General features: G+C 70.7%; 40 protein-coding genes (1 of these 40 cut by a window edge). 21 read left to right on the forward strand and 19 right to left on the reverse strand.

Going from position 1 to position 40840, the window contains the following annotated elements; genetic code table 11:
• From AW271_RS30185 to manA, 8 genes are all read left to right on the forward strand, one after another.
• Nucleotides 1-718, forward strand: partial view of an ABC transporter substrate-binding protein gene (locus AW271_RS30185; RefSeq protein WP_245653281.1) — the 3' end only. The gene continues 1004 nt to the left of window position 1, outside the view; the window shows 718 of its 1722 coding nt (coding positions 1005-1722); its start codon lies beyond the left edge, outside the window; the stop codon is at nt 716-718.
• A gap of 65 nt (nt 719-783) precedes the next feature.
• Nucleotides 784-1779, forward strand: a complete 996-nt coding sequence (locus AW271_RS30190; protein ID WP_062340995.1) for an ABC transporter permease — start codon at nt 784-786, stop codon at nt 1777-1779.
• A complete protein-coding gene (locus tag AW271_RS30195; protein ID WP_062340996.1) occupies nt 1776-2618 on the forward strand; it encodes an ABC transporter permease in 843 nt (280 codons plus the stop codon). The genes AW271_RS30190 and AW271_RS30195 overlap by 4 nt, the downstream gene beginning before the upstream one ends.
• Nucleotides 2619-3563, forward strand: a complete 945-nt coding sequence (locus AW271_RS30200; RefSeq protein WP_062340997.1) for an ABC transporter ATP-binding protein — start codon at nt 2619-2621, stop codon at nt 3561-3563.
• Complete coding sequence (locus AW271_RS30205) at nt 3563-4345, forward strand: ABC transporter ATP-binding protein (RefSeq protein ID WP_062340998.1); 783 nt, start codon at nt 3563-3565, stop codon at nt 4343-4345. Before AW271_RS30200 ends, AW271_RS30205 begins: the two co-directional genes overlap by 1 nt.
• Complete coding sequence (locus tag AW271_RS30210) at nt 4342-6705, forward strand: glycoside hydrolase family 2 protein (protein ID WP_369408492.1); 2364 nt, start codon at nt 4342-4344, stop codon at nt 6703-6705. The genes AW271_RS30205 and AW271_RS30210 overlap by 4 nt, the downstream gene beginning before the upstream one ends.
• Nucleotides 6706-6717: 12 nt before the next feature.
• Nucleotides 6718-7644: an ROK family protein gene (locus tag AW271_RS30215; RefSeq protein WP_062341000.1), complete on the forward strand. Its 927-nt coding sequence runs from the start codon at nt 6718-6720 to the stop codon at nt 7642-7644.
• Nucleotides 7645-7689: 45 nt separating this feature from the next.
• Nucleotides 7690-8775 (forward strand): mannose-6-phosphate isomerase, class I, encoded by a 1086-nt coding sequence (gene manA / locus AW271_RS30220; protein WP_062341001.1) that lies wholly within the window; start codon nt 7690-7692, stop codon nt 8773-8775.
• A gap of 9 nt (nt 8776-8784) precedes the next feature.
• On the opposite strand, the gene AW271_RS30225 is transcribed toward manA, so the two are convergent.
• Entirely contained in the window at nt 8785-9006 is a 222-nt protein-coding gene (locus tag AW271_RS30225) for an RNA-binding S4 domain-containing protein (protein ID WP_062341002.1), read from the reverse strand.
• 19 nt (nt 9007-9025) lie between these two features.
• Entirely contained in the window at nt 9026-9526 is a 501-nt protein-coding gene (locus tag AW271_RS30230) for an anthrone oxygenase family protein (protein ID WP_062341003.1), read from the reverse strand.
• Between the two features lie 278 nt (nt 9527-9804).
• Here AW271_RS30230 and AW271_RS30235 point away from each other — a divergent pair, with 278 nt between their 5' ends.
• Nucleotides 9805-10587, forward strand: a complete 783-nt coding sequence (locus tag AW271_RS30235; protein ID WP_157554761.1) for a rhomboid-like protein — start codon at nt 9805-9807, stop codon at nt 10585-10587.
• Entirely contained in the window at nt 10574-12334 is a 1761-nt protein-coding gene (locus AW271_RS30240) for a phosphatidylglycerol lysyltransferase domain-containing protein (RefSeq protein WP_062341004.1), read from the forward strand. Before AW271_RS30235 ends, AW271_RS30240 begins: the two co-directional genes overlap by 14 nt.
• Here the strand turns inward: AW271_RS30240 and AW271_RS30245 are convergent.
• Together AW271_RS30245 and AW271_RS30250 are read right to left on the reverse strand one after the other, a co-directional pair.
• On the reverse strand, nt 12264-13106 hold the full coding sequence (locus tag AW271_RS30245) for an SRPBCC family protein (protein WP_062341005.1): 843 nt from the start codon (nt 13104-13106) through the stop codon (nt 12264-12266). The genes AW271_RS30240 and AW271_RS30245 overlap by 71 nt on opposite strands.
• Nucleotides 13103-13663: a winged helix-turn-helix domain-containing protein gene (locus tag AW271_RS30250; RefSeq protein WP_062341006.1), complete on the reverse strand. Its 561-nt coding sequence runs from the start codon at nt 13661-13663 to the stop codon at nt 13103-13105. The genes AW271_RS30245 and AW271_RS30250 overlap by 4 nt, the downstream gene beginning before the upstream one ends.
• A 93-nt stretch (nt 13664-13756) precedes the next feature.
• Here AW271_RS30250 and AW271_RS30255 point away from each other — a divergent pair, with 93 nt between their 5' ends.
• Nucleotides 13757-14632 (forward strand): DMT family transporter, encoded by an 876-nt coding sequence (locus AW271_RS30255; RefSeq protein ID WP_083977460.1) that lies wholly within the window; start codon nt 13757-13759, stop codon nt 14630-14632.
• Here AW271_RS30255 and AW271_RS30260 read toward each other — a convergent pair.
• Nucleotides 14629-15009: a roadblock/LC7 domain-containing protein gene (locus tag AW271_RS30260; RefSeq protein ID WP_062341008.1), complete on the reverse strand. Its 381-nt coding sequence runs from the start codon at nt 15007-15009 to the stop codon at nt 14629-14631. The genes AW271_RS30255 and AW271_RS30260 overlap by 4 nt on opposite strands.
• Nucleotides 15010-15014: 5 nt before the next feature.
• Entirely contained in the window at nt 15015-15815 is an 801-nt protein-coding gene (locus tag AW271_RS30265; protein WP_062341009.1) for a hypothetical protein, read from the reverse strand.
• Between the two features lie 105 nt (nt 15816-15920).
• Here AW271_RS30265 and AW271_RS30270 point away from each other — a divergent pair, with 105 nt between their 5' ends.
• Nucleotides 15921-16286 (forward strand): hypothetical protein, encoded by a 366-nt coding sequence (locus tag AW271_RS30270; protein ID WP_062341010.1) that lies wholly within the window; start codon nt 15921-15923, stop codon nt 16284-16286.
• Nucleotides 16287-16295: 9 nt separating this feature from the next.
• Here AW271_RS30270 and AW271_RS30275 read toward each other — a convergent pair whose 3' ends face one another.
• From AW271_RS30275 to AW271_RS30290, 4 genes are all read right to left on the reverse strand, one after another.
• Nucleotides 16296-16964 (reverse strand): hypothetical protein, encoded by a 669-nt coding sequence (locus tag AW271_RS30275; RefSeq protein ID WP_062341011.1) that lies wholly within the window; start codon nt 16962-16964, stop codon nt 16296-16298.
• An 8-nt stretch (nt 16965-16972) separates the two neighbouring features.
• Nucleotides 16973-17923, reverse strand: a complete 951-nt coding sequence (locus AW271_RS30280) for a hypothetical protein (protein WP_062341012.1) — start codon at nt 17921-17923, stop codon at nt 16973-16975.
• Between the two features lie 40 nt (nt 17924-17963).
• Nucleotides 17964-18497: a hypothetical protein gene (locus AW271_RS30285; RefSeq protein ID WP_062341013.1), complete on the reverse strand. Its 534-nt coding sequence runs from the start codon at nt 18495-18497 to the stop codon at nt 17964-17966.
• 138 nt (nt 18498-18635) lie between these two features.
• On the reverse strand, nt 18636-19592 hold the full coding sequence (locus AW271_RS30290) for a TIGR03885 family FMN-dependent LLM class oxidoreductase (RefSeq protein ID WP_062341014.1): 957 nt from the start codon (nt 19590-19592) through the stop codon (nt 18636-18638).
• A gap of 66 nt (nt 19593-19658) precedes the next feature.
• Between AW271_RS30290 and AW271_RS30295 the strand changes: the two genes are divergently transcribed.
• On the forward strand, nt 19659-20279 hold the full coding sequence (locus tag AW271_RS30295; protein ID WP_062341015.1) for a hypothetical protein: 621 nt from the start codon (nt 19659-19661) through the stop codon (nt 20277-20279).
• A 98-nt stretch (nt 20280-20377) separates the two neighbouring features.
• Nucleotides 20378-20563, forward strand: a complete 186-nt coding sequence (locus AW271_RS30300; protein ID WP_062341016.1) for a hypothetical protein — start codon at nt 20378-20380, stop codon at nt 20561-20563.
• Here AW271_RS30300 and AW271_RS30305 read toward each other — a convergent pair.
• A complete protein-coding gene (locus tag AW271_RS30305; protein ID WP_157554763.1) occupies nt 20560-20976 on the reverse strand; it encodes a Cpe/LpqF family protein in 417 nt (138 codons plus the stop codon). The two genes, AW271_RS30300 and AW271_RS30305, sit on opposite strands and share 4 nt — an antisense overlap.
• Before the next feature lie 62 nt (nt 20977-21038).
• Nucleotides 21039-23234, reverse strand: a complete 2196-nt coding sequence (locus AW271_RS30310) for a rhamnogalacturonan lyase family protein (RefSeq protein WP_157554765.1) — start codon at nt 23232-23234, stop codon at nt 21039-21041.
• 424 nt (nt 23235-23658) lie between these two features.
• Here AW271_RS30310 and AW271_RS40230 point away from each other — a divergent pair, with 424 nt between their 5' ends.
• Both AW271_RS40230 and AW271_RS30315 read left to right on the forward strand, forming a co-directional pair.
• Entirely contained in the window at nt 23659-24033 is a 375-nt protein-coding gene (locus AW271_RS40230) for a hypothetical protein (RefSeq protein ID WP_157554767.1), read from the forward strand.
• A 501-nt stretch (nt 24034-24534) separates the two neighbouring features.
• A complete protein-coding gene (locus tag AW271_RS30315) occupies nt 24535-25668 on the forward strand; it encodes an acyl-CoA dehydrogenase family protein (protein ID WP_062341018.1) in 1134 nt (377 codons plus the stop codon).
• 5 nt (nt 25669-25673) lie between these two features.
• On the opposite strand, the gene AW271_RS30320 is transcribed toward AW271_RS30315, so the two are convergent.
• Nucleotides 25674-27611 carry a WD40 repeat domain-containing serine/threonine protein kinase gene (locus tag AW271_RS30320; protein WP_169806413.1) on the reverse strand — a complete coding sequence of 646 codons (1938 nt, stop codon included), beginning with the start codon at nt 27609-27611 and terminating at the stop codon, nt 25674-25676.
• Nucleotides 27612-27710: 99 nt separating this feature from the next.
• Here AW271_RS30320 and AW271_RS30325 point away from each other — a divergent pair, with 99 nt between their 5' ends.
• The 4 genes from AW271_RS30325 to AW271_RS30340 are packed head-to-tail and all read left to right on the forward strand — an operon-like array spanning nt 27711 to nt 31317.
• Nucleotides 27711-28097, forward strand: a complete 387-nt coding sequence (locus AW271_RS30325) for a rhodanese-like domain-containing protein (protein ID WP_062341020.1) — start codon at nt 27711-27713, stop codon at nt 28095-28097.
• Nucleotides 28098-28141: 44 nt separating this feature from the next.
• Entirely contained in the window at nt 28142-29944 is a 1803-nt protein-coding gene (locus tag AW271_RS30330) for an AfsR/SARP family transcriptional regulator (RefSeq protein WP_062341021.1), read from the forward strand.
• Nucleotides 29945-29956: 12 nt separating this feature from the next.
• Nucleotides 29957-30748, forward strand: coding sequence for a class I SAM-dependent methyltransferase (locus AW271_RS30335; RefSeq protein WP_062341022.1), 792 nt, complete (start codon nt 29957-29959; stop codon nt 30746-30748).
• Nucleotides 30748-31317, forward strand: a complete 570-nt coding sequence (locus tag AW271_RS30340) for a carboxymuconolactone decarboxylase family protein (RefSeq protein ID WP_062341023.1) — start codon at nt 30748-30750, stop codon at nt 31315-31317. The genes AW271_RS30335 and AW271_RS30340 overlap by 1 nt, the downstream gene beginning before the upstream one ends.
• Here AW271_RS30340 and AW271_RS30345 read toward each other — a convergent pair.
• The 5 genes from AW271_RS30345 to AW271_RS30365 all read right to left on the reverse strand — a co-directional run bounded on the left by AW271_RS30345 (nt 31314) and on the right by AW271_RS30365 (nt 38276).
• Nucleotides 31314-32579: a condensation domain-containing protein gene (locus AW271_RS30345; RefSeq protein ID WP_062341024.1), complete on the reverse strand. Its 1266-nt coding sequence runs from the start codon at nt 32577-32579 to the stop codon at nt 31314-31316. The genes AW271_RS30340 and AW271_RS30345 overlap by 4 nt on opposite strands.
• Entirely contained in the window at nt 32576-32812 is a 237-nt protein-coding gene (locus AW271_RS30350) for a phosphopantetheine-binding protein (protein ID WP_062341025.1), read from the reverse strand. Before AW271_RS30350 ends, AW271_RS30345 begins: the two co-directional genes overlap by 4 nt.
• Nucleotides 32809-36066: an AMP-binding protein gene (locus tag AW271_RS30355; protein WP_062341026.1), complete on the reverse strand. Its 3258-nt coding sequence runs from the start codon at nt 36064-36066 to the stop codon at nt 32809-32811. The genes AW271_RS30350 and AW271_RS30355 overlap by 4 nt, the downstream gene beginning before the upstream one ends.
• The gene (locus tag AW271_RS30360) at nt 36066-37520 is read right to left on the reverse strand and encodes a class I adenylate-forming enzyme family protein (RefSeq protein WP_062341042.1); all 1455 of its coding nucleotides are present in this window, start codon (nt 37518-37520) and stop codon (nt 36066-36068) included. Before AW271_RS30360 ends, AW271_RS30355 begins: the two co-directional genes overlap by 1 nt.
• 153 nt (nt 37521-37673) lie before the next feature.
• Entirely contained in the window at nt 37674-38276 is a 603-nt protein-coding gene (locus AW271_RS30365) for an acyl-CoA-like ligand-binding transcription factor (protein WP_083977464.1), read from the reverse strand.
• Between the two features lie 51 nt (nt 38277-38327).
• Between AW271_RS30365 and AW271_RS30370 the strand changes: the two genes are divergently transcribed.
• Nucleotides 38328-39773: an MDR family MFS transporter gene (locus tag AW271_RS30370; RefSeq protein WP_062341028.1), complete on the forward strand. Its 1446-nt coding sequence runs from the start codon at nt 38328-38330 to the stop codon at nt 39771-39773.
• A gap of 4 nt (nt 39774-39777) precedes the next feature.
• Here AW271_RS30370 and AW271_RS30375 read toward each other — a convergent pair whose 3' ends face one another.
• Entirely contained in the window at nt 39778-40794 is a 1017-nt protein-coding gene (locus AW271_RS30375) for an NAD-dependent epimerase/dehydratase family protein (RefSeq protein ID WP_245653282.1), read from the reverse strand.
• Nucleotides 40795-40840 lie beyond the last annotated feature (46 nt).

The following is a 40840-nucleotide window of genomic DNA, read 5'->3' on the forward strand; positions in this document are numbered from 1 at the left end:
CCCGACCGGCCTGCTGCCGCAGTGGGACCAGTTCGTCGACCAGGCGGTCGTCGGCCAGAAGGGCTTCGCGTTCGACACCGACAAGGCCAAGCAGATGCTCGCCGCCGCCGGTTACAAGGACGGCAACGGCGACGGCATGGTCGAGAACAAGGACGGCTCGCCGATCGCGCTCAAGCTGATCGTGCCGGCCGGCTGGACCGACTGGATGGAGGCCATCCGGGTCATCGCCACCGGCGCCAAGGCCGCGGGCATCAACGTCGAGGCCGAGTTCCCCGACTACAACGCGCTCGTCGAGGCCCGTAACACCGGCAAGTTCGACCTGGTCATCAACAACGAGCGCCAGCTCTCGAACTCGCCGTACACCTACTTCGAGTACGTCTTCCAGCTGCCCGTCCAGGCCCAGCAGAACACCGTGAACTTCGGCCGGTACGAGAACGAGGAAGCCTGGAAGCTGGTGCAGCAGCTCGACGGCATCAAGACCGACGACGTCGAGGGCATGAAGAAGGTCTCCTCGCAGATCGAGGGCATCATGCTCGACGAGATGCCGGTGATCCCGCTCTGGTACAACGGCCTCTGGTCGCAGGTCAGCAGCAGCGTCTGGAAGAACTGGCCCTCCAGCGAGGGCAGCGCGCCCAAGTCGGCGCCCACGATGTGGCGTAACTGGCTCGAACTCGGCGGCTTCGAGTCGCTCGCGTCGCTGCAGCCGGTCGCTCCCTAGCCAACCCGTCTCGGCCCTCCCCGGCACTGCGAAGCCGGGGAGGGCCTCCCTAGGGAGAACCCCTCTTGCGTCGCTATTTCGGCAGGAAACTGCTCATCTACGGGCTGACCTTCTTCATGGCCGTGACCGTCAACTGGCTGGTGCCGCGCCTCATGCCGGGTGACCCCGTCGCGAGCATGCTGGCCCGGGCCCGGGTCGCGCAGCCCGAGGCCCAGGAAGCCCTGCGTGTCTACTACAACAACCTGTTCGGCTTCGACCTCCCCTGGTGGCAGCAGTACCTGAACTCCTGGGGGTCCCTGTTCCGCGGCGACTTCGGGATCAGCCTGTGGGCGTTCCCGACGCCGGTCGCCGACCTGCTCACCCGGGCGGTGCCCTACTCGCTGGCGCTGCTCGTGCCGTCGATCCTGCTCAGCTGGGTGGTCGGCAACCGGCTCGGCGCGCTCGCCGCGCGCCGCAAGGTGCTGGACAACACCGTCCTGCCGGTCTCGTACGTGCTCACCGCCACCCCCTACCTCTGGCTGGCCGCCCTGATGGCCTGGGGCTTCGGGGTCGTGTGGGGGATCTTCCCGGTGGCCGGCGGCTACAGCTTCTCGATGACGCCCTCGTTCACGTGGGACTTCTTCGTCGACCTGTTCTGGCACTGGTTGTTGCCGTTCTCGTCGTTGTTCCTGGTCGCGCTGGGCGGCTGGGCGATCGGCATGCGGAACGTGATCATCTACGAGCTCGAATCCGACTACGCCAACTACATGTCGGCGCTGGGCGCCCCCCAGAAGCTCATCCGGCGGTACGCCTTCAGGAACGCGGTGCTGCCGCAGATCACCGGTCTGGCGCTGCAGCTGGGCGTGCTGGTCGCCGGCGCGCTGGTGACGGAGATCGTGTTCTCCTATCCGGGCCTCGGGTCGCTGATCCTGGCGGCCATCCAGAACAAGGACTTCTTCCTGCTCCAGGGCGCGTTCCTGTTCATCGTGCTGGGCGTGCTGATCGCCAACTTCATCATCGACGTCGTCTACGTGATCGTCGATCCCCGTACGCGAGTCGGAATGGTGGGTGCCGCGGCATGAAGACGGAGGCGCTCTACTTCGCGGTCCGCAACACGAAGCTGCTGGTGGGGGCCGGGATCATCCTGGTCCTGCTGGGCATCGGCGTGATCGGCCCGTTCTTCATCGAGAAACCCCCGACCGAGTACGTCGGCATGCAGATGCAGCCGCCCGGCGCGGAGTACTGGCTCGGCACCAACACGTTCGGGCAGGACCTGTGGGCCCAGTTCGTGCACGGCCTGCGTACGACGTTCCTGGTCGGCGCCCTCGGCGGCGGCATCGCGGCCGTCATCGGCATGGTCGTCGGGTTCCTGGCCGGCTACAAGGGCGGCTGGATCGACGAGATCCTCAACATGCTCACCAACATCGTGCTGGTGCTGCCGACGCTGGCCGTGCTGTTCATCCTGAACGCCTACATCGGCGTGCGCAGCGCGGGCATGCAGGCCCTGTTCATCGGGCTGACGCAGTGGCCGTGGGCGGCCCGGTCGATCCGCGCCCAGACCTTCTCGCTGCGCGGCCGCGACTTCGTCGACCTGGCCCGGCTCAGCGGGGTGGGCTCGGGCCGCATCATCGCGCGCGAGATCGCCCCGAACATGAGCTCCTACCTGCTGCTCACGTTCATCCTGCTGTTCGGCGGCTCGATCCTGATCGCCTCGTCGCTCGACTTCATCGGCCTCGGCCCGACCGACGCCGTCTCCCTCGGCCTGATGCTGCAACAGGCCCACCAGTGGAGCGCGATGCATCTGGGCCTGTGGTGGTGGTTCGTCCCACCCGGGGCCGGCATCACCCTCATCGTCGGCGCCCTGTACGTCGCCAACGTCGGCCTCGACGAGGTGTTCAACCCCAAGCTGAGGGAGTTGTAGATGACCCTGGAAGTGGACGACCTCAGGGTCTACTACCGGACCCTGAAGGGCGACGTCCAAGCCCTCGACGGGGTCTCGTTCGGCCTGCGCGACGGCGAGATCCTGGGCCTGGCGGGGGAGTCGGGCTGCGGCAAGACCACCCTCGGCAAGGCGCTGATCCGTCTGGACGGCCGGATGAAGCACGTCGGCGGCTCGGTGACCCTCGACGGCCAGGTGCTGCCGATCGGCGAGGACGCCAAGATGAACCCCTACCGGTTCAAGCAGGTGTCCCTCATCCCGCAGTACTCGATGAGCGCGATGAACCCGACCCGCAAGATCGGCCGCATGGTCAGGGAACTGCTCGAATCGCGCCGCGAGAAGCTCGACCTCGACGAGCTGCACCAGCGCCTCGAACTCGTGGAGCTGCCGAAGGACGTGCTCGGCAAGTACCCGATCGAGCTCTCCGGCGGCATGAAGCAGCGCATGGTCATGGTCATCTCGACCCTGCTCAACCCGTCGCTGCTGATCGCCGACGAGATCACCTCGGCCCTCGACGTCTCCACCCAGAAGGCCGTCGTCACCACGCTGAAGGGCTTCCGCGACCGCGGCTTCGTGAAGTCGATGATCTTCATCACCCACGACATCTCGCTGACCAACCAGCTCGCCGACACCATCATGGTCATGTACGCCGGGAAGCTGGCCGAGAAGGCCCCGGCCTCGACCGTGGTGAACGCGCCGAAACACCCGTACACCCAACTGCTGATCTCCTCGCTCCCCGAGGTCGGGGTGCGCTACGCCGACAAGCGCCTCACCGGCATCCCGGGCAACCCGCCGTCGCTGCTCAAGCCCGAGCCCGGCTGCCGGTTCCGGGCCCGCTGCCCGCTGGCCTTCGAGAAGTGCGCCGAGGACCCGCCTCCGGTCGAGGTCGAGAAGGACCACGTCGTCGCCTGCTGGAAGGCCGCCTGATGCTGAAACTCGACGGGGTCACCAAGGTCTACCGGATCGGCGCGTTCGGCGGGCAGACCATGACGGCGGTCGACGAGGCCGGCTTCGAGATCAAGCCGGGCGAGGTCGTCTCGCTCATCGGCGAGAGCGGCAGCGGCAAGAGCACGATCGGCAAGATGGTGCTCCGGCTGCTCCCGCCGACCTCCGGGACGATCTCCATCGACGGCCGCGACGTGCGCGAGATCGGCAAGCGCGACTACTACCGCAAGGTCCAGGGCGTCTTCCAGGACCCGTTCAGCTCCTACAACCCGGTCTTCAAGGCCGACCGGGTCTTCACCATGATCCGCGAGGTCTACTTCAAGGGGGTGCCCGACAAGGAGTGGACCGCGAAGATCGAGGCCGCCCTCGACGCGGTCCGGCTCAGCCCGGGGGCGGTGCTGAACAAGTTCCCCCACCAGCTGTCCGGCGGCCAGCTCCAGCGCCTCCTGATCGCGCGGGCGCTGCTGCTCGACATCGAATACCTGGTCGCCGACGAGATCATCTCGATGCTCGACGCGTCCACCCGCATCGACGTGCTGAACCTGTTGGCCGACCTCAAGCAGCGGGGCCTCGGGGTGCTGTTCATCACCCACGACCTCGCCCTGGGCAACTACATCAGTGAGCGGACGGTCGTGCTCCACAAGGGAAGGATCGTGGAGTACGGACCCACCGACGCCGTCTTCGAGCAGCCGGAGCACGCTTATACGAGGAAGCTGCTGGCGTCGGTGCCGCAACTGCACACGAAATGGGAGGACGCGTCGTGATCAGGACGCTGCACGAAGGATGGACCGTCACCGCAGTCTCGTCGACCGGGCAGCCCCGCCCGGTCGTGGCGGGCTTGCCGGCGACGGTGCCGGGATGCGTGCACACCGACCTGCTCGACGCCGGGGTCATCCCCGACCCCTACCTCGACGACAACGAGAACCGGCTCAAGTGGATCGGGCGCACCGACTGGTCCTACGAGACCGCCTTCGACTGGACCGACCCCGGTGACGAGCGGGCCGACCTCGTCTGCGAGGGCCTCGACACCGCCGCGACGGTGATCCTCAACGGCGTCCAGGTCGGCCAGACCGCCAACCAGCACCGCGTCTACCGCTTCCCGGCCCGGCACCTGCTGCGCGAGGGGCGGAACACGCTGAAGGTGCTGTTCGAGGCGCCCTACGGCTACGCCGAGAAGCAGCGGGCCGCGCTCGGCGACCGGCCGGGCGCGTACGACGAGCCCTACCAGTTCATCCGGAAGATGGCCTGCAACTTCGGCTGGGACTGGGGCCCGACCGTGGTCACCTCGGGCATCTGGCGGCCCATCTACCTGGAGACCTGGTCGTCGGCCCGGCTCGCGGAGGTCCGCCCGCTGGTGACCCTCGACGGCCGCGACGGCAAGGTCCGCGTCCACGTCACCGTCGACCGCGCCGCCCAGGCGCCGCTCACCGTGACCGCGTCGGTGGCCGGGGTCGAGGAGCGGGTACGCCTGGCGCCCGGCGAGCGCACCGCCGTGATCACCCTGACCGTGCCCGAGCCCGACCTGTGGTGGCCCCGCGGCCACGGCGAGCAGGCCCTCTACACGCTCACCGTGACCGCCGGCGACAGCGTGTGGGCCCGCGAGATCGGCTTCCGGTCGGTGGTGCTGGAGCGCGAGGCCTTCCGGCTGATCGTGAACGGTGAGCCGGTCTTCATGAAGGGCTTCAACTGGATCCCCGACGACTGCTTCCCCAACCGGGTCACCCGGGAGCGTGTCGCGATGCGTTTTCAACAGGCTGTGGACACCGGCGCCAACACGCTGCGGGTCTGGGGCGGCGGCCTCTACGAGAGCGAGGACTTCTACGCCCAGGCCGACGCCCTCGGGGTGCTGGTCTGGCAGGACTTCCCGTTCGCCTGCGCCGCCTACCCCGAGGAGGGCCCGTTCAGGGCCGAGGTCGAGGCGGAGGCCCGCCAGCAGGTCACCCGCCTGTCGAGCCATCCCTCGCTGGTGTTGTGGTGCGGCAACAACGAGAACATCGAGGGCCACGCCGACTGGAACTGGCAGGACACCCTCGACGGCCGGAGCTGGGGCGCCGGGTTCTACTTCGACCTGCTCCCCGCGATCGTGGCCGAGCTCGACCCGACGCGCCCCTACTGGCCGGGCTCGCCCTACTCGGGCAGCCCCGACGCCCCGCCGAACGACCCCGCACGCGGCACCACCCACATCTGGACCGTGTGGAACCGCGAGGACTACACCTTCTACGGCACCTACACCCCGCGCTTCGTCGCCGAGTTCGGCTTCCAGGGCCCGCCCGCGTACGCCACGCTGCGCCGCGCCGTCTCCGACGAGCCGCTGACGCCGACGTCCAAGGGCGTCCTGCACCACCAGAAGGCGCTCGACGGCAACACGAAACTGCTGCGCGGCCTCGGCGACCACCTGCCGCAGCCGGGGAACTTCGACGACTGGCACTACTACACCCAGCTCAACCAGGCCCACGCGATGGCGTTCGGCGTCGAGCGGTTCCGCTCGCTGACGCCCTACTGCATGGGCACGATCGTCTGGCAGCTCAACGACTGCTGGCCGGTGACGTCGTGGGCCGCCGTCGACGGCGACGGCCGCAGAAAACCGCTCTGGTACGCCCTGCGCCGCAGCTTCGCCGACCGTCTCGTCACCTTCCAGGACGCCGAAACCGTCGCCGTCGTCAACGACACCTCCGATGAATGGCAGGCCGAACTCTCGGTGGTCCGGCTGACCGTCCACGGCGACGAACTGGCGCGCGAACGGTTCCCGGTCCGGCTGGCGCCCCGCTCGGCGATGACCGTCCCGCTGCCCGCGTCGATGACGCCCGGCGACCACTCGAAGGAGCTGGTCAGCGCCTCGGTGGGCGACCTGCGGGCCCTGCGGTTCTTCGCCACCGAGCTGCCGCAGGCCGCCTACGACGTGACGACGGAGCAGCTCAGTGATGGTGTACGGGTAGAGGTCACCGCCCGCACCCTGGTCCGCGACCTGGCGCTGTTCCCCGACCGCCTCGACCCCGCCGCGGTCGTCGACGACATGCTCGTCACCCTGCTCCCCGGAGAGACCGCGACCTTCGTCGTGACCGGGAAGGATCTCGGCCCGGAGGCCCTGACGGCCTACCCGGTGCTCCGCTGCGTCAACGAATAGACAGGGGAATCCATGACCGTCTTGGCGATAGACATCGGAGGTTCGAAGTTCTCCGCCGCGACGGTCGAACCCAGCGGGGCGATCACCGCCAAGCTGGAGATGCCGGTCGGCCCCGACCCCACGGCGACGCTGAAGGACATCGTGGCCCGCATCGTCGTGCCGGGGCTCATCTCCGAGGAGGGCCTGACCGGCGTCGGCATCGGCTCGGCCGGGCCGCTCGACGCGGTGCGGGGCACGGTGAGCCCGGTCAACATCTCGGTCTGGCGTGACTTCCCGCTGGTCAAGACCGTCGCCCAGCTGCTGCCGGGGGTGCCGGTGCACCTCGCGGGCGACGGGCAGCTGATGGCGCTCGGCGAGTGGTGGCGGGGGCGGTTCAGCGCGGGGGCGCTGCTGGGCATCGTCGTGTCGAGCGGCATCGGCGGCGGCCTGGTGTTCGAGGGGCAGCCGCACCTCGGGCCGACCGGGAACGCCGGGCACATCGGGCACATCCGGGCCGGTGAGGGCTGGGAGGCGTGCCGGTGCGGGGCCGTCGGGTGCGTGGAGACGATCGCGTCCGGGCCGTCGATGGTGCGGTGGGCGCTGGCCAACGGCTGGCAGCAGGCGGTGGAGCCGACCTTCTGGGCCGGGCGGCCGGTCGACACCCGGGCGCTGGCCGCCGACGCCAAACGCGGCGTCGCGGTGGCCGTGGAGGCGTTCGACCGGGCCGCGGGCGCGCTGGCCACCGCGATCCTGACGACGGCGGCCCTCTTCGACGTCGACAACGTCGTCGTGGGAGGCGGGGTGGCCGCCGCCGGGACGACGCTGCTGACCCCGCTGCGGCGGGCGGTGGCCGACCAGGCCGGGCTCGGCTTCCTGCGCCGCCTGAAGGTCGAGCCGACCAGCCTCGGCCGCGACGCCGGACTCCTCGGAGCGGCGGCCCTGGCACTCGGGCGCGCCTGACATCCTGGTCGGGAACGACACCCGACTCCTGAGGACGTAGACGACGTGGACCTGCTCACCAACCCGATCAAGGACTACGGATGGGGTTCCCGCACGGCCATCGCCGCGCTGACGGGCCGCACCGCCACCGGACCCGAAGCGGAGATGTGGCTCGGCGCCCATCCGTCCGGCCCCTCACGGCTGACGCGGGACGGCGTCGAACGCCCGCTCAACGAGGTCATCGCCGCCGATCCCGCCGGTGAGCTCGGGGCTGAGGTCGTCGAGCGGTTCGGCGAGCGGCTGCCCTACCTGATGAAGCTCATCGCGGTCGACGCCGCCCTGTCCATGCAGGTCCACCCCACCCTCGACCAGGCGGCCGACGGGTTCCGGCGGGGCGACGCCAACTACTCCGACCCGTGGCCGAAGCCCGAGATGATCGTCGCGCTGACCCCGTTCTCCGCGCTGGCCGGGTTCCGGCCCGGCCCCGAGGCGGCGGCCCTGGTCGGGGCCCTCGAACTGACCGCCCTGCGGCCGGTGGCCGACCGGCTGGCCGCCGGCGACGTGCTCGGCGCGCTGCGGGTGCTGCTCGAATGGCCCGCCGACGAGCGGCCCGCGCTGGTCGCCGACGTGGTGCGGGCCTCCGGCGACCCGCTGGTGGCGACCCTCGCCGAGAGCTACCCGGCCGACCCCGCCGTGCTCGCGCCGCTGCTCATGCGGCACCACGAACTGGCTCCCGGCCAGGCCATCTACCTCGGCGCCGGAGTGCTGCACGCCTACCTGAGCGGCTTCGGCGTCGAGATCATGGGCAGCTCCGACAACGTGCTGCGGGCCGGGCTGACCCCCAAGCCCATCGACGTCGAAGAGCTGCTGCGCATCACCGACCCCGACGAGCAGCCCGCCGAGATCACCCCCGCCGGCGACCTCTACCTGCCCCACTGCCCCGAGTTCCAGCTCCGCCGCATCGTGCCCGGCGAGGGCCGCACCCTGCCGGGCGGGGTGCCCCGGATCGCGGTCTGCGTCGAGGGGGCGGTCGTGCTCGCGGGCGAGACCAAGCTGCGGCCGGGCGACTCGGCCTTCCACGCCGCCTCGGCGGGCACCTTCGAGGTGTCGGGCCAGGGCGTCGTCTTCGTGGCCGAACCCCGTCAGAACTAGACGCCAGAACTAACGTGCGGCGGCGACGACCTCGATCTCGAAGCCGTCGCCGCTCACCACGTGGCCGGGCCGGACCTTGAACCGCTTGCGCAGCTCGACCTCGCCGTCGACCAGCACGTAGCCCTCGGCGACCAGATATTTGGCCTCGCCGCCGCTCTCCGCGATGGACAGATATTTCAGCAGGTCACAGAGCGGGATGAACTCGTCATCCAGTTCAAAGGTCTCGCGCACCTCCCCAGCATAGGGAGGCTCAGCGGTTCCCCGCCCAGACGAACAGGCCGGCCCCCGTCAGCAGCAGCCCGGCGCAGCAGGCCAGCGTGCGCACGTGGTTCCAGGGCGCCCACTTCGGCGCGAACTCGGCCCAGACCTGCGCGGCCCGCGCCGGGTCGGTGATCTCCCCCGCCGCCACCAGCGCGTTGTTCAACGGGACGTTCACGATCGCGGTCGGCACGAACGAGCCCAGCACGTAGACGGCCGTCGCCGCGAAGAACAACATCGCCGCCCCGCGCTGCCCCGAGCTGAGCAGCAGCACCCCGGCGACGGCCGCGACCAGGGGCGCGCCGATGAACGAGGCGAAGAAGACCGGGTTCAAGATCTTGACGTTGATCTGCTGCATCGCCGCGACGGCATGATCGGCCCGCGTGGCGTTCAGCCCCGGGATGACCGACACGGAATAGGCGTAGAACAGGCCGGTGATATTGCCCATCAGCAGTAACGCGAGCCCGGCGACGACAGCGGTGAGCAAGAACATGAGTACCTCCTGTTTATTGGCCGCGCCTCGTGTTTGATGGCCGCGCCTCCGGCGCGGCGGGCTTGGCCGCTTTCAGTCCGGGCCTTCCCTCGTCGCTCCGGTTCGCTTCGCTCTCCTGCGCTCCTCAGTCCAGGCCCGGACGCGGCCAAGCCACGACTGGTCGGTCATATGACCAAGTCAGACGGTAAAGAACGGAGATGTCCCCGCGTATCCGACTGGGGGTTGGACATGTCTCCGACCACAGGGGGAAGCCGGGGTGGCGTGTGATCTTTTGTTTGGTGTTCGTTCTGGTCACCCTGGGCTGGTATCTCCTCCGGGGGATGTCACGCTGGTCTTCCCGGGCGCGGCGGGCGGTTGCGGCCGGGGCGCCCTACACGCGGTTCGCGCATCAGTGGGTGCTCTCGGCGCCTGCCACGTTCACCTATGTGGTGGTGTTCACGAGTTCCACGATTCTGCAGCGGACCGGGCCGCCGGATCTGATCGACGTGCTGACGACCTTTCAGAGCACCAATCTGGTGCGGTTGTCGGACAATCCGCTGGTGGTGCTCGCCGACAGTGCGCTCTGGGTGTCGGATCGCGGCGCGTTCCTGGCCTTCTACGTGATCGTGTACGCCACCGTCGTCGCCTGGGCCGAGCAGCGTTACGGCACGCCGCGCATCATCGTGATCGGGCTCTGCGGGCACGTGTTCGGGTCGTTGCTGACGGCGCTCGTGGAGTATCGCGCCATCACCACCGGGCTGGCGCCGGCGCGGCTGGCCGTCTCCACCGACGTGGGGGTCAGTTACATCATGGTCGCCGGGGTGGTGGCCGCCGTGGTGCTGATGCGGGGGCGGTGGCGGGCGGTGTGGATCATCGCGCTGACGGTGGGCGTGGGGGCGCCGATCGTGATCAGCCGTACCGTCTGGGATCTGGGGCATCCGCTGGCGACGGTCTGCGGTCTGGTGGCCGCGCTGATCTGCCTGCGGGTCGCGCCGCCGCGTCCACCACCCGCTTTTGACCTGGGAAAATGGGGTATGTCCCCTTCGTCGCCGGTCTTGGGGGGAAACGATGGCGCGGGCTGACGTGCCGCGGGTGGCGTCCATCGTGCTGACCGTGCTGGCGGTCTATTCGGCGGCCATCGCCATCGTGCCGCCGTTGCGCGAGATGGCGCGGCCGCTGACCGCGCTGGTCGACGACTACGCCGTGCCGCTGACGCCCAACCTGGCCTACGCCGCCTTCCTCGGGCTGCTCGCGGGGGCGCTGGCGCGGCGCAAACGGGTGGCCTGGCGGCTGCTGGTGCTCTTGCTGGCGTTCTCGGTGCTGCTCAGCGTCATCTCCACGCCGCTGGTGGCGGTCGCGCCGATGGCGGAGGTGCCCGACCGGGGGCGGTTGTTCAGCGAGGTGCTGGTCTCCGGGGTGATCGCGCTGATCGTCATCGCCTATCTGTGGTGGGGGCGGGGCGAGTTCTTCGCCAAGACGCAGCCGGCGTCGTTCCGCAAGGCCACGGGCATGCTGATCGCGCTGCTCGGGGTGTCCTACGTGGTGGGCTTCCTGCTCACCCTCTTCTTCCCCGGCGACCTGCTGCGGTCGGCCCGCGCGATCTGGGTGCTCAGCCGGGTGCTCGGCGGGGTCATCGAGGTCGAGGGCTACGGCCATCCGCCGGCCTGGGTCGCGTTCCTGATCGGGCTGATGAGCGCGATCGCGCTGCTGGTGGCGTTCGGGGTGCTGTTCCGGTCGCAGCGGCAGCGGGCTGTGCTCGCGCCCGGCGACGAGGAGCGGTTGCGGGGCCTGCTCGGCGAACGCGACTCGCTGGCCTACTTCGCCACCCGGCGCGACCGCAGCGTCATCTTCTCGCCGAGCGGCAAGGCCGCGGTGTCGTTCCGGGTGGTCAACGGGGTGACCCTGGCGGGCGGCGACCCGCTCGGCGACCCCGAGGCGTGGGACCACGCGATCAGGGCGTGGACCGGCCAGGCCCGCGAGTTCGGCTGGACCCCGGCCGCCATCGGCTGCGGCGCCGAAGGGGCCAGGGCCTACCAGCGGGCCGGGCTCAAGGTGCTCGAACTCGGCGACGAGGCGGTCATCGAGGTCAAGAGGTTCAGCCTGCAGGGCCGGGAGATGCGCGGTGTGCGCCAGGCCGCCAACCGGGTGGAACGGGCCGGCTACCAGCTCCGGGTCCGCCGTCACGGCGACATCGCCCCCGAGGAGATGCGGCTGATCAGCGAACGCGCCGACGCCTGGCGTGACACCGAGACCGAACGCGGGTTCTCGATGGCCCTCGGCCGTCTCGGCGACCCGCTCGACGTCGGCTGCGTGCTGGTCGAGAGCCTCAGCAAGGAGGGCGATGAGGCGGCGTTGTTGTCGTTCGTGCCGTGGGGCGACCGGGGGCTCTCGCTCGACCTGATGCGCCGTGACCGGGCGGCGGAGAACGGCCTGGTCGAGTTCATGGTCGCCGGGCTGGTCAGGAACGCCGGCTGGCTCGGGGTCGAACGGATCTCGCTCAACTTCGCGGTCTTCCGGTCGGCCTTCGAGGAGGGCGCGAGGATGGGCGCCGGCCCGGTGATCCGGGCCTGGCGGCGCACCTTGTTGTTCCTCTCACGCTGGTGGCAGCTCGAAGCGCTCTACCGGGCCAACGTGAAGTATCACCCCGAGTGGGTGCCCCGCTTCCTCGCGTACGGGGACACCCGCGACCTCGTCAGGGTGGGCATCGCCTCGGCCATCGCCGAAGGGTTCTTCAAGCCGCCGAGGTTGCCCCGGATGCTCAGTTCTGAACGAACACCGACCGCCAGTTCGGCTGCTCCAGGTAACGACGCAGCTCGACCAGGCCGCTGAGCCAGCCGCCCCACGCCGCGTAGGGGGGCTGGGCGGCGTCGAACCCGCTGGTCACGAACGTCAGGGTGGTGTGGCCGCCGGAGCCCTCGAGCTCCCAGCTCGTCACCATGCCGCCCCAGTCGATCGTCGCCGACGTGTCGTCGATGGAGACGAACCGCGCGGCGTGGTCGCCGGCCGCTTCGAGACCGCCCATCGCGAACCGGCCGCCGACCTCGGGCTCGATCCCGATCGGGTAGCCGAACCAGCTGGTGGCCTGCTCGGAGTCGGTCAGCGCGGTGCGGACCCGGTCGGCCGGGGCCGCGATGTCGAGCCGGGCGGAGAACTCGCCGACCTTGGCCGTGTAGTCGACCTTCGGGCCCAGCTTGCGGCCCTCGACGTGGTCGGCCAGGTTGCCCAGGGCCAGCGCCCAGAACGTCTCCAGCGCCACGAGGGGGCTCGTGCTGCCGGAGAAGAGGAGTTCGCGGTCGAAGTGGGACTGGGTCACCGACACCCGGGTCTCGCCGTCGGTCTCGGCGAGCCGGATCTCGGTGGTGGTCTCGGTGCCGTCGAGCGTCCAGGCGAACTTGATCAGGTCGTCGGACGCCTCCAGCACCCGCTGGTGGGGGGCGTCGCCCTCCAGGGTGTGGCGGCCCCAGAAGTCGTAGCGGTTCGGCAGGTCGACCTCGGCGTGCTCGGCGAACCAGACGCGCATCTCGGCGGGGTCGGTCAGGGCGTGGAACACCGTCTTGAGCGGGGCCTGGATCCGGACGGCCGAGATGGTGGGCTGGGTCATGACGCTTCTCCTTGCTGGTTGGGGTAACAGGCCACGACGAGCTTGAAAGGGTCGCCTTCAGCTCCGCCGTACTTCGTGAACAGCCGTTGCAGGGTGGCCTGGAGCTCGGCCAGAAACTCGGGCCGGCGCTCCGGGGGGACGCGGATGTCGCCCGAGACGCCGATCGACGGCAACTCGGGAACCGATCGGTCGAGTGCGGCGATGTCGGCCTGGACCTCTTCGACCAGGTCGAGGAGGTGGCCCAGGCTGAGCTCGTCGCGGGCCCGGCCGAGGCCGATGTGGCCGACGAGCCGGGGTGAGAGCCAGTAGGAGCGGGCGGTGGCCTGGTAGATGCCCTCGGAGATGCCGCGCACCTTCCGTTCGGACACCTGCTCGACCAGCCCGGCCTCCACCAGGCGTTTCACGTGGTAGTAGACCCGCTGCGGGGTCTGCGCCAAGATCGCGCCCACCTCGCCGCAGGTGCGCGGCTCGGCGAGCTGCCGCAGCACCTCGATGCGCTGCGGCTTGAGCAGGGCCTCGGCCTGCTCGATCTCTTCCAGGTACAGGACGTCTCTCATCGCAAAAACAAGTTTGTACGTAAAAAACTTCCTTGTCAATGGGCCGCGAAACCGTGATGCGTACCGACCGGGTGTCCCCCTAAAGTGCCCACCGTGGAACAAACCGACCGCAGGGCCCTCATCGCCGCGGGGGTGACCGTGGTGCTCTGGGCGTCCGCGTTCGTCGCCATCAGGCACGCCGTGCTCTCGTACTCCCCCGGAGCCCTCGCCCTCGGGCGGATGCTGGCCGGGTCGCTGACCCTCCTGGTCATCCTGCTGGCCCGCAGGGAAGGGCTGCCGCCGCGGGCGGCCTGGCCCGGGATCGCGATCTCCGGCGTGCTCTGGTTCGGGATCTACATGATCGCCCTCAACTGGGGCGAGCAGGAGGTCGACGCCGGGACGGCCGCCATGGTCGTCAACATCGGGCCGATCATCATCGCCCTGTTGTCGGGGTTGTTCCTCGGCGAGGGGTTCCCCCGCCGGCTGCTCATCGGCATGGCCGTGTCGTTCACCGGCGCGGTCGTCGTCGGCTACTCGATGTCCGAGGGCGGCGGGGCCTCGGTGCTCGGCGTGGCGCTCTGCGTGGTGGCGGCGGTGACGTGGGCGATCGCGACCATCGTGCAGAAGCCCGCGCTGCGGCACGCCTCCGCGCTGCAGGTGACCACCTTCGGCTGCCTCATCGGCGCGGTCACCTGCCTGCCGTTCGCCGGGCAGCTGATCGACCAGGCCGGCGACGCGCCGCTGTCGGCCACGCTGAACCTGGTCTACCTCGGCGTCTTCCCAACGGCGTTGGCCTTCACGACCTGGGCGTACGCCCTGGCCAGGACGACGGCGGGGAAGATGGGCGCCACCACCTACGTGGTTCCGGCGATCGTGATCGTGATGGCCTGGGTGCTGCTGGGGGAGACCCCGACCTGGCTGGCCCTGGCGGGCGGCGCGCTCTGCCTGGCGGGTGTGGCCGTCTCACGGCGCAGGACGGCCGCTTCCTAGGCGCGGGCCCGTTCGTCGACGAGCAGGTGGGTCAGGCGTTCGACGGTCGGCCGTGACTCGACGTGCAGCCGGGCCACGTCGAGTCCCTCGTCGCCCAGGATCGCGAGCAGCGCGATGGAGCCCACGGCGTACACGACGATGAAGCCGCCGCGGCAGCGGATGACCACCTCGCGCAGTTCGTGGAGGCCCACTTCGTAGCCGAAGCGTTTGCCGAGACCGAGGGTCGCGGCCGACAGGGCCGAGACGGTCTCGGGGGAGACGCCGTCGGTGTCGGCGACGACGAGCAGACCGTCAACCGTGGCGACAGCCGTCTCCATCACCCCCGTGACGCGGTCGCGCAGGGAGTGCAGTTCTGCCTTCAGAGCGTTCTGTGCCATGGTTCTTAACTTTCGTCGGCGCCCATTAACTTGGCGATCTTGCTGGTGCCCGGCCGGCGGCGCGGCAGCAGGGGTTGCCGCCGGTCCTCCCCGTCTCCGGGCTGCTCCCCGTGGTCGTCGACCGGTGGAGCGGGCGGGGCGATGGTGAGCAGGCCCTCTCTGACCAGGGCGGCGATCTCCTTGATCACCACGAACAGGCCCTGGCCGAGGGCGAACGCGATGTCCCGGGGCGTACGCCGCCCGTTGGCCTTGGTGAGGATCTCGTGGCGCAGGTGGTCGGCGGCGATCGTCAGGGCCGGGAGCGGGCGTACCGCCGTGGGCCGGATGAACGGGGTGATGCCCAGCTCACGCCACTCCTCGGTGATGGCCAGCCGGCGGGCCGTCTCCCGGGCCAGCCGCTCGCGCGAGACGCCGGGCACGACCGGTAAGGGCGGCGGCACCTCGTGGTCGCCCACCGGCTCGGGCTGGCTTTCCTCGACGCCGAACAGGGCCATCGCGAAGACCGCGTCGAACACCGCCGACAGGCAGACGGCCTCCAGCCCGGCCTCTCCCACGCTGCCCCGGGCGACGAGTTCGGCGGCCAGCCGGTCGTCGGGGGCCCCAGCGGTGTAAGCCTCGTTCCAGGCCGCCTCGCTCACCCGTCCCGAACGGATCAGCAGGGATTCCGGTCCGGGGGACGCGGGCGTGGTCGCCGCGACGACCAGCCCGTCGCGCACGTGGATGATCCCGCCCGGACTCCCCATGACACGCAGCAGATGGGAGCCGCCGATGGGTTCGCCCAGCCGGAGCATGGAATCGACGCCCATGGGGTGATCGAGGTCGTGCGATGACACTTTTTGTGCCCTTCACTATCTGAGGCCGCAAGAGTTACCTTATGTCCCTGCAAGCACAACAGCATTGGATAAGGCAGCATGAACATCGAAACCGCCCTAAAAGAGGCGATGGCCATCGACGGGGCGATCGGCGCCGCGCTGGTCGACTACGGCAGCGGCATGAGCCTCGGCACGATCGGCGGCGGCCGCGAGTTCGACCTCGAAGTCGCCGCAGCCGGTAACACCGAGGTCGTGCGGGCCAAGCTGCGCACCATGGCCTCGCTCGCCCTCGACGACGAGATCGAGGACGTCCTCATCACGCTGAACAGGCAATATCACATCATCCGGCTGCTCAAGGCCCCCGGCGGCCAGCTGTTCCTCTACCTGGTCCTCGACCGCGACCGCGCCAACCTCGCGCTCGCCCGCCACAACCTGCGCAACATCGAACGGCAGATGAGCCTGTGATTTTCCCCGTCACGCGACGGAATGTGTGATCGTGCCCGAATAAGTACCGGCGACCGCCGATGACGGAACTCTGACAATTACTGTCGGATTCCAGGCGAGCGAGGTATTTCCCACGGCCAATGTCACGGCGAAAGCCGTGTGCGTGCCCGTCAGGGCGACCGCGTTCGCGGCCGTGAGCTGGCCGGGGGTGAACACGCCGACGCCCGAGGTGGAGGTCGCCGGGCCCGACCAGTAGGAGATGTTCGGCTTCGAGATCGTGGACGTGTTGCCGCCGACCGTGGTGGTGAAGTTGGTCGTGCTCACCGTGGCCGTGTAGCTCACCTGCACCAGCAGGTTGCGGTCGTCCGTCACGGTGACCGCGCCGAGCTGCGCCGACAGCTGGCCGCCGATCGTGGTGCTGCCGAGTGCCCTGGACGCGGGAGCGGTGATGGCCAGACCGGCGAGAGCCAGCCGTTTCGCCGGGTGATCGCGGGGTCTCCGACGGGTCGGACCACCTTGGGCGGACTTCTCCTGTGTGCCATCCAGGAAGCCGCCCGAGGTTCCGTCCCCGTGCCCAGCTTCGTCAGGCGGCGCCCACACGACGACGGTGTCGTCCACGGCCGGATCGGCCTTGTCCTCCGCGATGGCGGGGATCGCTGTCACGACGGCGGCGACCACTGCTGCCAGGGTCGCCGTCACGCGTGGTCTCACGGTGTCCTCCGGGCTCGTCGCCAGATGAGGTAGCCACCGCCCGCCACTGCGAGCGCCCCTGTGGTGATGAACAGGGCGGTCAGCGGGGGAAGGGCGGTGCTGCTCAGTTTCACGGCAGCCGTCGTGTCGAGGGCGGCGGGGAACGTCACGGTCCCGCTCGCGGTTCTGGTGGTACGTCCGCTCGTCAGCGTCAGGTCCGCTTTCCACGGCCCCATCGGAAGCGAGGGATCGAGGAGGACCTCGACCTGCCCCACGTCCCTGGGCGCCATGGTCACGCCGGTGGTCACCTTGAACGGCCCGGCCGACGTGCCGCCCGGACCCTCCGAGAGCCGCAGTTCACCCGACATGTCGACGGCCCGCAGGCCGATGTTGGTGACCTGCGCCGCAAGGCGCGGCTTGCCGGCCTGGTCGCGGCCGGCCCACATCTTGTCGACGCGGAAGTCGGTCGGCGGTTCGCCGCCGCTCCCGACGTCGAGGTAGACGCGGATGCCCACGCGGTTGTGGACCTGGACGTTGTGCTCCTTCGTCGCCGGCGCGCGGGCCTCGCCCCACATGACGGCGTACCGTTCGCCCTTCCAGGCGGTCCGCGGCACCCGGATGGTGGCCTTGAGCACCCGTTCGCCGCCGGGTGGCAGCGTGACGGCCGGTCGGTCGAACGTGATCCACGACGACAACTCGTTGGCCGTCTGATCGGGCAGGAAGGTGAACTTCCGTTTCCTGATCTCCGCTCCGGCCGCGTACAACCACAACGTCTGCGGTTTGGCGGAGGTGTTGTTCACGGCGAAACGCCGGTGGATCACGGTCCCCGGCTTCACGTGGTCGACGATGTAGGCCCGCGCGCGCGGATCGTCTGATCTGTCCTCTGGCGCCTCAACGAGCCGGATCCCGACCTGTCCCTCCGGCTCCGCGTCCGCCCGGCCGGTCAGGGCCAGGACGGGAAGCAGCACCAGGAGAGGCGAGATCAGGATCCGGTGGAGAGCGGCGCGGCTACGCCACCGAATGGGTCACCGTCCCCGTGTACGTGCCGGCGACGGCCGCGTTCGGGATGGTGACGCGCAGGGTCGGGTTCCAGGTGACCGTGTTGTTGCCGACCAGGGCGGTGGCGGTGAACGCGGTGATCTGGGTGGTCAGCGGCTGGGCCAGCAGCACGGTCAGCTGACCGGGCACGAAGGTGCCGACGCCGCTCGACGAGGTCGCCGGGCCCGAGGCGTACGCCACGTTGGCCTTGGCGATCGTCTCGTTCGCGGTGCCGCCGCCGGTGGTGAAGTCGGTCGAGGTGACGCGGGCCGTCCACGAGCCGAGGAGCGAGCCGCGCAGGTCGGTGACCGTGACCGGGCCGATCGTGCCCTGGAGCGTGGCGCCCGAGGCGGTGTTGCCCAGAGGGATGCTCGCCGGGGCGGTGATGGTCAGGGCGCCGCCCACGATCGTGAAGGTGACGGTGGTGTCCGCGGCCTGAGCCGGCGCAACGGAACCGATCAGCAGCGCCATGGCCATGCCGATCACATACTTGAGAAACCGCATCGGTCATCCTCACATCGCCCGGAAACACCGGGTTGCGAACAAGTCAGCGCGAGCGTAGATCGCTGACGAGTCGCCCCCCGGCGCTCCGCGCGCAGGTCAGAGGAGATCTTGACCGTCTGCAGGGCCACTCCTGAGCGATCACCCTGTAGTGAGCTCGGGCAGCACTTTCGCGCCGAATGTCTCGATGAACCGGGTCTGCTCCTTCCCCACGTGGTGCAGGTAGACCTCGTCGAAACCGGCGTCGGCGTACCCGCGCAGCCACTCGGCGTGCTGCGCCGTGTCGGCGGAGACGAAGACGGATTTGCGCACTTCCTCCGGGGTGACGAACCGGGCCACGCTGTCGAACATCTCCGGTGTGTCGAAGTCCCAGCTGCCGGGCGGGCCGACCACGTTCGAGCGCCACTGGTCGTGCGCGGTCGCCAGCGCCTCCTCTTCGGTCGGCGCCCAGCTCAGATGCACCTGTACGGCCGCCGGACCCCGCCCGCCGGCCTCGCGGTAGGCGTCCAGAACCTCCTTGGAGTGGGGGCTGTTCACCGTGATGAGCCCGTCGGCCCACTCGGCGACCCACTTCGCGGTCTCCACGCTGACCGCCGCGCCGACCAGCTTCGGCGGCTCCGCCGGGAGCGACCACAACCGGGCCCGGTCGACGGTGACGAGCCCGTCGTGGCTGACCTCCTCGCCGTTCAGCAGGGCCCGCATCACGTCGACGCACTCGCGCAGCCGCTGCTGCCGGATCTCCTTGCGCGGCCACCGGTCGCCGGTGACGTGCTCGTTCGACGCCTCGCCGGAACCGAGCGCGGCCCAGAAGCGGCCCGGGAACATCTGCGCGAGCGTGCCGATCGCCTGCGCGACGATCGCCGGGTGGTAACGCTGGCCGGGCGCGTTCACCACGCCGAACCGCAGCGTCGTGGCCTGCAGCGCGGCGCCCAGCCACGACCACGCGAACCCCGACTCGCCCTGCCGGGCGCTCCAGGGCGCGATGTGGTCGGAGCACATCGCCATCGCGAAGCCGGCCTCGTCGGCGAGGCGGACGGCGTCCAGAAGATCACTGGGGGAAACCTGCTCATGGGAGGCGTGAAAGCCATAGATCGCCATCTCTATCGACTACCCCGGCAAGTCATCCGCTATCGGGTGTAAAGCGGGCGGCTCTAAGCTCGCCACATGTCCTCAAGATCACTGTTAGCCGGCGCCGCGCTGACCGCGACCGCCCTGCTGGTCGCCGCCCCCGCCGCCCACGCGGCGCCCGCCCCCGCCACCGTCGCCAAGAACGTCTTCAAGGGCTTCGTCAAGAAGGACCGGAAGGCGATGCTGAAGTGGGCCGCCCCCGACGCCGTCGACAAGCTGCTCGCGTACAAGTACCGCGACCCCGACAAGTTCGCCGGCTGCACGGCTGCTGGAACGTGCCGATTCGTGCACACGAGCGTGAAGGTGCCGGGCGACCTCAACGGCATCCTCATGGTCGTCAAGAAGTCCCGGGTGACCGCGGTCTACACGTCGCAGCACGTCACGTCGCCCACGACGGTCGCGAAGACCTTCTACCGCTACTGGCAGCTCGGCGCCAAGACCCGCGCCCGCGAGATCGCCACCGCCGGGGCCATCAAGACCCGCTTCGCCGTCAAGTACGACCCGACCGGCGTGCCCTACCACTGGCAGGGCTGCTCCAAGGAGCCCAAGGGCTTCAGCTGCGCCTACTCCTACGAGGGCGGCGCCATGTTCCTGCACGTGCGGGGCACCAAGGCGGCCGGCTACTACGTGAACTCGGTGAGTTACATCGCCGACTAAACGGAGGTTAGGTGCTGTCTCCCCCAGGGAGAGGGCACACGGAAGCGGCTCGGGTCGGCACGCTGGGTGTCCGGTAACTCTCCCGAAAGGGGGGTCCCATGGACACGCTCATGCCCGTCCTGTTCATCCTCGCCGTCGTCTTCGTCCTGTACGTCGCGGCGTCGTCCAACCCGCTCAGGAAGTGCCCTCGCTGCGGCGGCAAGGGCACTCTCGACTCCAGCGTCCTCGAAGGCCGCTACCGGATCTGCCCGCGCTGCAACCGCAAGGGCGAGATCGGGAACTAGCGGCCCTCGGTTCCGGGCGGGACGACCAGTAGATAGTCGATCAGCCCCTCGCGGTTGACGCCCATCGTCACCCGCCAGACCACGCCCCACGTGTCACGCAGGTCGCCCACGATCTCCACGGTGGTGGCGCTCCTGATCGTGAACCGGGGGTCGGGGAAGTGGTCGGAGACCCGGTTGACCTCCGCCACCGGGATCTCCTCGACGAAATCGGGCGCGAAGTGCTCGACGACGTCGGCGGCCGGGATGGGGTGCCGCGTGATCGCCCCGAGCCACCAGGCGAGCTGCCTGCCCACGGGGGTGTCGGGGATCTCCTGCGTGCGGACGCTCGCGGAAGGAGCCGCACCGGCGCTGACCCCGATGGACGTGCAGCCTGACGCCAGCAGCGCGCCGAGGAGAAGGGGTAACGCGCGCACGATCGTCTCCGGGAAGGAAAAAGGGGCCTTCGTCACGAAGGCCCCAGTTTTCCAGTGATCGATCAGCGGACGTACACGTTCGGCCTGGCCGGGGTGGCCATCCCGTCGCCGATGAAGAAGCTCGGGTGGGGCGGCTGGTTGTAGGCGGTGTTCTGCCAGGCCAGCGCGACGCGGTACATCGGGTCGTGCAGCAGCGTGTGGATCTTGACCGTGGTCGCGTTCGGGGTCGAGTAGATGCGCAGCGCCCGGTTGTCGCTGGTCGGCCAGATGACCTCTTCGCGCCAGTCGCCGAGGATGTCGCCCGACAACGACGGGGTCGCCTTGGTGCCGTTGTTGGAGTGCACGTTCGAGCCGGTCAGCAGGCGGGTGTCGCCGCCGGTGCCGTACTTGTCGATACGCACGTCGTCGAGGAGCTCGCGGACCGGATCGGCGTCCCACCAGGCCAGGAAGTTGATGGACGACGGTTCGCGGCCCAGCGAGGCGCCGGTCGGCGACCGGAGCGTGGTGTCGCGCGCCGACCACGACTCGGCCCCCGCGCTGCCGGCCCAGATGTCGCCCGAGACGCCGCGGCCGTTGTCGCCGCCCGAGGAGGTCTGCCAGAGGATCTGGCCGGTCCGCGCGTCGGCCATCCACGAGCCCGGCTTCGAGGAGTCCTCGCTGACCTTGAAGATCTCCAGGCCCTGCCGCGCCGGGTTCAGGTCGCCCACGTGCAGCGCGTCGCCGTGGCCGAGGCCGGTGTTGTAGAGGCCCGTGCCGTTGTCGTTGATGACGGCCGCGCCGAAGACGATCTCGTCCCGGCCGTCGGCGTCGACGTCGGCGATCGACAGCTGGTGGTTGCCCTGGCCCGCGTAGGAGGTGGCGTTGTTGGAGTCGAAGGTCCACCGGCGGGTGAGCGCGCCGTTGCGGAAGTCCCAGGCCACCACGACCGCCCGGGTGTAGTAGCCCCGGGACATGATCAGTGAGGGGCGCTGGCCGTCGAGGTAGGCCGTACCGGCCAGGAACCGGTCGACCCGGTTGCCGTAGTTGTCGCCCCAGTTCGAGACGGTGCCCCGGGCCGGGACGTAGTCGACGGTCGACATCGCCGCGCCCGTCTGGCCGTTGAACATGGTCAGGAACTCGGGGCCCGACAGGATGTAGCCGCCGGAGTTCACGTAGTTCGCCGACCCATTGCCGATCACGGTGCCGCGGCCGTCGACGGTGCCGTCGGCGGTCTTCATGGCGACCTCGGCACGGCCGTCGCCGTCGTAGTCGTACACCTGGAACTGGGTGTAGTGCGCCCCGGCGCGGATGTTGCGGCCGAGGTTGATCCGCCACAGACGGGTGCCGTCGAGTTTGACGCCGTCGACGTAGACCGGGGACGTGACGCCCGACTGGGAGTTGTCCTTGGCGTCGTTCGGCTCCCACTTGAGGACCAGGTCGACGCGTCCGTCACCGTCGAGGTCGCCGACGCTGGCGTCGCTGGCGGTGTAGTTGGAGCTCGGCGGGGTGATCGGCACGTCCAGGTAACCACTGGCGAACCGCAACGACGTCTCGGAACTGGGCCCTTCCGCGCCGCCGCTCACCGCCCTGATCGTGTACGTCGCGTCGGACGACGCCCCGCTGTCCAGGTAGTTCGTGGAGTTGGACACAGTGGCCACGCGGGTGCCCGACCGGTAGACGTTGAACGAGGTGTCCCGGGCCTCGGTGCCGAGCAGCCGCCACGACACGAGGTTCGCGCTGCCGCTGCGGACCGAGATGACCCCGCGGTCGAGGTCCTCGACCTGCTTCGCGCCACTCGGGGTGGGAGTCGGCGTGGGAGTCGGGGTCGGGGTGGGGCTCGGCGTGGGCGTCGGGCTCGGGGTGGGGGTCGGCGTCGGGCTGGGCTGGGAGCCGTTGCAGGGGACGCCGTTGAGCGTGAAGTTCGTCGGCGTGGGGTTGTTGGTGCCGCTCATCGTGGCGTTGAAGCCGAACGCGGTCGAGGCGCCCGAGGCGAGCTGCCGGTTGTAGCCGGCGTCGTCGGCCGTCACGTTGGCGCCGCTCTGGGTGAGGGCGGTGTTCCACGCCTGGGTGATCTGCTGCCCGGCTGTGAACGTCCAGGTCAGCCGCCATCCGTCGATGGGGTCGCCCACATTGTTGACGGTGACGGTGGTCGAGAAGCCGCCCGGCCACGAACTGCCGACGGAGTAGTCGATCCGGCAGGCGACCGCCGCCGTGGCCGGACCTTGCAAGGCGACCGCGGCGACCAGCAGCCCTGCCGCGACGAGGGCGAAACGTTTCATAGCCGGTCCAATCTGGGGGAGCGTCAGGCCCAGAACGTAGAAATCCAGACTCAACCGGTCAACCATCGTCGACATCGCCGTAATGTCATCCGAGGTCGTGACTGAAACGTTCAGATCCGCCGATTCGGACTCATGTCCCTTTTTGATTGGCGGCCCGACCGCACGAGAAAACCTGATCTGTCGGCACACGACGCACCTGTCGGGCGGGGCCGACAATGGCTGCCCCTTCGCCGGGATATCCGGATTTAGCCAGCGTACCGACGCCGAAAAAAAGGGACACAAGCCCACATCGCGGCGCTCGAATTTTTTCTTCGGAAGTTTGTTTACAGGCGTGATCGCCGGGGGTAGTTCAGGGGTGTCACTAAATAAGGCGCCACCCCCCGGGGCGAAAATAAAATGAGCTCGATATTTGTGGGGGTGTGTTGTGGGCAGGCTGGTCGGCAGAACATGGGCGATTCTCGTCTCGCTCGCCTTCGCCGTCATCGGATTGTTCGTTCCCGCAGGTACGGCTCTTGCCCTGTCGGTGACGCCGGTGCCGGACGTGGTGGTCGACGCTGAGGAGACCGTCACCGGGCGCATCAATCTACCGTGGTGGCCCGGCGATCTCGCGCCGGGCGGAGATGCCACGGTGACGCGAACGATAAAAACAACGAGAAATTATCTGCTCGTCGAATTCGTGCCGGTGATTCTGGTCAGAGATAATCGGCCGGTTCAGGTGCACAGCGCGTGGCGGCTGCCAACCTCCGCCCACGTCGCCGGCGCCCCCGGACACCGGGCCCGCGCACCGCCTCACACCTGAGCCGAATCAGACCTACCGCGATAAGAGATCACGATTGGCGTGCCCCCATCAACGGGGGCACAGCGGTACCTTTTCTCCCCCGCGAAGCTCGCAGGAATCGAACTCCGGCGCATCTCCATGCCGCCGAGGGGTGGGGCGAACGCGTGGCCATGGCTGAGCCGCGCCACAGCCCCCGACCCCTCCCTTCCAGATTCCACCGACGCACATGGCGTCGCCCCGGCGCCGGCCCTGATTAAGGGTCACCGCACGGCAAGGCGGCGCCGAAGACTCGGCGCCGACCCGCACCTGCTTAGTGGTCACCGGCTACGTGGCCGGCGGGTATGTGCGGATCAAGCTGAAGACCAACCCGGACGGGACGCCGAACCGGCACGGGCCGCGAATTCCGACGGGCATCTCCACGTGCCCTCCTGCCCGGCCTGCTCGGCGAGATGACCACTGCGAAGGAGTGGGCACGGCTCTGAGACCATCGGGGTTACCAACGACCGATGTCAGGAGATCCCTGTGGCCGTCGACCGGCTCCTCCCCACCCCGGAGGCCCGTGACCTGCTCGACCTCACCCGTGATGTGGCCGACAAGGAACTGTCGCCCATCGTGGACCGGCACGAGCGCGCCGAGACCTATCCCGAGGGCCTCTTCGCCACCCTCGGCGCGGCCGGCCTGCTGAGCCTCCCCTATCCGGAGGAGTTCGGCGGCGGCGGCCAGCCCTACGAGGTCTACCTCCAGGTGCTCGAAGAACTCGCCGCGCGCTGGGCGTCCGTCGCCGTGGCGGTGAGCGTGCACTCGTTGTCGTGCCATCCGCTGGCCACGTTCGGCACCCCCGAGCAGATCGACCGCTGGTTGCCCGACATGCTCGCCGGCGACCTCGTCGGCGGCTACAGCTTGTCCGAACCCCAGGCCGGCTCCGACGCCGCCGCCCTGACCTGCCGCGCCACCCGCGTCGCCGACGGTTACGAGATCAACGGCTCGAAGGCGTGGATCACCCACGGCGGCCGGGCCGACTTCTACGCGCTGTTCGCCCGGACGGGCGAACAGTCGATCTCCTGCTTCCTCGCCCCGGGCCAGGTCGACGGCCTGACCTTCGGCAAGCCCGAAGAGAAGATGGGCCTGCACGCCGTCCCCACCACGAGCGCCCACTGGGACGGCGCGATCCTGTCGGCCGACCGGTTGATCGGCGCCGAGGGCCAGGGTCTCCAGATCGCCTTCAGCGCCCTCGACTCGGGCCGCCTCGGCATCGCCGCCTGCGCGACCGGCCTCGCCCAGGCCGCCCTCGACGCGGCGGTCGCCTACGCGAAGGAACGCACGACCTTCGGCAAGCGCATCATCGACCACCAGGGCCTCGGTTTCCTCCTCGCCGACATGGCCGCGGCCGTCGACTCGGCCCGGGCGACGTACGTCGACGCGGCCCGCCGGAAGGACGCGGGCCTGCCGTTCTCGCGGCAGGCGTCGGTGGCCAAACTCGTCGCCACCGACGCGGCCATGAAGGTGACGACCGACGCGGTCCAGGTGTTCGGCGGCTATGGGTACACGCGCGAGTTCCCGGTGGAGAGGTACATGCGCGAGGCGAAGATCATGCAGATCTTCGAGGGCACCAACCAGATCCAGCGGTTGGTCATCGCCCGGGGTCTGGCCCGCTGACCCGGTCAGCCGGGTAGCGGGGGCGACAGGTCCCAGAGGCGGATCGACTCGTCGCGGCCGCCCGTGATGGCGACCGGTTTTCCGCCGACCGTGCCGAACGCCGCGCAGTACACCCGGTCGGTGTGCCCCTCCAGCGGGCCGCCGAGTTCGGCGCCGGCCGCCAGGTCCCATACGCGGGCGGTCTTGTCCTCGCCGGCGGTGATCGCGATGGGCTTGCCGTCCGACTCGCCCAGGGCCACGCCCCACACCCAGCTCGTGTGGCCCGTCAGCGGGGTGCCGAGGCTGGTGCGGGTGGTCAGGTCCCAGATGCGGGCGGTCTTGTCCTCGCCGCCGGTGACGGCGATGGGCTTGCCGTCGAGTTCGCCGATCTCGACCGATCTGGCCCAGCCGATGTGGCCGGTCATGGGCTCGCCGAGTTGGGTTCTCGTGGTCAGGTCCCATACCCGGACCCAGCCCTCGTCGCCGGTGCTGACCACGATCGGGACGCCGTTCGCCTCGGCCAGGGCGACCGCCCAGACGGCTCCGGTGGTGCCGGTCATCGGGTCGCCGATCTGCTCGCCGCTGTGCAGGTCCCAGACGCGGACGGTGCCGTCGACGCCGCCGCTGACCGCGATGGGGTCGCCGTTCAGGGTGCCGATGTCGACGCCCTTGACGCCGCCCTCGTGGCCGAGCATGGGGTTGCTCAGCTGGACGCCCTTGCGGAGGTCCCAGATGCGCAGCGAGCCGTCGTCGGCGGCGGTGACGGCGATCTCGGTGCCGTCGAGCAGGCCGACGGCGACGTCTCTGACCCATTTCTCGTGGCCGGTCATGGCGTGCAGCTCGGCGCCGGTGTTGAGGTCGACGACGCGGACGGTGTTGTCGTCGCCGCCGCTCACCGCCGTCGGCACCCCGTCGATGTCGATGACGCCGATGTTGCGGACGTCGTCTTCCTGCACGGCGATCGGGCTGCCGACCGCCGTGCCGAAGGTGACCGGGGCGGGGGTCAGCGTGGTGCCCATGCGGGCGCCGTCTCCCGTCGCGGCGGACTCTCCGTCGGGCCACAGTTGCCAGGTCAGGACGCCGCCGGCCACCACGACCGCCAGGGCGCCGGCCAGCCAGGCCGGTTTGCGGTTCTTGACCGGGGGCGCGAGCGGCATCGTCTCGACCGCGAACTCGTCGCCCGTCAGCGCCTTGACCAGGTCGGGGGCCGTCGGGCGCAGGGCCGGGTTCTTGTTCAGGGCCTGCTCGATCAGCGGGCGCAGGTTGGGGGGCACGCCGTCGAGCTGGGGTTCGCGGTTCATGATGGCGTTGATCAACTGCGGCACGGTCGTGCCGGGGAAGGCGCGTCTGCCGGTCGCGGCGAAGGCCATCGTGGCGGCCCACGCGAACACGTCGGCGGCGGGGGTGACCTCGCCGTTCTCGATCTGCTCGGGGGCCATGTAACCCGGGGTGCCGATCGAGCCCGACATCGTCGCGGTGTGGTCGAGGGCGCGGGAGATGCCGAAGTCGATTACGACCGGGCCCTCGGGGCCCATCAGCACGTTGCTGGGCTTGAAGTCGCGGTGCACGATCCCGGCCCGGTGGATGGCCGCCAGCGCGGTCGCGGTCGCCACGGCCAGGCGTTCGAGGCCGCCGCCCGTGCGCGGGCCCTCCCGCTGCACCACGTGGTGGAGGGAGGTGCCGGGCACGAACTCGCTCACGATGTACGGCCGGTCGCCGAAGACCCCCATGTCGAGCACGCGGGCGGTGCAGAAGGGGGCGACCCGGCGGGCCAGTTCGACCTCGCGCAGGAAACGCCGCCGGTGGTCGGCGTCCTTCGACAGTTCGTCGTGGAGGACCTTCAGCGCGACCGGGGCGCCGTCGGGGCCTTCGGCGCGATAGACCGCGCCCTGGCCGCCGTGTCCGATGCGGTGGAGGATGCGATAGTCGTCGATCGACGCCGGTATGCCAGGCTCCGCGTTCACGACCTCATGATAGGAGCGGTCCACGCGCACACGCCTCCTCACACGGTGCCCCCGGATAGTCGGGGTCGTCACGATGACGATGTCCAAGAGGGGGACACAATGAGCGAGTCCGTGAAGGAACTGATCGCCCAGGCGCGCGCGCAGATCGACAACCTGTCGGTCGACGACGTCGCGAAGGCGGTCGAGGCCGGCGGCGTCACGCTGGTCGACCTGCGGGAGCCGGGCGAGGTCGAGAAGGAGGGCACCATCCCGGGGGCCGTCCTCGCTCCCAGGGGGATGCTGGAGTTCTACGCCGACCCGGGCAGCCCCTACCACCGCGCCGAGTTCGACCCGGCCGGGACCGTGATCCTGTTCTGCGCCTCGGGCGGCCGGTCGGCGCTGGCCGCGCGCACGCTCCAGTCGCTCGGCTACCAGGACGTGGCCCACCTCGACGGCGGGCTGAAGGCGTGGCAGGCCGCCGGGCAGCCCACCACTCACGAGAACTGAAAGTGGATCTGGGCCGAGGCCCGCGTTGATGTGAGAGTGGGCTCATGGTGTCGATCCGGCTGCTCGGGCCGCCCGCCGTCGAGCTCGCGGAGCTCGACGGCCGGCCGGCGAAGCCGCCGCGCGGCCGGAAGGCGTGGGCCCTGCTCGCCTATCTGCTGCTGGCCGAGCGGCCGCCCAGCCGCAAGCGCCTCGCCGAGCTGCTGTTCGGCGACGCCGACGACCCGCTCGGCGCGCTGCGCTGGACGCTGGCCGAACTGCGCCGGGCGCTGGGCCTCCGAGAGGCCCTCGGGGGCGACCCGGTGCGCACCGACTTCGGCGAGGACGTCACGGTCGACGTGCACGTCCTCCTCGACCAGGACGCCGATCCGGCGCCGCTGCTCGAACTCGGGGGAGAACTGCTCGAGGGTGTGCACCTGGCGTCCTCCCTCGAGTTCGAGTCCTGGCTCCTGGTGGCCCGCCACCGGGTGGCCGGCATGGTCGAGGCCCGGCTCCGGCAGGCCGCCGCGCGGCTGCTGGCCGCCGGCCGGGCGAAAGAGGCGGTCGTGTACGCCGCCCGCGCGGTCGAGCACAACCCGCTCGACGAGGGCAACCACGAGCTGCTGGTACGCAGCCTCACCATGGCCGGCGACCGGCCCGCCGCGCTGAAGCAGGTCGCCGTGTGCGAAGACCTGATGCGGCGCGAGCTGGGCGTGCAGACCTCCCCCGCGTTGCGGGAGGCGGTCACGGTCGGCTCCGATTCGCCGATGTTGCCGCCGCTCAGCGGCCGGGCCGCCGCGGTCAGCCAGCTCGACGCGGGCCGGGCCGCGATCATGGCGGGAGCCGTCACGGCCGGCGTCCAGTGCCTGCGGACGGCGGTCGCCGAGGCGTCCCGGACGGGCGACGCGGGGCTGAAGGCGCGGGCCTACTGCGCGCTCGGCAGCGCCCTCGTCCACGCCCTGCAGGGACGTGACGAGGAGGGGTCGCTGGCGCTGCACGAGGCGATCCTGCACGCCGAAGCCTCGGGCGACCGGTCGGTCGCGGTGACCGCCCACCGGGAGCTCGGCTTCGTCGAGGTCAAGGCGGGCCGGCGGACCGCCGCCACCATGTGGCTGACCAAGGCGGCCGCGATGGCGCAGACCGACGCCGAGACGGCGGCGATCTGCGGGGTGCTCGGCCAGAACACCTCCGACCAGGGCGACTACCGGGCCGCGATCGGCCACCTGGAGGAGTCGATCGAGCGGGCCGCCCGCTGCGGCCACCACAAGCAGCACGCGTGGTCGTTGTCGATTCTGGGCCGCGTCCACCTGATGCGCGACGAACGTTCGCAGGCCCACACGGTGCTGCGGCGGTCGCTGGAGCTGACCGAGGAGCAGCGCTGGATGGCGTTCCTCCCGTGGCCGACCGCGCTGCGCGCCGAGATCGACCTGCGCATGGGCGACGTCGAGGCCGCCGCCGACGGCCTCGAACGGGCATGGGTGCTGGCCTGCCAGGTCGAAGACCCGTGCTGGGAGGGCACCGCCGCGCGGGGGCTGGGCCTGCTCAGCCGCAACCGCGGCGAGTACGCGGCGGCGCTGCGCTGGTTCGGCCAGGCGACCGACAGCTGCAACCGGCTGCCCGACCGCTACCAGTGGGTGCACGCCAACGTGCTCGACGCGACGATCGCCTGCGCGCTCGACGCCGGCGACGTCGAGCGGGCGCGCCCGCTCGTCACCACGCTCGGGTCGCTGGCGGCCCGGTGCGACATGCGCGAATGGGTGGTGCGCGCCCATCTGCACCGCGCCCGTCTCGGGGACCGGACGGCGCTCGCCTCCGCGCGGTTGCTCGGGGCCGGGATCGACAACCCCGCCCTCGCCGCGCTGCTTCGATAGGAAACAGGGGAAATGTACGATTCGACGGCCTGGACGCTGGTCGACGAGGGGTGGGGCCGCCGCGCGGTCGACTTCGCGACGCTCAGCGAACCGGGGAACTGCAGAGAATACGTCGCCATGCACCAGCACCTGGGCATCGGCGACGGCGACCGGATCCTCGACGTCGCCTGCGGCGCGGGGCTGGCCCTGGAACTGGCCACCGTCCGGGGCGCCGAGGGCGCGGGCATCGACGCCTCGGCCCGGCTGGTCGCGGTGGCCCGCGACCGCAACCCCGGCGCGGACGTCCGCGTCGGCGACATGCACGACCTGCCCTGGGACGACGCGTCGTTCGACGCCGTGACCAGCTTCCGGGGCGTCTGGGGCACCACGCCGCTCGCGCTGCGCGAGATCCACCGGGTGCTGAAGCCCGGCGGCCGGGTCGGGCTGACGGTGTGGGGGCACATCAAGAAGTCGCCGGGCGCGTGGGCGCTGGCGCCGTTCCGGCTGGCCACCGAGCCGAAGGTGGACAACCAGCGGAACATGGTCGCCCTCGGCCGCCCCGGAGCCGGTGAGCAGGTGCTGGAGGCGTCCGGGTTCACCGGCGTGCGGCGGGTGACGGTGCCGTTCGCGTGGGAGTTCGCCGACCCGGCGACCTACGCGCGGGCGCTGGCGTCGACCGGGCCGGCGTACGAGGCGATCCAGAACATCGGCGAGGACGCGTTCGCCGACGCCGCGATCAAGGGGGCCGAAGAACGGCTGCGGGCCGGCCTGCCGCTCCGGGCGAGCATCGACGTGGTCGGCTACCTGGCCCGGAAGGAGGCGTGATGAGCAGCTTCCTGGCCGACATGGAGGCCGACCCGGCCGAGGCCGAGGTCGATCTCGAGGAGCTCGGGTACGTCATGAACGCCACCCGCTTCTGGGGCTACCGGCCCGAGGTGGCCGAGGGCATCTTCGGCCTGGCCCGGCAGGTCACCCGCGAGATGCCGCTGCGGTTGCGGGGCGTCATGGTGGCCGCCTGCGCGGTCGCCTACGGCAACTCCTACTGCGCGCTGGCCTGGGGCAACAAGCTGGCGGCCTGGGCCGACGCCGAGACGGCGGCCTCGGTGCTCACGGGCGACGACGCCGGCCTGTCCGAGGCCGAGCGCGCCGTCGCGGCATGGACCCGCAAGGTCACCCGGCGGCCCCACGCGACGACCGAGGACGACGTACGGGAACTGCGGGACGCCGGTTTCACCGACGCGCAGATCTTCGACCTCACCACGTTCGTGGCGTTGCGCATCGCCTTCTCCACCGTGAACGACGCGCTCGGCCTGCGGCCGGACGCGCAGTTGCGGACCTCCACCCCCGAGGGCATCCTCGCGGCGGTCGACTTCGGCCGCCCGATCGCCGATTAGACCGCCGCGACCAGCCGGGCCTCGACGCCGCGCAACATCGACTCCACCGTGGCCCGGGGCAGGTAGGCGGTGTCGGCGATGATGCTCAGCAGGCCGGTGCCCGCGTCGGCGCCGACGGTGAAGAACACCTTGAACCTGACGCCCGGCCAGGCGTTCTCCGTGTACGTCCGGGTCTTCGCCACCGACAGGTCGGCGTCGGCCGGGAGGGCCGGCCAGCCCGGGGAGGCCCGGCGGTCGTTGAAGAAGGCGTCCAGGTCGTGCCCGCCGGCCTTCTCCCGCATCACGGTCATCGCGGCCGGGTCGTAGTGGGCGTTGCGGTACGCCTGCAGGGCGGCCCGGTGGGTGGTGCGGCAGAACTCGGCGAAGTCGGGGCCGGGACGGTCGAGCACGAGCAGGGCGTCCTGGCCGACCGTGCCGACCATCTCCCGGGTCCGGGCGTCGCGGCGGTTGTTGTGCACGAGCTGCATGACCACCCGCGACCGCGTGTTGACGCCGGCCAGCGCCTCGGCGCAGGCGGCCAGGATCACGCTGGTCGAGCTGACCGTGAGCCGGTTCGACAACCGGGTGGCGGCCACCGCCAGAGCGGGCGAGTCCATGATGACCTCGATGAACCGGGGGTCCTCCGGCTCGCCGGGCGGATGGTCGAAGACCTCGACCGGGACGTCGCGGAGCACGTCGCGCCAGTAGGCGATCGACCGCGTCGACCGGGCCTGCCAGGCGTCGGACGACTCCAGCCCGGCCTGGTCGCGGGGCTGCCACGCCACCGGCGGCAGCTCGGCCCCTCTCAGCAGGGCCTTCCACTCCTCGGCCAGCAGGGCCAGGGCGTGGTAGTCGACGGCCAGATGGGTGAAGACGCAGGCCAGCGCGAACGGGCGGCCGTCCTTGAGCACGACCGTGCAGCGCAGCGGCCATTCCGCGCCGTGGTCGAAGACGGTGTGCGCCATCTCGCCGGCCACCCGCTCGGCCACCCGGAGCCCGCGTTCGGCCCCGGCCTCGACGAGCTCGATCTCCAGCACGCCCTCGCGGCTGACCCGCTGCCCGGCGTCGGAGAAGGTGGTCCGCAGGGTCTCGTGCCGTTCGATCAGCACCCGCAGCGCGTCGAGCACGGTGGAGAGCTCGCGGCGGCCGTAGACCGGGAAGACGAAGGGGCAGTTCAGGTAGTTCTGGCTGGCGCCCATCAGGTGCACGGCCCGCCACATCAGCCGCTGCCCCCAGGTCATCGGCGCCTCGCCCTCCGTGGCGCCGACGAACTCGATCTTCATTTGAGCGCCGCGACCAGGGTGTCGACGTCCTCGAACGACGACAGGTCGCCGCTGAGGTCGATCTCCAGGCCGAAGACGTCCTCGATGGTGTCGATCAGGCTGATCCTGGCCAGCGACGTCAGCCCGAGGGCCGACAGCGTGTGCCGTCCGGACAGCACCTCGTCGGGGCTGATCGTGCCGTTGGAGGCGGCCGCGATCATGTCCGCCAGCCGGACCCTGAGCTCTTCGGTCATGCCATCTCCAGATCAAGCAGTTCCTCGACGGCCAGTGCGAGTCCGGCCACGGTCGGCCGTTCGAAGACCGTTCTTATCGGTACGTCCAACTCCAGCGCCTCCCGCAGCCGCACGGCCACCCGCAGGGCCAGCAGCGAGTGTCCCCCGAGGGCGAAGAAGTCGTCGAGGGCGCCGATCTCCGGCAGCCCGAGCAGGTCGGCCCACACGTCGGCGACCAGCGTCTCGGCGTCGGTGCGGGGTTCGACGAACTCGGCCGTCACCCCGGGCGGCGGGTCGGCCGGGCGGGCCCCGCCGACGAACTCCAGCCGTCCGTCGGGGCGACGCCTGACCCGGGCGCCGGTACGGTGCAAATCGCCCGTTGCCAGCCCGATTTCGCCGAGGCACAGCTCACCGGGCGACCCCGGCGGCACCGGCTCGCCCCACGGCCCGAGCACGTGGGCGACCGCCGCGGTCCCGGCCGCCGGTTCCGGCCAGGCGACCGGCTCGCCGGCGGCCAGCTCGGCGTAGCTGATCTCCCCGTCGTCGCAGACCAGCGTGGTCGACGGGCCAGGTGTGAACGAGAAGGGCTCCTCGGCCGCCAAGGGCAACGTCGAGATCGGCCTCGACGGGTCGGCCGCGACGCCTTCGAGGAGCAGGGTGAACCGGCGGGCGAGCTCGCCGACCGTCTCGGCCCGGAACAGGGTCGCGTCGTAGCCGAAGACCACGAGCAGGCCGTCGTCCTGCCGCCACGCCTCCAGCGCGAGGCCGACCCTGGCCGGCCGGCGGCCGACGTCGAACGGCTCCACCCGCAGGTCGCCGGCCCGCTCGGGCGCGTCGGGCCGGTCGTGCAGGACCACCGTCGTCTGGAGCAGGTCGCCGCCGACCTCCTCGAACGGCACGGCGCCGTGGACTTGCGCCGCCAGCGCGGTCTCCGCGGTGGCCGCCAGGTGGTCGGTGAACGCGGGATCGCCGGTCAGGTCGGCCCGCAGGACCAGGACGTCGGTGAGATTCCCGATGATCGGCTGGAACTCGGCGTGGTCGCGGACGGGCCGGGGCGTACCGACGACGACGTCCTGCTGCCCCGAGTGCCGGGCCAGGAAGACCTGGTAGGCCGCCGCGAGCACGGTCGGCAACGACGCGTCGAGCCGTTCGAGCCCGGCGACGACGTGCTCCGGCAGGTGGAACCGGTGGCGGGCCCCGATCGGCGGCCCGTCCCCGGGCAGGTCGGCCGGCAACTCGGTGGGGGCCGCGCCCGCGAGTTGCGCCCGCCAGTGGTCGACCGACGGGCCGGGCAACGACGCCGCCGCCTCCACGAACCGAAGAGCCAGGTCAGGTAGCTCTTCGCCGTCGTAGAGGGCGAGCAGGTCGGCGCGCAGCACCCCGAGCGACCACTCGTCGGCCACGATCTGGTGCAGGACGACGCAGAGCACGTGGTCGTCGGGGCCGAGCTCGGCCAGCACCACCCGCAGCGGCGGCTCGGTCAGGTCGAACGGCGCGCCGACACGCTCGGCGACCTCCTCGACGTCACAGGACGACTCGATCGGCACCGGCCCGGGCGGCCGCACCCGCGCCTCCGGGCCGTCGTGGAAGGACGTCCGCAGGCTCTCGTGCCGGGCCGCCACCCCGTCGACCGCCACCTGGAGCCGCTCGCGGTCGAGGGGCCCGCGTAATCGCAGCGCCAGGTGCAGGTTGTGCGACGCGTCGGCCGGATCGAACCGGTGCAGGAACCACAACCGCTGCTGCGCGGGCGTCAGCGGCGGCACGGCCCCGGCCGGCTCGATGGTCCCGTCGTCGCGGTAACGGGCCAGGTCGCCGGTCCGGTAGAGCCGGTCGTCCGGCGCGCCGAACGGGTCGCGTACGAACCGCTCGGAGGTCAGCTCGGGCCGCCACCGGTAGCCGGCCGCCACGCCCGCGCCGCCGATGCACACCTCGCCCCGCACGCCGATCGGCACCAGCCGCGCCTGCCCGTCGAGCAGGCGGACGGTGGTGTTGGCGATCGGCCGCCCGCCGAAGGTGCTCCAGATCGTCGTCTCGGCCGAACCGTGGACGCCGACCACCCGGTCGAACCGCTGCCCGAGTTCGGGCGCGGGCAGCCCCTCGCCGACCGTCACCGCCGTCGCGCCGGAGATCCCGCCCGGCAGCAGCCGCCGCCACACCGAGGGCGTGGCCTGCACGAACGTCACGTTTTGCGCCGTGGCGAGAGCGGCGAGGGCCTCCGGGTCGCGGAGCGCCCCCGTCCCCGCGATGACCACCCGGCCGCCGGTGATCAGCGGCAGGAAGAACTCCAGCGCCGCGACGTCGGACGCCGGCGAGGTGAGCGCCAGCCACCGGTCGCCGGGGCCCGGCCCGAGCAGGTCCCGCATCGACAGCAGCAGGTTCGCCAGGTTCCCGTGGGTGACCTCGACGCCCTTCGGCCGCCCGGCCGAGGCCGGGGTGTAGACGACGTAGGCGAGCTCGTCGGGGGCGATCAGCCGCAGGTAGCCCTCGTGGTCGTCGGCCCGCGCGTCGCTCAGCACCAGCTTCGGCTGGGCGTCGTCCACGATGTAGTCGGCGCGCTCGGCCGGGTGGCCGGGATCGAGCGGCAGGTACGCCGCCCCGGTCCGCTGCACGGCCAGCAGCGCGATCAGCAGGTCGTCGGAGCGGGGGATCTTGACCGCCACGAGGTCGCCGGGGCCGATGCCGAGCCGCCGCAGCCGGCCGGCCAGCCGCCCGGCGGCCATGTCGAGTTCGGCGTAGGTCAGCGTGCGGTCGTCGTACCAGACCGCGACCGCGTGCGGCGTTCTCCGCACCTGGGCCGCGAACAGCTCGGGCAGGGTGACCGGCGGGTAGGCGACCTCGGTGTCGTTCCAGGTGACGAGCAGCTTCTCCCGGTCGGCGGGCGGGATGACGTCGAGCTCCCCGACGGCGACCCCGGGCTCGGCGGCGGCGTGCGCGAGCAGCGTGCCCAGGGCGTCCCGGAACCGGGCGACGGGCGTGTCGAGGTCGAACCGCAACCGGGCGCCGGGCCCGTCGACCTCCGGGAGCGTGCCGCGGACCTGCGCCCGCACCTCCCGCGCGAAGTCGTCGAAGGGCAGCGTGTCACGCGGCCAGGTGACGACCGGCAGCTCCTCGACGAGGACGGCCGGGGTCTCGGCGCCGTACCGGAACAACAGGGCGTGCACGCCCGCCAGCAGCGCCTCGAACGTCGTCACCCCGGCCGTCTCCGCGACGGCGGCGGCCGAGGCGACCATCGTGTCGTCGCCCTCGAATCGGACCGGCAGGTGGTGGGCCGTCATCATGTCCGTCCCGAAGGCGTGTCGGCCGGCCCGATCAAATCGAGCAGGCGGGGTTTCACCACCTTGCCGAGGTGGTTCTTGGGCAACTCGGCCACGAACATCAGCCGGCTGGGGAGCTCGTGCGGCGCGAGCCGGTCGAGCAGGAAGGTGCGCAGCTCGGCGGGGGTCACCGGCGCGCGGGTCACCACGGCCGCCCCGGTCACCCGGCCGAGCACCGGGTGCGGCAGCCCGGCCACGGCCGCCTCGGCGACCGCCGGGTGCTCGTGCAGCGCCGCCTCGACCTGGAGCGTCGAGACCTTGTGCGCGCCCGACTCGATGACGTCGCTCTCCCGGTCGACCAGGTAGAGGTAGCCGTCGTCGTCGAGGTAGCCGAGGTCGCCCATGCGCACCCAGCCGTCGCGGAACACCCGGTCGGTGGCCTGCCGGTCGCCGTAGTAGACCCGGCAGCGGGCGGGCGGGCGCAACCAGACCTCGCCGGTCTCCCCGGTCTTCACCGGATCGCCGTCGGGCGTCTGGATCCGCAGGTCGCCGCCGTGCGTGGGGCGGCCGACCGAGGCGGGCCGGGCCGGGTCGACGATCATCGCCGTCTGCGCGGGCGCGGCCTCGGTCGAGGTGTAGTAGTTGACGATCGTCGCGTTCGGGAACGCGTCGACCATCCCGGCCGCCACGCTGGGCGGCAGGTTCGCGGCCGTCGAGCCGAGCAGCCTGACCGAGCCGAAGTCGTGGCGTTCGTGCACGCCCGCGTTGAGCAGCTGGATCGCGTGCGCCGGGACCACGAACACCGTGCCGACCCGATGGATCTCGATGAGCCGGGCGAAGCGCCCCGGCGTGAACATCGGCGTCGTCAGCGCCGCCGGGCGGGCGTCGAGCGCGTTGACCAGCATGGTCTGCCCGGCGTTGGTGCCGATCGGGAAGGCGTGCAGGAAGTGCCGCGAATGGGCGAGCTTGCGGTAGCGCGGATCGGCGCCGAAGGCCAGGTTGGCGTGGGTCGCGCCGACCCCCTTGGCCCGGCCGGTCGTGCCGGAGGTGTAGATGATCTGGGCCAGCTGGTCGGGCCCGAGACCCCGTCGCATGGGGGCGGTGTCGTTCGCGGCCAGCTCGGCCGCGGTGTCCTTGGAGATCGTCTGTACGACCCCGCAGTCGGCCATCGCGTGGTCGAGCTCGGCCGGGGCCGACCGCTCCGAGAGCGGCACCGCCACGCCGCCCGCCCGCAGCACCCCGCACCAGGCGACCGCGTAGTCGATCCAGTCGCGCTCCCCGAAGACGAGCGCCACCCGGTCGCCGGGCGACAACCCGCGCTCCACGAGGGACCGGGCGGTCGCGTCAGCCCGGCGGTCCCAGTCGCCGAACGTGATCTCCCCGACGTCGGCCACCACGATCGCCGTCTTCGCTGACTGCTCGGCGGCGCGGCGGGCGAGCAGGTCGGGAAGCGTGAGGTCTCGGTCAACCCGCACGGCCACCACCGTTTCGAAATATTTCGAGCCACCATGAACCCGGTCAGGGGGCACGGAAAGTGACAACCTGCCCAGGCAGGGCAAGCAGTGAAATTTCTCGTATCGGCAGAATAGGCAACGCCAGCGGGAAACGACAGAGAAATGTTTGAGCCGTTACCCCGAAACTTTCGCAACCTCGGAGAAGTCCTCGCCCATCTCCATGAGGCTGGCCTGGAGGACCTCGCCCAGGGGGCGCGACTCGCGCTCGTCGAGCCAGACCGCGATGGCGACGCGCAGCGCCGCCAGGAAGGCCGCCGCCATCACACGCGGGCGCAGCGTGTGGTCGTCGAGGCCCTCGCGGGCGGCGACCTCGACGGCGATCTCGTTCTCGAGCAGGGCCTGGTTGGCCAGCTGGCGGGCGAGCAGGGCCGGGTGGCGGCGGGCCAGCCGGGTGCGCATCGCCCATTCGCGGTCGGCCTCCTTGCCCTGGGCCGCGTAGAGCTCGGCGGAGGCGCGGCAGAGGGCGGGCCAGGCGCGTTCGGCGGCCGGGCGGCGGCGGATGCCTTCGACGAGGTCCTGGATGCGCTGCTCCTCGCCGTAGAGGACGGCGTCCTCCTTGCCGGCGAAGTAGTTGGAGAAGGTGCGCCGGGAGATGTTGGCGGCGTCGGCGACGGCCTCGACGGTCACCGCGTCGAAGCCCAGCTCCACGGTCAGCCGCAGCGCGGCCTCGTGGACCGCCTGCCGGGTCTCGGCCTTCTTCCGCTCTCTCAGTCCCACAGCAGGCACCCTACTGTGCACGCAAATTTGCGCAATGGGTAAAGTTGCCGTGTGAGCAAAAATTCTCGACAAGTCCTGGAGGCGCTCAGCGGCCTCCTGCTCGTGCTCTTCGTCGCGATGATCTCCAGCACGATCGTCTCGGTCGCGCTCCCGCAGATCATCACCGCGCTGAAGGGCACCCAGTCGCAGTACACCTGGGTCGTCACCGCCTCTCTGCTGACCGCGACCGCGACGACCCCGATCTGGGGCCGCCTCGCCGACCTCTACAACAAGAAGACCCTTCTCCAGGTCGCCGTCGGCCTGTTCCTCATCGGCTCGCTGGCCTGCGGGTTCGCCCAGAACACCGCGCAGCTGATCGGCTTCCGGGCCGTCCAGGGCCTCGGCATGGGCGCCCTCCAGGTGCTCGTCCAGGTGATCATCGCGGCGATGATCCCGCCGAAGGAGCGCGGCAAGTACAACGGCTACCTCGGCGGCGTGATGGCCGTGGCCACCGTCGGCGGCCCGCTGCTCGGCGGCGTCATCGCCGACACCTCGTGGCTCGGCTGGCGCTGGTGCTTCTGGATCGCCGTGCCGTTCTGCGTGGTCGCCTGGGCGCTGCTGTTCAAGACCCTCAAGGTCGAGACCATTCGCCGCGACGTCACCGTCGACTACGCCGGGGCCGGCCTCATCGCCGCCGGCGTCAGCGTGCTGCTCGTCTGGATCACCTTCGTCGGCAACTCGTTCGACTGGATCTCCTGGCAGAGCGGCGTCATGGTCGGCGGCTCGCTGGTGCTGCTCGGCCTGGCCACCTATGTGGAGTCGCGGGTCAAGGACCCGGTCGTCCCGCTGCACGTCATCAAGCAGCGCACCCCGGCCCTGGCGATCCTCGCGAGCCTCGCGGTCGGCATGGCGATGTTCGGCGGCGCCGTCTTCCTCGGGCAGTACTACCAGGTCGGCCGGGGCTTCACGCCCACCGAGGCCGGGCTGATGACGATCCCGATGATGGCCGGCGTGCTGCTCTCCTCGGCGATCTCGGGCCAGATCATCTCCCGCACCGGCCGCGTCCGCCCGTGGATCATCTCGGGCTCGGTCATCCTCACCGTCGGCTTCCTCGGCCTCTCGCGGATCGACCACACCACCTCGATCTGGTGGATCATCCCGGCGATGGTGCTGGTCGGCGCGGGCGTCGGCATGTCGATGCAGAACCTGGTGCTGGCCCTGCAGAACACCGTGGCCTTGCACGACCTGGGCGCCGCCAGCGGCGCGATCACCTTCTTCCGCTCCCTCGGCGGCACCATCGGCGTCTCGGTCCTCGGCGCGATCCTGGCCGACCAGGTCGCCGAGAACGCCGTGCAGAGCCCGCTCCCGGCGGCCTTCGCCGACGCGACCGGCCACATCTTCCTCGTGTCGGCCGCCATCGCCGCCCTCGGCGTCGTCGCGACGTTGTTCTTCCGCCCGGCCCCGCTGCGCGAGACCGTGGAGAAGGAGGACGCCCCCGTCCCCGCCGGGGTGAGCTGACCTGTCAGGGGCGCTGCCCCACGCCCGTCGCCATCTCGCGGGCGCGTCCCGCCAGGCCCGACTCCGGCTCCAGCGGGGCGGTGTCCAGGCCCGCGCCCTCTCGCAGCCCCTTCAGGAAGGCGAGGATCGCCTCCTGGGAGTCGTGCGTCGGCGTCCAGCCGAGCTCCTCGCGGGCCCTCGACGTGTCCATGACCGGGATGTGCAGGGCGATGTCCAGCATCCCCGGCATGGTCGGGATCAGCCGCAGCCGCCAGGCCGCCGAGACCGCGACGCGGGCCAGCCCGGCGGGCACCGGCACCAGCCGGGCGTCGAGCAGTTCGGCCACCATGGGCATGTCGAGCACCGGCTCGCTGGCGATGTTGAACGCGCCCTTGACCGGCCGGGTCGCCGCCAGGCGGTAGGCCTGCGCCGCGTCGTCGGTGTGCAGGATCTGCAGCTTGAGCCCCGGGATGTCGGGGACCAGCGGGATCCGGCCCGGCCGGGGCGCGAGCGGGCCGACGAAGAGCCGCCGCTGCTGGGTGGCGGCCTCGCGCTTGAAGATGAACCCGGGGCGCATCCGCACCACCCGGATGTCGGAGTGGTCGCGCTCGAAGACGTCGAGGACCCGCTCCAGGTAGGCCTTCTCGCGGCCGTAGGGCGCCCCGGGCCAGCCGTGGGTGGGCCAGCTCTCGTCGACGAGACCGCCGGGCGAGTAGGCGCCGACGGAGGAGGCGTACACCAGCGCGGGCACGCCGGCCTCGGCGACGGCGTTGAAGACCCGGATGCCGCCGATGACGTTGTTGCGCCAGGTCAAGATCGGGTTGCGCATGGGCTGGAAGAGCCAGGCGAGGTGGATCACCACGTCGGCTCCGGCGAAGATCTCCACCAGGTCGTCGGTGGAGATGTCCGCCGCCCGGAAGGCGGTCTTGCCTCCCATCGCTCCGGGCAGCCGACGGGCCACCCCCACGATCGAGGTGACCTCGGGATCCGCTTCCAGCGCCGCGAGGACACTCGTGCCGACGTTTCCGGTCGCACCAACCACGATTACTCGCATATCGGGCGAATGCCCCAGACCATGCACCCGAAAC

This window comes from Herbidospora sakaeratensis (assembly GCF_001570525.1).
In the GTDB taxonomy this organism is placed as follows: domain Bacteria; phylum Actinomycetota; class Actinomycetes; order Streptosporangiales; family Streptosporangiaceae; genus Herbidospora; species Herbidospora sakaeratensis.

Bases quoted from the DNA above. Each gene is read 5' to 3' on its own strand.
- AW271_RS30270 (WP_062341010.1), top strand. From the start codon at position 15,921: ATGAACATCGAAACCGCCCTAAAAGAGGCGATGGCCATCGACGGGGCG.
- AW271_RS30345 (WP_062341024.1), bottom strand. From the start codon at position 32,579: ATGAAGATCGAGTTCGTCGGCGCCACGGAGGGCGAGGCGCCGATGACC.
- AW271_RS30240 (WP_062341004.1), top strand. From the start codon at position 10,574: ATGGCGCGGGCTGACGTGCCGCGGGTGGCGTCCATCGTGCTGACCGTG.
- AW271_RS30350 (WP_062341025.1), bottom strand. From the start codon at position 32,812: ATGACCGAAGAGCTCAGGGTCCGGCTGGCGGACATGATCGCGGCCGCC.
- AW271_RS30355 (WP_062341026.1), bottom strand. From the start codon at position 36,066: ATGACGGCCCACCACCTGCCGGTCCGATTCGAGGGCGACGACACGATG.
- AW271_RS30340 (WP_062341023.1), top strand. From the start codon at position 30,748: ATGAGCAGCTTCCTGGCCGACATGGAGGCCGACCCGGCCGAGGCCGAG.
- AW271_RS30335 (WP_062341022.1), top strand. From the start codon at position 29,957: ATGTACGATTCGACGGCCTGGACGCTGGTCGACGAGGGGTGGGGCCGC.
- AW271_RS30230 (WP_062341003.1), bottom strand. From the start codon at position 9,526: ATGTTCTTGCTCACCGCTGTCGTCGCCGGGCTCGCGTTACTGCTGATG.
- AW271_RS30200 (WP_062340997.1), top strand. From the start codon at position 2,619: ATGACCCTGGAAGTGGACGACCTCAGGGTCTACTACCGGACCCTGAAG.
- AW271_RS30285 (WP_062341013.1), bottom strand. From the start codon at position 18,497: ATGCGGTTTCTCAAGTATGTGATCGGCATGGCCATGGCGCTGCTGATC.
- AW271_RS30325 (WP_062341020.1), top strand. From the start codon at position 27,711: ATGAGCGAGTCCGTGAAGGAACTGATCGCCCAGGCGCGCGCGCAGATC.
- AW271_RS30295 (WP_062341015.1), top strand. From the start codon at position 19,659: ATGTCCTCAAGATCACTGTTAGCCGGCGCCGCGCTGACCGCGACCGCC.
- AW271_RS30205 (WP_062340998.1), top strand. From the start codon at position 3,563: ATGCTGAAACTCGACGGGGTCACCAAGGTCTACCGGATCGGCGCGTTC.
- AW271_RS30290 (WP_062341014.1), bottom strand. From the start codon at position 19,592: ATGGCGATCTATGGCTTTCACGCCTCCCATGAGCAGGTTTCCCCCAGT.
- AW271_RS30300 (WP_062341016.1), top strand. From the start codon at position 20,378: ATGGACACGCTCATGCCCGTCCTGTTCATCCTCGCCGTCGTCTTCGTC.
- AW271_RS30250 (WP_062341006.1), bottom strand. From the start codon at position 13,663: ATGAGAGACGTCCTGTACCTGGAAGAGATCGAGCAGGCCGAGGCCCTG.
- AW271_RS30265 (WP_062341009.1), bottom strand. From the start codon at position 15,815: ATGGGCGTCGATTCCATGCTCCGGCTGGGCGAACCCATCGGCGGCTCC.
- AW271_RS30245 (WP_062341005.1), bottom strand. From the start codon at position 13,106: ATGACCCAGCCCACCATCTCGGCCGTCCGGATCCAGGCCCCGCTCAAG.
- AW271_RS30260 (WP_062341008.1), bottom strand. From the start codon at position 15,009: ATGGCACAGAACGCTCTGAAGGCAGAACTGCACTCCCTGCGCGACCGC.
- AW271_RS30195 (WP_062340996.1), top strand. From the start codon at position 1,776: ATGAAGACGGAGGCGCTCTACTTCGCGGTCCGCAACACGAAGCTGCTG.
- AW271_RS30330 (WP_062341021.1), top strand. From the start codon at position 28,142: ATGGTGTCGATCCGGCTGCTCGGGCCGCCCGCCGTCGAGCTCGCGGAG.
- AW271_RS30215 (WP_062341000.1), top strand. From the start codon at position 6,718: ATGACCGTCTTGGCGATAGACATCGGAGGTTCGAAGTTCTCCGCCGCG.
- AW271_RS30310 (WP_157554765.1), bottom strand. From the start codon at position 23,234: ATGAAACGTTTCGCCCTCGTCGCGGCAGGGCTGCTGGTCGCCGCGGTC.